Origin of the sequence: Infirmifilum lucidum (assembly GCF_014876775.1) — an archaeon.
GTDB classification, from domain to species: Archaea; Thermoproteota; Thermoprotei; order Thermofilales; family Thermofilaceae; genus Thermofilum; species Thermofilum lucidum.
In genome coordinates this window covers 1,567,502-1,623,823 of the sequence record NZ_CP062310.1, presented here as the reverse complement: position 1 = coordinate 1,623,823, position 56,322 = coordinate 1,567,502, and the positions used below count along the sequence as shown (strand labels likewise).

Annotated in this window: 61 protein-coding genes (2 of these 61 only partly in view); 18 read left to right on the top strand and 43 right to left on the bottom strand. The window is 56.5% G+C overall.

The window, feature by feature from the left end; all coding sequences use genetic code 11:
• The 3 genes in view from sufB to IG193_RS09095 are tightly spaced (at most 50 nt apart) and all read right to left on the bottom strand, a layout consistent with a single transcriptional unit that may run on beyond the window.
• Positions 1 to 1,134 carry the 5' portion of a Fe-S cluster assembly protein SufB gene (gene sufB / locus IG193_RS09105; protein WP_192818857.1) on the bottom strand. 279 nt of this gene lie to the left of the window's left edge, so only the first 1,134 of its 1,413 coding nucleotides appear in the window; the start codon lies at positions 1,132 to 1,134; the stop codon falls past the left edge of the window.
• A complete protein-coding gene (gene sufC / locus IG193_RS09100; RefSeq protein WP_192818856.1) occupies positions 1,131 to 1,847 on the bottom strand; it encodes a Fe-S cluster assembly ATPase SufC in 717 nt (238 codons plus the stop codon). The genes sufB and sufC overlap by 4 nt, the downstream gene beginning before the upstream one ends.
• Before the next feature lie 50 nt (positions 1,848 to 1,897).
• Positions 1,898 to 3,109: a saccharopine dehydrogenase family protein gene (locus IG193_RS09095; protein ID WP_192818855.1), complete on the bottom strand. Its 1,212-nt coding sequence runs from the start codon at positions 3,107 to 3,109 to the stop codon at positions 1,898 to 1,900.
• A 123-nt stretch (positions 3,110 to 3,232) separates the two neighbouring features.
• On the opposite strand from IG193_RS09095, the gene IG193_RS09090 reads away from it, so the two are divergent.
• Positions 3,233 to 3,436, top strand: coding sequence for a DUF2283 domain-containing protein (locus tag IG193_RS09090; protein WP_192818854.1), 204 nt, complete (start codon positions 3,233 to 3,235; stop codon positions 3,434 to 3,436).
• Positions 3,437 to 3,440: 4 nt separating this feature from the next.
• Here IG193_RS09090 and IG193_RS09085 read toward each other — a convergent pair whose 3' ends face one another.
• From IG193_RS09085 to IG193_RS09055, 7 genes are all read right to left on the bottom strand, one after another.
• Positions 3,441 to 3,689 (bottom strand): hypothetical protein, encoded by a 249-nt coding sequence (locus tag IG193_RS09085; RefSeq protein WP_192818853.1) that lies wholly within the window; start codon positions 3,687 to 3,689, stop codon positions 3,441 to 3,443.
• 32 nt (positions 3,690 to 3,721) lie between these two features.
• A complete protein-coding gene (locus tag IG193_RS09080; RefSeq protein ID WP_192818852.1) occupies positions 3,722 to 4,540 on the bottom strand; it encodes a PIG-L deacetylase family protein in 819 nt (272 codons plus the stop codon).
• A gap of 56 nt (positions 4,541 to 4,596) precedes the next feature.
• Entirely contained in the window at positions 4,597 to 5,721 is a 1,125-nt protein-coding gene (locus IG193_RS09075; protein ID WP_192818851.1) for a CDP-alcohol phosphatidyltransferase family protein, read from the bottom strand.
• A complete protein-coding gene (locus IG193_RS09070; RefSeq protein ID WP_192818850.1) occupies positions 5,721 to 7,595 on the bottom strand; it encodes a phosphocholine cytidylyltransferase family protein in 1,875 nt (624 codons plus the stop codon). The genes IG193_RS09075 and IG193_RS09070 overlap by 1 nt, the downstream gene beginning before the upstream one ends.
• 59 nt (positions 7,596 to 7,654) lie before the next feature.
• A complete protein-coding gene (locus IG193_RS09065) occupies positions 7,655 to 8,101 on the bottom strand; it encodes a hypothetical protein (RefSeq protein ID WP_192818849.1) in 447 nt (148 codons plus the stop codon).
• 66 nt (positions 8,102 to 8,167) lie between these two features.
• Positions 8,168 to 9,358: an MFS transporter gene (locus tag IG193_RS09060; RefSeq protein WP_192818848.1), complete on the bottom strand. Its 1,191-nt coding sequence runs from the start codon at positions 9,356 to 9,358 to the stop codon at positions 8,168 to 8,170.
• A 42-nt stretch (positions 9,359 to 9,400) separates the two neighbouring features.
• Complete coding sequence (locus tag IG193_RS09055; protein WP_192818847.1) at positions 9,401 to 10,558, bottom strand: DUF763 domain-containing protein; 1,158 nt, start codon at positions 10,556 to 10,558, stop codon at positions 9,401 to 9,403.
• A gap of 135 nt (positions 10,559 to 10,693) precedes the next feature.
• Here IG193_RS09055 and IG193_RS09050 point away from each other — a divergent pair, with 135 nt between their 5' ends.
• From IG193_RS09050 to IG193_RS09040, 3 genes are all read left to right on the top strand, one after another.
• Entirely contained in the window at positions 10,694 to 11,287 is a 594-nt protein-coding gene (locus IG193_RS09050; protein WP_192818846.1) for a MarC family protein, read from the top strand.
• Between the two features lie 5 nt (positions 11,288 to 11,292).
• Positions 11,293 to 12,252 (top strand): hypothetical protein, encoded by a 960-nt coding sequence (locus IG193_RS09045; RefSeq protein ID WP_192818845.1) that lies wholly within the window; start codon positions 11,293 to 11,295, stop codon positions 12,250 to 12,252.
• Positions 12,253 to 12,382: 130 nt separating this feature from the next.
• Positions 12,383 to 13,123 (top strand): PDDEXK family nuclease, encoded by a 741-nt coding sequence (locus tag IG193_RS09040; protein ID WP_192818844.1) that lies wholly within the window; start codon positions 12,383 to 12,385, stop codon positions 13,121 to 13,123.
• Here IG193_RS09040 and IG193_RS09035 read toward each other — a convergent pair.
• The 6 genes from IG193_RS09035 to IG193_RS09010 all read right to left on the bottom strand — a co-directional run bounded on the left by IG193_RS09035 (position 13,107) and on the right by IG193_RS09010 (position 17,961).
• Positions 13,107 to 13,760: an HhH-GPD family protein gene (locus IG193_RS09035; protein WP_192818843.1), complete on the bottom strand. Its 654-nt coding sequence runs from the start codon at positions 13,758 to 13,760 to the stop codon at positions 13,107 to 13,109. The two genes, IG193_RS09040 and IG193_RS09035, sit on opposite strands and share 17 nt — an antisense overlap.
• 50 nt (positions 13,761 to 13,810) lie before the next feature.
• Positions 13,811 to 15,217 (bottom strand): DNA cytosine methyltransferase, encoded by a 1,407-nt coding sequence (locus tag IG193_RS09030; RefSeq protein ID WP_192818842.1) that lies wholly within the window; start codon positions 15,215 to 15,217, stop codon positions 13,811 to 13,813.
• A complete protein-coding gene (locus tag IG193_RS09025) occupies positions 15,204 to 15,506 on the bottom strand; it encodes a hypothetical protein (RefSeq protein ID WP_192818841.1) in 303 nt (100 codons plus the stop codon). The genes IG193_RS09030 and IG193_RS09025 overlap by 14 nt, the downstream gene beginning before the upstream one ends.
• 437 nt (positions 15,507 to 15,943) lie before the next feature.
• A complete protein-coding gene (locus IG193_RS09020) occupies positions 15,944 to 16,270 on the bottom strand; it encodes a nucleotidyltransferase domain-containing protein (RefSeq protein WP_192818840.1) in 327 nt (108 codons plus the stop codon).
• Entirely contained in the window at positions 16,263 to 16,643 is a 381-nt protein-coding gene (locus IG193_RS09015) for a HEPN domain-containing protein (RefSeq protein WP_192818839.1), read from the bottom strand. Before IG193_RS09015 ends, IG193_RS09020 begins: the two co-directional genes overlap by 8 nt.
• A 118-nt stretch (positions 16,644 to 16,761) precedes the next feature.
• Positions 16,762 to 17,961: an MFS transporter gene (locus IG193_RS09010; protein WP_192818838.1), complete on the bottom strand. Its 1,200-nt coding sequence runs from the start codon at positions 17,959 to 17,961 to the stop codon at positions 16,762 to 16,764.
• A 96-nt stretch (positions 17,962 to 18,057) separates the two neighbouring features.
• Between IG193_RS09010 and IG193_RS09005 the strand changes: the two genes are divergently transcribed.
• A complete protein-coding gene (locus IG193_RS09005) occupies positions 18,058 to 18,627 on the top strand; it encodes a class I SAM-dependent methyltransferase (protein ID WP_192818837.1) in 570 nt (189 codons plus the stop codon).
• On the opposite strand, the gene IG193_RS09000 is transcribed toward IG193_RS09005, so the two are convergent.
• From IG193_RS09000 to IG193_RS08955, 10 genes are all read right to left on the bottom strand, one after another.
• Positions 18,596 to 19,957: a 4Fe-4S binding protein gene (locus tag IG193_RS09000; protein WP_192818836.1), complete on the bottom strand. Its 1,362-nt coding sequence runs from the start codon at positions 19,955 to 19,957 to the stop codon at positions 18,596 to 18,598. The two genes, IG193_RS09005 and IG193_RS09000, sit on opposite strands and share 32 nt — an antisense overlap.
• A gap of 4 nt (positions 19,958 to 19,961) precedes the next feature.
• Positions 19,962 to 20,732: a DUF973 family protein gene (locus IG193_RS08995; RefSeq protein WP_192818835.1), complete on the bottom strand. Its 771-nt coding sequence runs from the start codon at positions 20,730 to 20,732 to the stop codon at positions 19,962 to 19,964.
• A gap of 18 nt (positions 20,733 to 20,750) precedes the next feature.
• Positions 20,751 to 21,680, bottom strand: a complete 930-nt coding sequence (locus IG193_RS08990; protein ID WP_192818834.1) for a PLP-dependent cysteine synthase family protein — start codon at positions 21,678 to 21,680, stop codon at positions 20,751 to 20,753.
• 113 nt (positions 21,681 to 21,793) lie between these two features.
• On the bottom strand, positions 21,794 to 22,582 hold the full coding sequence (locus IG193_RS08985) for a 4-vinyl reductase (RefSeq protein WP_192818833.1): 789 nt from the start codon (positions 22,580 to 22,582) through the stop codon (positions 21,794 to 21,796).
• A gap of 3 nt (positions 22,583 to 22,585) precedes the next feature.
• Positions 22,586 to 23,194 carry an HD domain-containing protein gene (locus IG193_RS08980; protein WP_218042145.1) on the bottom strand — a complete coding sequence of 203 codons (609 nt, stop codon included), beginning with the start codon at positions 23,192 to 23,194 and terminating at the stop codon, positions 22,586 to 22,588.
• 43 nt (positions 23,195 to 23,237) lie between these two features.
• Entirely contained in the window at positions 23,238 to 23,867 is a 630-nt protein-coding gene (locus tag IG193_RS08975) for a TorD/DmsD family molecular chaperone (RefSeq protein WP_192818832.1), read from the bottom strand.
• 44 nt (positions 23,868 to 23,911) lie between these two features.
• Positions 23,912 to 24,757: an NrfD/PsrC family molybdoenzyme membrane anchor subunit gene (nrfD, locus tag IG193_RS08970; RefSeq protein WP_192818831.1), complete on the bottom strand. Its 846-nt coding sequence runs from the start codon at positions 24,755 to 24,757 to the stop codon at positions 23,912 to 23,914.
• A 6-nt stretch (positions 24,758 to 24,763) separates the two neighbouring features.
• Entirely contained in the window at positions 24,764 to 25,360 is a 597-nt protein-coding gene (locus IG193_RS08965) for a 4Fe-4S dicluster domain-containing protein (protein WP_192818830.1), read from the bottom strand.
• Between the two features lie 11 nt (positions 25,361 to 25,371).
• The gene (locus IG193_RS08960; protein ID WP_192818829.1) at positions 25,372 to 27,882 is read right to left on the bottom strand and encodes a molybdopterin-dependent oxidoreductase; all 2,511 of its coding nucleotides are present in this window, start codon (positions 27,880 to 27,882) and stop codon (positions 25,372 to 25,374) included.
• 139 nt (positions 27,883 to 28,021) lie between these two features.
• Positions 28,022 to 29,224, bottom strand: coding sequence for a hypothetical protein (locus IG193_RS08955; RefSeq protein WP_192818828.1), 1,203 nt, complete (start codon positions 29,222 to 29,224; stop codon positions 28,022 to 28,024).
• A gap of 484 nt (positions 29,225 to 29,708) precedes the next feature.
• Here IG193_RS08955 and IG193_RS08950 point away from each other — a divergent pair, with 484 nt between their 5' ends.
• From IG193_RS08950 to metG, 5 genes are all read left to right on the top strand, one after another.
• Entirely contained in the window at positions 29,709 to 31,025 is a 1,317-nt protein-coding gene (locus IG193_RS08950) for an extracellular solute-binding protein (RefSeq protein WP_192819789.1), read from the top strand.
• Between the two features lie 25 nt (positions 31,026 to 31,050).
• On the top strand, positions 31,051 to 31,902 hold the full coding sequence (locus IG193_RS08945; RefSeq protein WP_192818827.1) for a carbohydrate ABC transporter permease: 852 nt from the start codon (positions 31,051 to 31,053) through the stop codon (positions 31,900 to 31,902).
• The gene (locus tag IG193_RS08940) at positions 31,899 to 32,705 is read left to right on the top strand and encodes a carbohydrate ABC transporter permease (RefSeq protein ID WP_192818826.1); all 807 of its coding nucleotides are present in this window, start codon (positions 31,899 to 31,901) and stop codon (positions 32,703 to 32,705) included. The genes IG193_RS08945 and IG193_RS08940 overlap by 4 nt, the downstream gene beginning before the upstream one ends.
• A gap of 64 nt (positions 32,706 to 32,769) precedes the next feature.
• Positions 32,770 to 34,032: a serpin family protein gene (locus tag IG193_RS08935; RefSeq protein ID WP_192818825.1), complete on the top strand. Its 1,263-nt coding sequence runs from the start codon at positions 32,770 to 32,772 to the stop codon at positions 34,030 to 34,032.
• Between the two features lie 72 nt (positions 34,033 to 34,104).
• Complete coding sequence (gene metG / locus IG193_RS08930) at positions 34,105 to 35,613, top strand: methionine--tRNA ligase (RefSeq protein WP_218042144.1); 1,509 nt, start codon at positions 34,105 to 34,107, stop codon at positions 35,611 to 35,613.
• On the opposite strand, the gene IG193_RS08925 is transcribed toward metG, so the two are convergent.
• From IG193_RS08925 to IG193_RS08895, 7 genes are all read right to left on the bottom strand, one after another.
• On the bottom strand, positions 35,610 to 37,019 hold the full coding sequence (locus IG193_RS08925) for a hypothetical protein (protein ID WP_192818824.1): 1,410 nt from the start codon (positions 37,017 to 37,019) through the stop codon (positions 35,610 to 35,612). The two genes, metG and IG193_RS08925, sit on opposite strands and share 4 nt — an antisense overlap.
• Positions 37,020 to 37,175: 156 nt before the next feature.
• On the bottom strand, positions 37,176 to 37,421 hold the full coding sequence (locus IG193_RS08920) for a hypothetical protein (protein ID WP_192818823.1): 246 nt from the start codon (positions 37,419 to 37,421) through the stop codon (positions 37,176 to 37,178).
• Positions 37,422 to 37,655: 234 nt separating this feature from the next.
• Entirely contained in the window at positions 37,656 to 39,083 is a 1,428-nt protein-coding gene (locus IG193_RS08915; RefSeq protein ID WP_192818822.1) for a hypothetical protein, read from the bottom strand.
• Positions 39,068 to 39,520 carry a hypothetical protein gene (locus IG193_RS08910; protein ID WP_192818821.1) on the bottom strand — a complete coding sequence of 151 codons (453 nt, stop codon included), beginning with the start codon at positions 39,518 to 39,520 and terminating at the stop codon, positions 39,068 to 39,070. The genes IG193_RS08915 and IG193_RS08910 overlap by 16 nt, the downstream gene beginning before the upstream one ends.
• A gap of 59 nt (positions 39,521 to 39,579) precedes the next feature.
• Positions 39,580 to 40,218: an ATP-binding cassette domain-containing protein gene (locus IG193_RS08905; RefSeq protein ID WP_192818820.1), complete on the bottom strand. Its 639-nt coding sequence runs from the start codon at positions 40,216 to 40,218 to the stop codon at positions 39,580 to 39,582.
• Positions 40,209 to 40,949, bottom strand: a complete 741-nt coding sequence (locus IG193_RS08900; RefSeq protein ID WP_192818819.1) for a hypothetical protein — start codon at positions 40,947 to 40,949, stop codon at positions 40,209 to 40,211. Before IG193_RS08900 ends, IG193_RS08905 begins: the two co-directional genes overlap by 10 nt.
• Positions 40,927 to 41,460 carry a hypothetical protein gene (locus IG193_RS08895; protein ID WP_192818818.1) on the bottom strand — a complete coding sequence of 178 codons (534 nt, stop codon included), beginning with the start codon at positions 41,458 to 41,460 and terminating at the stop codon, positions 40,927 to 40,929. The genes IG193_RS08900 and IG193_RS08895 overlap by 23 nt, the downstream gene beginning before the upstream one ends.
• A 52-nt stretch (positions 41,461 to 41,512) precedes the next feature.
• On the opposite strand from IG193_RS08895, the gene IG193_RS08890 reads away from it, so the two are divergent.
• The gene (locus IG193_RS08890) at positions 41,513 to 42,031 is read left to right on the top strand and encodes an HAD family hydrolase (protein ID WP_192818817.1); all 519 of its coding nucleotides are present in this window, start codon (positions 41,513 to 41,515) and stop codon (positions 42,029 to 42,031) included.
• Positions 42,032 to 42,311: 280 nt separating this feature from the next.
• Here IG193_RS08890 and IG193_RS08885 read toward each other — a convergent pair whose 3' ends face one another.
• The gene (locus IG193_RS08885) at positions 42,312 to 42,812 is read right to left on the bottom strand and encodes a PD-(D/E)XK nuclease family protein (RefSeq protein ID WP_225876090.1); all 501 of its coding nucleotides are present in this window, start codon (positions 42,810 to 42,812) and stop codon (positions 42,312 to 42,314) included.
• A gap of 342 nt (positions 42,813 to 43,154) precedes the next feature.
• Here IG193_RS08885 and IG193_RS08880 point away from each other — a divergent pair, with 342 nt between their 5' ends.
• Positions 43,155 to 43,355 carry a cyclase family protein gene (locus tag IG193_RS08880; RefSeq protein WP_192818816.1) on the top strand — a complete coding sequence of 67 codons (201 nt, stop codon included), beginning with the start codon at positions 43,155 to 43,157 and terminating at the stop codon, positions 43,353 to 43,355.
• A gap of 3 nt (positions 43,356 to 43,358) precedes the next feature.
• Positions 43,359 to 43,514, top strand: coding sequence for a hypothetical protein (locus IG193_RS08875; protein WP_192818815.1), 156 nt, complete (start codon positions 43,359 to 43,361; stop codon positions 43,512 to 43,514).
• An 8-nt stretch (positions 43,515 to 43,522) separates the two neighbouring features.
• On the opposite strand, the gene IG193_RS08870 is transcribed toward IG193_RS08875, so the two are convergent.
• Genes IG193_RS08870 through IG193_RS08850 form a run of 5 tightly spaced genes read right to left on the bottom strand, consistent with a single transcriptional unit; the run spans position 43,523 to position 49,389 of the window.
• Complete coding sequence (locus tag IG193_RS08870; protein WP_404813135.1) at positions 43,523 to 44,500, bottom strand: ABC transporter ATP-binding protein; 978 nt, start codon at positions 44,498 to 44,500, stop codon at positions 43,523 to 43,525.
• The gene (locus IG193_RS09215; protein ID WP_192818813.1) at positions 44,484 to 45,488 is read right to left on the bottom strand and encodes an ABC transporter ATP-binding protein; all 1,005 of its coding nucleotides are present in this window, start codon (positions 45,486 to 45,488) and stop codon (positions 44,484 to 44,486) included. The genes IG193_RS08870 and IG193_RS09215 overlap by 17 nt, the downstream gene beginning before the upstream one ends.
• On the bottom strand, positions 45,489 to 46,397 hold the full coding sequence (locus IG193_RS08860) for an ABC transporter permease (RefSeq protein ID WP_192818812.1): 909 nt from the start codon (positions 46,395 to 46,397) through the stop codon (positions 45,489 to 45,491).
• A 4-nt stretch (positions 46,398 to 46,401) separates the two neighbouring features.
• Positions 46,402 to 47,412, bottom strand: coding sequence for an ABC transporter permease (locus IG193_RS08855; protein ID WP_192818811.1), 1,011 nt, complete (start codon positions 47,410 to 47,412; stop codon positions 46,402 to 46,404).
• Positions 47,413 to 47,460: 48 nt separating this feature from the next.
• Positions 47,461 to 49,389 (bottom strand): ABC transporter substrate-binding protein, encoded by a 1,929-nt coding sequence (locus IG193_RS08850; protein WP_192818810.1) that lies wholly within the window; start codon positions 49,387 to 49,389, stop codon positions 47,461 to 47,463.
• 355 nt (positions 49,390 to 49,744) lie between these two features.
• Between IG193_RS08850 and IG193_RS08845 the strand changes: the two genes are divergently transcribed.
• From IG193_RS08845 to IG193_RS08835, 3 genes are all read left to right on the top strand, one after another.
• Positions 49,745 to 50,071: a hypothetical protein gene (locus IG193_RS08845; RefSeq protein ID WP_192818809.1), complete on the top strand. Its 327-nt coding sequence runs from the start codon at positions 49,745 to 49,747 to the stop codon at positions 50,069 to 50,071.
• Between the two features lie 115 nt (positions 50,072 to 50,186).
• On the top strand, positions 50,187 to 51,461 hold the full coding sequence (locus tag IG193_RS08840; RefSeq protein ID WP_192818808.1) for an ATP-binding protein: 1,275 nt from the start codon (positions 50,187 to 50,189) through the stop codon (positions 51,459 to 51,461).
• A 25-nt stretch (positions 51,462 to 51,486) separates the two neighbouring features.
• Entirely contained in the window at positions 51,487 to 52,137 is a 651-nt protein-coding gene (locus tag IG193_RS08835; protein WP_192818807.1) for a hypothetical protein, read from the top strand.
• Positions 52,138 to 52,413: 276 nt separating this feature from the next.
• Here IG193_RS08835 and IG193_RS08830 read toward each other — a convergent pair whose 3' ends face one another.
• The gene (locus IG193_RS08830; protein ID WP_192818806.1) at positions 52,414 to 52,839 is read right to left on the bottom strand and encodes a hypothetical protein; all 426 of its coding nucleotides are present in this window, start codon (positions 52,837 to 52,839) and stop codon (positions 52,414 to 52,416) included.
• A gap of 133 nt (positions 52,840 to 52,972) precedes the next feature.
• Here IG193_RS08830 and IG193_RS08825 point away from each other — a divergent pair, with 133 nt between their 5' ends.
• Positions 52,973 to 54,022: a Rossmann-fold NAD(P)-binding domain-containing protein gene (locus tag IG193_RS08825; protein WP_192818805.1), complete on the top strand. Its 1,050-nt coding sequence runs from the start codon at positions 52,973 to 52,975 to the stop codon at positions 54,020 to 54,022.
• Between the two features lie 306 nt (positions 54,023 to 54,328).
• On the opposite strand, the gene IG193_RS08820 is transcribed toward IG193_RS08825, so the two are convergent.
• The 3 genes from IG193_RS08820 to IG193_RS08810 form a co-directional block, all read right to left on the bottom strand.
• A complete protein-coding gene (locus IG193_RS08820; protein ID WP_192818804.1) occupies positions 54,329 to 54,718 on the bottom strand; it encodes a PIN domain-containing protein in 390 nt (129 codons plus the stop codon).
• Entirely contained in the window at positions 54,715 to 54,960 is a 246-nt protein-coding gene (locus tag IG193_RS08815) for an AbrB/MazE/SpoVT family DNA-binding domain-containing protein (RefSeq protein WP_192818803.1), read from the bottom strand. The genes IG193_RS08820 and IG193_RS08815 overlap by 4 nt, the downstream gene beginning before the upstream one ends.
• Before the next feature lie 136 nt (positions 54,961 to 55,096).
• Positions 55,097 to 55,354, bottom strand: coding sequence for a hypothetical protein (locus IG193_RS08810; RefSeq protein WP_192818802.1), 258 nt, complete (start codon positions 55,352 to 55,354; stop codon positions 55,097 to 55,099).
• 391 nt (positions 55,355 to 55,745) lie between these two features.
• Between IG193_RS08810 and IG193_RS08805 the strand changes: the two genes are divergently transcribed.
• Positions 55,746 to 56,322, top strand: partial view of an SPFH domain-containing protein gene (locus IG193_RS08805; protein ID WP_192818801.1) — the 5' portion only. Its footprint extends 422 nt past the window's final position; 577 of the gene's 999 nt are visible here — the first part of the coding sequence; its start codon is at positions 55,746 to 55,748; its stop codon lies beyond the right edge, outside the window.

Genomic DNA, 56,322 nt, shown 5'->3' with positions numbered 1-56,322 from the left:
ACACTTCACAGAGGCCTTCGAGTTAACCGCACCCCTGGCGACCTTGACGAGCCCCCTGTAGACCGCTACGCCGCCCTGCGCGCTGATGCTCTTGCTTACGACCTCGCTGCTAGTGTTCGGCGCGAGGTGGAATACCTTCGCGCCACCGTCTTTCCAGACAGATCCCTTAGCCAGTGTAATGTTTGCTATACTGGCTCTCGCACCCTCGCCCCTGAGTATGGCTGCAGGGTAGACATAGCTGACCTTGCTCCCTAGGCTGCCTTCAGCCCACTCTATCATAGCGTTCTCCTCGAGGATGGCCCTCTTGTTGTTGAAGTTTATGAGGTTCTTGCTCCAGTTCTGCACCGTCGTGAATTTTACATACGCGTTCCTGTGCACGTAGATTTCAACCATGCCGTCGTGGAAGCTGTACTTCTTGAAGAGTGGGGCGGCACAGCCCTCTATGAAGTGTACGAAGCTCCCCTCGTCTGCCACTATCAGCGTATGCTCGAACTGGCTTTCCAGCTCGCTCGCTATGAAGAAGAAAGCCTCTATGGGTGCCTCTATCCTAAGCCCGGGGGGCACGTAGAGGAATACCCCTCCACTCCACAGGGCCCCGTGTAACGCCGCGAACTTATGGTCGCTCGGCGGGAAGACCCTCATAAAGTACTTCTTTACAAGATCTGGGTATCTGATTAGGGCCTCGCCCATGTCCATGAGTATCACGCCGAGCTCCTCCAGGTACTGCTTGAACGCAATGTAGACGTTCTCGCTCTCGAACTGTGCGGCTAGCCCCGATAGAACCTTGGCTTCTATCTCGGGGAGCCCGAGCTTCTGGTAAACGCTCCTAATCTCTGGGGGTAGGTCTTCCCAGCTCCTAGCCCGTTCAACGTCCGGCTTGACGTAGTGTGCGAGCTCCTCCAGGTCTAGCTCCTCTACTCCGACAAGCCAGTTGGGCGTCGGGAGCTTCTCGAAGAGCTCGAGGCTTCTCAGCCTAAGCCTGAGCATCCACTCGGGCTCCTTCTTCGACCTTGAAAGCTCCTCAATGAGGCTCCTCGAAACTCTGCCCCTCAGTTCTAAGCGGGGCTTATGGGTTATCGAGCTTATGGAGTATTCGAGCGAAGGTATCTCCTCGAGGACAGCAGACTTGCTCACTCTGACACCACCGGGAACCCCTCACTTTCAATCCTCTCCACTAGATCCAGGCCGCCCTCTGCCACTATCCTCCCAGAGACCAGTGCGAGCACCTTGTCGGGCTTAACGTACTCGATTGTCTTAGGGTTGTGGCTCACCAGCAAGACGGCTCTACCTTTGGCTACAAGCTCCCTGAGCTTTTCAGACAACATCCTCAAGCCGTCTATGTCTAGCCCGGAGTCCGGCTCGTCGAGCATGACGACTTTAGGCTCGAAAAACAGGGCCTGCGCTACTTCAAACCTCTTCTTCTCGCCGCCGGAGAAACCGACGTGGACGCTGCGGTCAGCATAGCCCCTAGGAAGCCCTACTCCCTCGAGTATGCTCTCGATAGGCCTGTCGACAGAAAGCCCAAGCCTCTTGGCTGCCTCATCAAGGAAGCTGTATACTTTAACTCCAGGCAACTCTGGGGGTGACTGAAAGGCTAGGAAGAGGCCTTTCTGGGCTCTCTCGTGGGGCTTGAGTGCCAGCAAGTCCTCGCCGTCGAGGAGGACACGGCCTCCCGTTACAGTGTACCTTGGGTGCCCCATTAGCGCAAGGAGCAATGTGCTCTTACCGCTGCCATTGGGGCCCATGATAACCGTGATTACGCCTTTAGGAGCTGTAAAGCTCACTCCGCGGACTATCTCCTTGCCATCTACAGACACATGAAGGTTCTCTACGACTAAGCCATCCATCCTATATCCCACCGTCATACCGTCTTGCCCGATATAAACGTTGCCCAGGGCTATGCGAGAACCCTAAACTCCTCGTTCACGAAAATTCTGTGGCCCTCGAGTTCTCCTAGTACACTCCTCCTAATGACTCCCGGCAGGGCTTCGGGGGGATAAACTCCCGAAAGCTTGCGCCCCCTCAGGCTTTTAATCAGGGCTACAACGGCCAGAGCAGTAGGGTACGTTATGTAGGTTGCACCGGGCAACAACTCGTTTACCCTCCTCTGGCTCGGGAACACTACACTCCTGGTCGAGACTGCCTTTGATCCGCCCACCTCCCCCTCGACAACGACCTTTACCGCGAAGTAGGCGTCCTCGAGGTACCCCTCCTCCACAGCCCGGTAAACCTCCCGGGGCCCACTGGGCCCCCTCAGAATCTGGTACAGGATGCTTCTCAGCGGCACTGTTCTCCCCCTGACATTTACTTTCCTGTCCTCCAGGACGCCTAAGCGGTAGAGAGCTCTAAGTGTCTCGATGTCGCTCCCCCCGGCGTAGTACGAGAAGTCCCGGATCCGCAGGAAAGCCGGGATAGTGTAGCTCTCATCGTTCGAGACAGAGTAGCACCTCACCATGCCCAGAGGCTCCGGGAAGTCGCAGAGTGCCGCCTCTGCAAACGGCTCGGAGACGACGTACTTGCCGTTCCTGTAGGCTAGAGCAGGCGTCGCGACGTTGAGCATTTCCTCCTTAGACCACGATATCACGAAGGACGAGCCCCTCTGATCCTCCAACGACATTATCTTTACGGAATACGCCCTGTCGAAGTCCTCATAGGCCTCCCGCGCCAGTATGTTCGTCAAGCCAGGAGAAGCGCCCGAATTTATGACAGCTAGAACACCCTCAGCCACAAACCTCCTGGCGAGTGCGAGCTGTTCAGCCCTCCTACGCCTGCCACCGTAGCACGCCATGTCGACGTACGTTGTCCCCGCCTTCAGAGCGGCCTCCATAACAAGGGGGTTAAGTAGGATCTCCCTCTCGCCGACTCTCATGAATGTAGGTAGAGAGTTTACAACAACGTCGAAGCCCTTGAGCTTACCTGCAAGCAGGTCGACCTGGATAGCGTCGGCCTCCTCGACGGGAATGCCGCGACCATCCTCTAGGTCTAGGAAGCTCTTCGCCCTCTCAGTGTTCCTGTCGAGGCACAGGACATCGCTAGCTACCTGCGTTTTCAGCGCCAGCCTGGCAACTATAGAGCCTACAGCCCCGCAACCGAGGACAGCAACCCTCATACAGCATACGAGAAATCCAGGGCAACTTAATAACTTTAAGACTTTGACAATGGTTCAAATACCTCTGCGAAATGAAACAAAATCTAAGGAAGCTTTATTAAGCCGGAGTAGTAAAAGCCTTCCATGCTCAAGAGCTTTTACGACAGCTTTTCTAACACCCTGAAGATCATAGTCTCAGAGGGGAAAGAGCCGTCGAGGTCGCTTAAGGCCGGCGAGGACATCATAGTACACGTAGACGAGAAGGGAGAAGTCATAGCTGTTGAGTTCAAAAAACCCAAGGAAGTCCTATCAGCGCTCTTGAAGAGCTACCTAGAGGCCACCACGTAGCGTGCTAGTCCAGTAAGCTACACCTCCTGCCGGCCTCCGGTATCGCGGAGCTGAGCTCAGTGTAGCTCAAAGCCGTGAGGAGGTACGAGATAGAGGCAACGGCGAATGCCAGCGGAGCTGCAGGGCCAGCGTGGCTCGCCACGAGGCCGAGGGTCATGTATATGCCTGCACCGACATTAGCGTACCCGAAACTGAAGACGCCCAGGAGGCCTATTCTCCTCTTCAGCTTTCTATCCTCGCCTGAACCAGACACAGCAAAAGAAGAATGTGCTGGAGATAAAAACCTTATACTATCTCCGATAGCGGCACCGCGTGTATCAGCGAGAACGGCAGGACGCGGAACGCCTCCGCAAACTCTACTCCCTTGACAGCCCCGTATGCTGCAGCGAGAACCTTTAACTGCTCGACAACGATCGGCCACACTGACTCGAACTGGCTCTTATGCCTGGAGAGAGCTTCTAGCTTCCTGTTGAAAGTGCCTGAGACGTCGTGGAAGTAGTTCGGCCTAGCCGTGTAGTAGTAGGCTACCACCGCGACGACGTGGGGGTGTACTTCCCGGGCAATCAGGGGGAGGGGGGAGAACATCACAGCCTCCGAGGCTACTAACCCTGTGACTCTGTGGTCGGGGTGTGCCTCGTACATGAGCCAGGGGTCTGGGGCAAACACGACGTCGGGTTTCTCCTCGCGTATCACCCTTAAAACCCTTTCTCGGACTTCAGGAGTGTAGGGCAGGAGCGTGTCGGGGTAGCCCAGCCAGAGAATCCTGGAGACCCCTATGACCCTGCCAGCCTCCTCCTGCTCTCTGCGCCTGATCTCGGCTAGCCTCTCCTGTTCCATCGCCGGGTCAGTAGTGCCCCTAGAGCCATCAGTCATCGTTAGGTATACGACCTCAACACCCCTGCCTGCGAGGTCTGCGAGCGTCCCTCCAGCGCCCAAATCGCAGTCATCAGGGTGGGGCTGGACGCACAGGACTTTACTCACCCCCTCGAAGGGTTCACTGATCTCGGGGAATAGCTTGGTTACGGTCTCCCTCAGAGCCTGCTCCAGTCCTGCCTCGACGACGCGCTTTCTGAGAGTAGAAGCAGCGCTTTCCTCTGGTCTCACGCGTACACCCCATCTCTAGCTCCCGGGCCCCCAGGATTTAAACCGCTTGGTCACTCTCAGTCTAGTAGCCTTAAGTGCCTGGTGGACTGGACAGTGTACACGATTGCTGTGACTGTCGCGTGTACCAGTGAGAGGAGGATTCCCAGGACGGGTACACCTAGAATGGATGAAATAATGAAATAGAGAATGTAGACGTTCCTCCTGCCATCTATCCTCGAAAATGTCCTGAATAGTGTCTTAAGAGGTTTGCCCGTAGCTAGCTCGAACTGCAGGTACACGTGCTTCAGGTAGCTGTTTATGGTGAGTAGCATGAACCCGAGCACTAGCGCTGTCGTGTCCCAGGTAAGCCTGTAGTAGCCCAGAGTAAACGAGGCGTACCACGCGAGCTCGTAGAGAGTATCTAGACTGTGCTCAAGCAAGCCTAGCTTGGTAGACACTCCCCTAACTCTGGCTAGCTTCCCGTCAACGCCGTCAAGTATGCCGATGAAGTACGCGAGGAGGCTCCCAATGAGGATGTGGCCGTAGTAGAAGTAGATGAGTGGCAGGATAGCAAGCACGTTAACTAGTAGAGTCACTCTATTAGGAGTGACCCAGGGAAACTTGCCGACAAGCCGCACGATCAAGTTCTCTACGGGAGCGTTAAGCTTCGACGTGAAGTGTACGCCTTTCTGGGCTTTCCGTAGAAGCCATCTCTCCAGAGATCTACCATCCCCGAAGATAGCTGCATCTTTTTCAAAAAGAGTGACTGTTGACGGTTCCACGCTTCGCTTCTCGGCGATCAGGCGGTACAGGGAGCTGGGAGCAGTGTGCAGGGAGTGTTCTCCCAGCTCTCCTACAAGTGCCCCTGTAAGTTTTAAGGCAACAACCTCTTCACCAACGAGGTAGGCCGTGTTACCTCTGCTCTGGGCAATATTGCTCAGAGCTCCGGCGTCGATTAAAACATCTGCCCGTGCGATGAGGACGTCGGTGTCTGCCACATGAGGCCATCTGCCTACATGAGCCGAGACGTTATGTCTCTCGAGTGTATATTTTATGTCGTCGCATGGACTTACGATAATAGGCGTAAAGCCCGCCCTATTGTACTCCCTTATAACCCTGACTATGAGCGGTACACCAAATATCCTTGTACTAACGGAGGAGCAGGGATCGTGGAGCTCGCTGGTCGTTAGAATGACTTTCATCACTCTCCACCTTTCAAGGACTCCATGATCCTCTTGGAGATAGCTGTATAAATGTCGCTGAAGACTCTTTGCAACTGCCGTGCAAGGTCGTAGAGGAAGAAAGCTAAAATCCCTAAACCAGCTAGAGATAGCACCGTGGAAAATACTGATCCATACACTGGAAAGCTTCTTACCATTGGCGAAACAATTACAGCTAAAACCCACCCCACAATGACGTAGAATGTGCTCACGAGTATATGCATTGCCGTACTTTGCGTCACCCCCATGGCCTTCGATACTCGCTCAACGGCTACGTCGGCGAAGAACTTCACAGAGACGAGAATGCGGTAACCATAGTAGAGCAGGAATAGTAGCTCTAGGAGCGTTATAAAGTCTGCAATAGAGACCGCACGCCCGTAGATCTCCGCTACCTGCAAGTCTCCTACTACACTCTTAGCAGCGTCCATGAGTAAGAAGGCAAAGAGCAAGGCTAGGCTATTATTCACAATTCTCTCGATATGCCTTTTCACGACAATATGCGAAACTTCTATTACGGGTTTCGGCTTCTCCGCTGATCTCTGAACCCTAGGTGTAACGGGTCGGGTGTGGAAGAGGTCTTGGAGGACAACCATTAGGGCAGTAACACCCTGGAAGTAGTAGAACAATACCAGCAGGCCGTGTAAATCCAAACTAGCGAAGTTAATATTAGAGGACAAGAACAGGGGCGTTAGCAACCACCTGAGATACCTTGAAGAGAGGGTTACGAAGATGCCGCCATTCTCTCTTTCGACATTGCTAAGAGCCAACAGGGGCACGAGCATATACGTGTACAGATAGGCTGGACTAGCTAGCGTTGCGACTAGCAGTGTGTCTATAACTGTGCTTGTGAGCCAAACTAGCTGGGAGATCCCGGTAGCCTTGGTAACCGTCCGTATAGCCTCGTTTAGGTCGACCAGAAGCGAGGCAGAGTACGCCAGGGCAACGCTTAGAACAACATGTAGCCAGCCTCCTCTCGGAAGGTTCAGTGAAAACCAGTAGAGTGCTAGTGCTATGACGCTAATGGCTATACACGTCGGAACTTCTCGGAGAAGTGAGAGGGAAGATGCGAGAACCGAGGATAGTGGCCTGATGAGCAACCGGGAGAAAATATCCTTTGTTCTACCCGCATCGCGCCTTAGAATCTTTGGCAATATTGAACGGGCCTCGACAAGATCTTCAGGCGTGTCGATATCCTTCCACACCAAACCCGTAACATCCACGTAGTCGACTTCGCCATCTCTTGCAGCTAGATCTAGCGCATCGCCTATAGCCGCATTAACACCTTTATCCCTAATGGCCTCTTCGACGTAGCGCAGAGACCCCTCCCTGAAGACTATCAAACCGGTGTCTATGCCGAAGGCATATCCTACACCCTTCCCAACCCTCTTGATGACGCCGTCTTCAAGGATTACCTGTAACCCCTCATGCAAGTCGGGTCTTGGAGGCTTCCTGTCTAGGCATATTGTGAAAGCCTTACTGCTCTCCTTGCTTAGTATCCGCGTTAAAATCTCCTCCTCGAAGATGTGATCTGACATAACAACTAGGAATGGGGGCTTAACGTGTTTCAATGCTGTGTAAACAGTGTACAGGTTGCCGAACTCGCGAACTCCCTCTACGGCTGTCACGACAGCATGCCCGGCAAGTTTACCCTTAAAGAGCTCGACATATTCCTCCCGCGTCACTATGAGTATATTTCTAAAACCGGCATTCCTTAGCCTCGATACATTCCACTCTATGATGGACAACCCTCTACTCAGTTCCATTAGGCTCTTCGGCGTCTCAAGGCTGTATGGGCGAAGCCTGCTTGCAACGCCAGCAGCTGCTATTACAGCAGTAGTTATGCGTCCAGATTTCATTTCTTACACCAGGAGACCATTACAGGCAGTCTATTCTATTTCACTCATAAATTAAGCTTTTAGGTCGCTGACGCGACAATAATCATTTCTGGGCTCAGCTCAGTGAAGGACTTGCAAGCATAGTTCTCGAACACTGCTTTTACGTCGAAGCCCGCCTCGCGTAGGTAGTGCTTTATCTCCCGGGGCGAGAAGAGCCTTATGTTAATCTTGTGGGTGAACACGTCTATCTTGTCCTCTAGGAGGTCTATCACTGACCACGTTATCTCGAGTAGTGCTGCTTGGTTGTAGAGGTCGAGCTTCCAGGCCTCCTCCTTTATTGCGAGCATAGTCCCAGACCTGCGGAAGCTCGCCGAGGGCGTCTCGTAGTAGAGCCTCTTCTCCTGGACACTTACAATGTTCCAGGTGTCGAAGACGAAGAGGCCTCCCGTGTTTACTTGGGATCTGATGGATCTAAGGGCCTCCATTAAGTCATCATCGCTGACGAAATAGCTTACAACACCGTACATAGCAATAGCCGAGTTAAAGCGCCTGCCCGCGTTAAAAGACCCAGAATAGTCTAGTTAAAAAACTTTTTACCCTCGGCGCCTCCTCGCGACGTGGAGCAGGAGGAACGTGCAGGCGGCCTGTGTGGCCACGACGTATACCCCGCTGACCCACAGGGGAAAGCCAAGGTCTATCATAAGCCCGTAGATAGCACCCGAGATTAAAGAGCCAAGCCCGACAGCTGTGCTGAAGAGGCCATACGCTGTAGCCCTCACGGAGGGCTCTGTCAGATCCCCTACAGCCGCCCTGTACACGGACTCCTGTGATCCGAGAACCAGGCCGAAGACCACAGCCGACAGGGCTACGAGGGCGATGCCGCGCTGGAGGGCTAAGAGGGGTATGAGCGTGGACAGCGTGAAGGGGAATAGGAGCACCCAGAGTTTATATCTGTCGTATAGGAGGCCGAACGCCAAGGCGAAAATCGCGTCTACGAGCTGTATCACGGCGTAGAGCACTGGTGGGAGCCACGCCCCTAGAGCCTGAAACTCCAGCGCTTCGGACGCGAGGTATAGTATGAGGGATGCCGGGAACAGCCCCATCGAGTTCACGAAGACTGCTACTATGTAGGCTACTGCCTCCCTGTTAAGGATGCCGTTTCCACTGCTTTCCTTCCTCTCTGCAACCCCCACGGGGAGTGCTGTAGTCGACCTCACGTAGGCGAGTGTCGCCATGAGTAGGGCGTAGGGGATTATTGAATAGAGGAATGCCTGCCTATAGCTGGAGGTCAGGGCGAGTATGCCTGCAAAGAAGAGTGGGCCCGCCGTGGCCCCAACCTGATCTAGGAGCTCGTGTAGCCCGAAAGCCTTGCCGCTCCCAATACTCTTGGATGCAAAGGAGATTATTGTGTCGCGTGAAGGTGTCCTCAAGCCTTTCCCGAGTCTCTCCAGTATAACTAGGGCTGCAGCTAGCGCCCAGCCCGGCCCCAATATCTCGCTGAGGGATATCAGCGGTATTGCGATGATTAACCCGTACCCGAGAAAAATGAGTAGCCAGTAACTCTTTGTCTTATCCGCGAGGAAGCCTCCGAGGAGCCTCGAGAAGTACGACATCAGCTCTCCTAGGCCCATGACAGTGCCGACGACTGCAGCTGAGGCGCCAAGGTGCTTCATGTACGTCGGGATCGTGCCCCTCGAGCCCTCGTACACGATATCCCCGAGGAGGCTTACTATCCCGAAGGACGCCACCAGTTTGTATGCTCTACTCCTCTCGCTACTGGACACGTGTTTCCCGCCGTAGGCTAGTCGTTACTCTAGTATATGTTTTTATGTTGGCTTTTTGTCCTCTGGCGGTGGACTCCAATCCTTAGTGAGCATGGCAAGCTGTCTGAGGATCCATTTCGAGTAGATTTTCCGCTCGAGTAACTTGCCCAGTATGGAGAGTAGCTCGTCGTATGTCTTCTTGTCGACCGGGAAAGGCACCTCGTCTTTCCCACCGACAGCGTAGGCGAATTTAAATGGGTCGACGGGGTGCGTGAGGGGGTCTCTCCACGATGGCGGGGTCTCGTATACCAGCTCCGCCACGAGGGCGAGGGCGCGTACAGTCGAGGGGCCTATCCCCCTGATGGAGAGTAGCTCCGAGTAACTCTTCACGCCGGTCTCCCTCGCGGTGTCAAGCCCCTTCCTCTCGGGTCTAGGCATGCCGAGCCTGGAGTACCTCTCGAGTACGGCCTTGGCGTCAATGTTCTCGTAGGGCTTGTAGAAGGCTAGGGGTTTATAGCCAGAGGCTATGGCCATAGCCTGCCTTATGTAGCCCTCTATCCTGCTCGCGCCCTCCTGGGCCAGATCCACGGCGAGCTTCCTGAAGCTCGAGGCCTCGCCGGCTACGGTATTGAGCGCGAAGGGCTCCCTGACGCCGGATATTCCAGAGTGGGGCTCGTTTACGGGGTCTACAACCCTCTCGGAGAACCAGTGCATCCTGCGCGCAACTTTTGCCTCAGGCTTCATGCCCTGCTGGACTACAGCCCACGTGCCGTCCTCTGCCACGAAGAACGCGTGGTGGTACAGCTGGTAGCCCGCCTGGATCCCGGCGCTGTCGACCTTCGCGACCAGGTATGAAGTCCTGACGTAGGGGGCTGGGTCTAGCCCCAGCTCGCGTGCATGCTTCTCGAGCTCTGCAGGCGTCTCGAGGCTCTTCTTGCCCTTGCCACCTGCAACCCTCACCCCGATGTCCATCGAGTTGACCACGGCCTTCAGCACGGCAGTGGTGACCGTGGTAGAGCCGGAGGAGTCCCAGTCCATCCCGATTAAGTTGTTCAACGCCTGGAAGTAGACGGGGTCGGATATCCTCTCGAGGAGGCCGCGCGGCCCGTACTCGTCTACTACGAGCTCGACGACTGCTCTCGCCAGCCCCGTCATCCTGTCTATTAACCACCTGGGAACCGTGCCCGCGTGGAGGGGTAGCTCTGCTACGCCTACTCTCATCTCTGCTAGTGATACCCTTGAAGCCGCTTTTAAAGGGTTTGCGTTGGATGGTGAAAGTGCTTCTGCGGGAGCCCTACGCGCGGCTGTTAAGATGGCACGTGTAAAGCTTTTTATTGGAGACGGCGCCTTCTCCTTGTGCGCGACTACTGGGATGCTTTTATAATGTTGTTCATAGTCCTCGACTCGGTAGGCAACATACCGATATTCTACACTCTGACGAGTAACATGGGCGAGGAGGAGAGGAAGAAGGTTTTCGCGAAATCCGTGCTCGTTGCTTCGCTGCTCCTCCTCTTCTTCACGCTCTTCGGCTACTCTTTCTTCGCCTACTACAACGTCACCTTCACGGACTTCAAGATCGCCGGCGGCATCCTACTCCTGCTCCTGGCGCTTGAAGGATTGATCGGGAAAGTAGAGGCAGAGACTCTTAGGAACGAAGACGTAGCGGTTGTGCCTATGGCCACGCCTCTCCTGGCAGGGCCCGGCAGTATATACGTCGTGATGTACCTGCACGAGGTCTACGGGCTGTTGCCGACACTCGTATCCATAGCCCTCAACACTCTCATAGCCTACGCGATACTCTCCGGGAGCGACGTAATAGTGAGTAAGGTCGGGAAGAACACGGTAATAGTCCTCGCGAGGATATTCTCGCTACTCCTGGCAGTCCTCGCCGTCTCCATGATAAGGTCGGGATTCGAGGAGGCCCTGCGCGTAGTCCTCGGGAGGGGCTAGAGGGGATGCAACTAGGAGAAAAGCACGTGGCCTTCCTGAGAGCAGCCCTAAAGGCTTCTAGCTTGAAAAACGTCGCAGAGGGAGCTGGCCTCAGGTATAGCGTCACCAGGAGGATTTACAGAGAGCTGGCCAACATTGTCGCCTTCCGCTTCCTCGTGAACTTCCCGGCCTTCAGGCTCCTGCCTGTAGCCGTGCTGGCAAGCGGCGGCTGTCCACCCTGGGTAGCGGGCACTTTCACCTCCAAGCTCGAGGGCGAGGTAGAGGTGGAGGTGTGCCTGGGCCTAGCCCCAGCCAAGAGAGTCCTTCGACAGGAATACGGTGAGGCCGAGACAGTGAGAGGGCTACAGGTCGTGTACTGGGATCCGTCAAGTTACCCGTCGAGCACGCCGAGACAGCCCTCAGAGGAGGACTATGCCCTGCCGGAGGAGCCGCGCGTAGTGCCTGCGAGGCCAGACGTCGTGGACGCCTCTATACTGTCGTTCAAGCTGGACAACCCCTTCCTCAAGGCGTCAAAGGCCTACAGCCTCGCGAGGGGCTTGGACAGCCAGCTCTCCAACATTACAGCCGCAACAGTCGAGTACCACTTCAGGAGGCACGTCAAGCCCCTCTGGACGGGCAACGCGGCCTACCTTGTGGTTCCAGAAAACGGCATCCCAGTCCAAGTGTACCTAGTCGAGGGGTGGCGTAGCTGCGCGCTAGCAAGGGTGGCGTCGAGCATCACGGGGCACTGGTTCTCAATACTCGACAAGAAGAGAGCCCTGGTTGTCGCCCGCTTCAGCGCCCACGAAAAAGTAGGCTTCTACAGGGCTATGAGGGCTCTAGGGGTGAGGAGCGCCTACGGGGAGCTCATCGTACCCCCAGGGGAGGCGAGGTACAGGAGGCCGCTACTCTGGAAGAGCCTTAAGGGAGGCGACTGGGTGTATAGTTTCGAGTCTATAGACAGCCATAGGCCAGTCTTCCCCTAGCCTTTAAACTCAAGAACATTTCTTATCCCCCTTTCCACCTCCAGCGGCCTCTCGTCGGCAAGCTTAGCCCGAAAGCTGAGTTCAAAACCTATATTACAAGCTATCACGTGGGTTCATAGAGGCCGGCGAGATGGAAGACAGGCTCCAGCGGGCTCTCAAGCATATTTCCAGGTTCGTGGAGCAGGTCGGGGTTCTCATTAGCAGTATAACAATCGAAGATCTGATCGAGAAGGGAGGCCTCAACCCATACATTGTTGCTGCCCTCCAAGTCAACTCGTTCAGGGAGATCGCCGAGCTCTTCGTCTACAGGAGGGTCGAGAGATCTCTGGGGACAAGCTTCGGCTTCACCATGGAGGCCTTCCTTCGAGAGCTTCTGGGTGGGATTAGGGGGAGGGAACACCGCCTGTGTAGGGAGGGCAGGGGGTGGATATGCTGGTGGGATATAGTAATAGATCGGGAGTTCAGGGAGGGCGAGGCAACGTGGAAGGGCAAGGTGTTGTCCGTGAAATCGGGGCCCGCGGACGTGAACAAGGATATTGTCGAAAGGTTCGTGGAGCATGCGAAGGAGGCCATAGATAACGGGTATAGACCCTACTTAGTCCTGACCTACGGCAAGAGGGCCTTTGCCGTGGCGGAGTCCACACTGGAAAGCCACGGGTACGACCCTGAGGAGTACCTCAGGGTCGGCAGGGGGGTGTTTAAGGAGTTCCTGGGGAACCCCGACCTCTACGACACGATCATAGACGCCATGAGGGGGGTTGGAGGTGTCGATATATTCGACATGTTAGAGAGGAAGGTAGATGAACTGGCGAAGAAACTCGAAGAGCGCTACGGAGGAGACGTCGTGAAGTTCCTCAGAAGTCTCTCATGAAGCCTGTTTGTCTAGCTGTGGTGCAAAACCCAGCCAGTGGGCACTCCCAACACCTCGACCCCCTGTACGTGCAGACCATAGCCCCGAGATCTATAACCCCATAGTTGAAGATATCATGGTCTCTCTCCGGGACAACCCCCCAGAGAAGGGGAAGCATGTCCTCAGCCCTAGTGTACCTCTTCCCGGTTAGTCTCGAGAATAGCCTTATCACATTTGAGTCAACCACGGGAGCCCGCTTCCTATACCCGAAGCTGAGAACCGCCCCCGCTATGTAAACCCCTATGCCCTCTATGCCAACCAGAGCATCCCAGTCGTCCGGTATCCTCCCCCCGTAGACCTCGACAACAACCTTAGATATCTCCTTAAGCTGGCGGGCCCGTTGCCTGTAGAGGCCCAGGTGTAGCAGGGCCTCCTCGACCTCCTCAATGGGGGCTCTGTAAAGAGCGTGTATATCAGGGAACTTCGCAATAAACTTCGGAAATTCCCTGGCCACAGCCTGCCTGGTAGTCCTCTTCAGGAGCACCTCGGCAACCAGAACCCGATACGGAGTTCTGTTGACACGCCAAGGGTACGGGATCCAGTGGGCCTTCTCCCACTCTATGACAATCCTCCCGATATCCTCGAGCCCTGCTTCCACCCCCACCCCCCGTGGGTGATGAGCCCCCCACCAGTAACACTGCCGGTGGTTCAGTGGCTTCCGGCCATGAGCACTCTGTCCCTCACGGCTCTCGCCACAGCCCTGGCGAGCGGGACGGGTACCGCTTCCCCGAAGAGCCTGTAGGCCTCCTGGATGCCGATAACGACCCTCCACTCGTCGGGGAACCCCTGTAGCCTCATGTACTCCCGCACTGAAAGGGGCCTGTCCTCCCACGGGTGGACGAGCATCGTCGCCTTCATCGCCGGGTGCGTGACGAGAGTCGGGGAGGGCTCGAACCAGCAGAGCCTCCTGTAGAACCCCATCCTGCCACCCCCAGCCGGGAGTGCGCCGTTCATGGCGGCGGGCTTGAGCTCGTCTGGTATTTGCCTCCAGTTCCCCCCAGGGGGGACGTATTTTATGTACTCGCTGTACTTGGGGGGTAGCTCCGCGTAGGAACCTGGGTCTAAGAGCCCGGACAGGGCCTCGGCCAGAGTGGTATAGGGCCTGAGCCCCAGGAGCCCGGGGGTCTCCCCGTACTCGGGCTCGGGGAATACGGGCTCTCTCCGGACATCTGGCCTTACCCCTATGACTATTATCCGGGTTCTGTCCTGGGGGGCCCCATACCAGGCAGCGTTGAGGAGCCTCCACTTTATCACATATCCTGTCCTGGACAGCTCCTCCAAGACTACGCGCCACGCCGACCCAGGCTCTTCCTCGGGGGACGGGGGCCTCTCCCCCCGTTCCCTTATCGGGACGTGCTTCACCCTGGCGCTCAGGAGCCCGGGAACCTCCTCCATAACGAAGGCTCTGGGCCTGGCCTCCCTCACAACCCTTATGAACTCCATGAGGGCTGAGGCCCTCGGATCCCCCAGAGACCGCCTCTTCCCGGCCGGGCTGAAGGGCTGGCATGGGGGCCCGCCAGTCACTACGTCCACTTCGCCCGGGACTAGGCCTGCCTCCTCCAGGATGTCCTTGGTCGAGAACCTCTTTATGTCGCCGAGGAGGAACGGGATGCGGGGCCTGTTGGCCTTTAGCTCGCTGAGGGAGTCCTCGGACACGTCTAGGGCAACTGTGACGTCGTAGCCCTCCTCCTCGAACCCCAAGTCGAGCCCGTAGGCTCCTGTGAACAGCGACACGACAGCGAGCCCGTACCGCTCCCTCACGGGCTCCGGCCTCTCCCAGCTCGGGAACCCGTCCTGGGCCAGGCGTGTCCTGTCCAGCCTGAGCCACTCCTCGTACACCTCCCAGTAGTCCCTAGGATAGCCCCCCGCAGTAGACGCCCTCGCGTGCCTGAGGGCCTCCTCTAGCGCCTCCACGAACGGAAGCCCGTCCCTGGCAATGAATATGTCAGCCAGCGCGGAGACGTAGGCCCTGGCGTCCCCCATGCTGAACCTCTCCCCCCTAAACCTCCTGATAAACGACCACAGGGCCAGCTTCACTGCATTATAGCCTGCCATATCCCCCACCACTGACTGGGCCCCGGTTGCTCCCTCTCATGCCCTTTAGGGCCTCCCTCAACTCATTCAGCTTCGCCTTTTTAGCCGGTAAATCCATGTGCGGCAGGGCTGAGGGGTCAGCCTCTATAGACTTTACTATGAGTTCTATATCATTCACTGTAACCCCGTAACTCTCTAACGCTCTCTTAATCCTACCCAGAACTATGTTAAGAGGTGTAGATCCTCTCACGTAGCCCACTATAGAGCCCCTAACCCAGCTCAAGGCCCACTCTCTCGTAAAGTCTTGCATGTACTATGACCCTCAACCCATATGGGTCGAGGGACGTATATAAGCGCTACTCTGAAGCTACTAGCAAGCCTCAGGAACTGAGGTAGTCTACCTATATAGACAGGAAGGTTTTTAGTCATACATAGCTCCCGCTCTCCGCACTTGCAATAAAAATGACACTTACCCCCCTAAGCACAGGCCAACTCCTGAACCCCCTAGTAGTTGATCACACGCTGTAAGCAACCATAGGCCAGTCTTCCCCTAGCCCTACACCCCAGGCTACAAACCAGCATAGTACAGGGCTACGGAACATCACGCAGGGTGAGTATTAGAAGTTGCATTCTATATTTTATGGTGCAACTGTAGAGCCGCTCATGGCAGTGGTTCTGAAAAGAGGCCTTCAAGGGGTTGCCGGGAAGCTCACGAGCAGTTCTTTGCACAGGAGATAAGAAGCTGGCTCAGATACTCTCGTAGGCGTCTATGAACCGCTTGTACCACTCGAACCCCTTTTCGTCGACGACGTGGAGCTCTAGTGGTGCGTCAACCTCCCTGTAGACCTTGGCCTTCAGCTTGACAGCCTCCTCGTAGCTTATCCCTTTTATGACTACCAGGATGTCTATGTCGCTGCTCGCAGTGAACTCCCCCTTCACTACAGACCCGAACACCAAGAAGTGGAGTAGGGTGTAGCCCTCCTTCAGGATTATCTCCTTCACTCTCTTAGCTACCTCCCTGTAGTTTTCCAGCTGTTTGTAACGCCTAAAACCCTCTAGAGTGGGGTCATACACTCTCTACCACTCTCCTGAACTTGTCTTTAACGAATTTAAGCATGTCTTCGACTTCCCTCCTACTGTACCTCCTCGGTAGGTACCGTGAACCTATATAGGCGTCCTCTATCCTGGCTATAATCACCTCATCCTCCTCCAGCAGGACTTTGACTTGGGGCGCCACCTTAGAGAGCTCCCTAATTAGGCTTACCAGCGAGTGGGTTCTAGGGTAGTACCCCACTTTAACCAAGAGCTTGTACTTCACTATAAGCTGGCAGTACTGCTCGACGCTAAAGGCTGCCAAGTCGTAGAAGCCCTTGCTAAAGAGGTCTTCAGCGGCGATCAGAAACTCGTTGGCCCTTTCCCTAAGAACTTCAGCTTCGTAGAAGCTCATACGTTATACGGCAAAACGTACATGTATTAACTTAATGGACTTTCCTACTTGTAGCGTTCTAGAAGCTACTCGCCTGCCACCTGCAGAACCCGGATTTCTACCCGGAAAAGGATGGCGACTACAAGTGTCTAGTTGTACCCCTGAAGAGGTAGTAGAGGAGGAGTAGGTATACCACGTAGACTGCAGCCGTGAAGTAGATGGGGGAGTCCACGTTCATGGCCATGAGCCAGCCGCCGACAGCAGAGCCTGCCCCTCCCGCGACCTGCCATGCTAGAGTGTTTAGCATAGTGTACCTCGAGCGCTCCTCCTCGCCTACAAGCCTCATGCTAAAGGCCCAGAAGAGGGGGTTACTCGCGTTCATCAGCAGGCTCCTAGCGGTGTACAGCGCGGCGGCAGAGACGAAGTCCGGTGCAAGGGCTGTCGACAGGAGGAGGGGGATCGAGGCAGACTGCAACACTAGCACAGCGTTTAGCGTCCCTAGCCTCGCCGACACGAGTGGGGCCGCCGACGTTGCAGGTATCATCAGGAGGGTTTCCGCCAGCATCCTTGTCCCGAGCTCGCCGGCCTCAACGCCGAACTTGAGCATGAAGTAGTAGTTGATGATCCAGACTGAGGCACCAGCGCCAAACGCTATGACCGCGCCCAGCCCGGAGAGGAGCATAGTCTCGCGCGAGAAAGCTAGCTGGAAGCTCTTACCCCCTAAGCCCCTCCTCTCCTCCCTTACTATGAGGAGTAGCAGGAGGCTTGCAAGCGATACTGCTCCTCCAGTAAGCATGAATACGCGGTAGGCGTAGAGGAGGCTACCCGTAGAGGACGCCATCAACTGTGGGAGCCACGAGAGAGCCAAGCCTATAGAGGCCCCCGTGAGGCCCAGCACCTGGGAAATAGAGCTGACGGCGTCGAGCTTCTCCGCTGGAGTCACGTCAGCTAGGAGGGGGTTAAGGGACACTGCAGTCAAGGCATTACCCACTCCCACTAAGATGAAACCAAGGTACAAGAGCTGTCTCTCCCCGCCGAACACCACAATGAGTAGGCCCGGCGCCGAGAACGCTAGGGAGGCTACTGCTACCTTCTTTCTACTGTAAGTGTCCGCTAGGTAGGCTGAGGGCACTAGCGCCAGTGCCGTGGCCAGCGACATCGCGAATTGCAGGGCCCCGACGTCCTGCGGCGTGAGGCCTAGGTGCTTAAGGTATGGCTGTAGGACGACGGCTACAATAGAGCTACCCAGGGAGGCCGTAAAGCCCATTAAGAGTAGTGCCAAGATACTCCTCTCGAGCTCTCTGGATCTCACACCCATGAAAGGTCGACCGACCGACATGTTAGGCTTGATCGACATGTTAAAATCCAACTTATATATAAGTTTAACATTACACAAACTACAAGTACCTAAAAGCTAGAGAAGGTGCCGATACAGGTGAAGCTTGGTAGAGCTCTGCTGATTGCCCTATACAGGCTAGCTCCTGAGAAGATCTACGAGAGACCCGCCAGCTTAATTGCCCCTGGAAGGATACTCCTGGATGTCGGCGGGGCGAGGGGGACTCTCGCATACCTGGCTTCCGGCAAGTTCGAGCTTAGCATCGTAGTAGACGTCGACCCGGCGCACTTCCCTCGCGCCAGGAGAGGGGGGGTAGTTGAATTCGTCTGTGCCAGTGGCTGTCACCTCCCGCTGAGGAGCGGGTCTGTAGACTCCGCCGTCTTCCACGACTCTCTTCATCACCTTGAGAGCCCCAGAGAGGGTATTGGGGAAGCCGCGCGTGTGTTGAGGGAGGGGGGCTTCCTATACGTATTCGACTTTGACGGGAGTAAGCCTATGGGCCGCGTCATACGGCTCTTCGAGAGAATAGTGGGCTTCCCGGGCAATCTCCTAGCACTGTCTGAATTGGGCGGCCTCCTCGAGGGGTTCTCCGTGTTGAGGCTCGAGAGGGGGCGCTTCTCAAGCTACACACTCGTAGCTACGAAGAGGACGACGAGAGAAACTCCCTGAACTCGTCGGCTAGAGCCTCCTGCTTGCACTTCTCGCAGAGCCAGAGTCTCTCCAGTTGCGCAGGCGGTACACCGGCCCTCGACAGCCTACCAGCCAGCCTCTTGATCTTCACCTCAGGCCCTATCTGGGCGCCGCACCTCTTGCAGTGTGCTTCGGGGGAGCTGGCGACCTCCAGGGACTGTCTTGTCGAGAGGAACAGGGGGTTAGCGGCTCTCACGACGCTGACGGCCCTCTCGGGACAGACTCCCATACAGGCACCACAGCCGATGCACTCAGCGTGCGTGAACTTGAGCTTGTAGCCCCCGTCCCGTACTAAGGTTAAGGCGTGCGCCGGGCAGGCCTTCACGCACGCCCCGCAGAGCGTGCATGCTTCCCTGTTAACGTCCACGCGGAAGAGCGGAAGCCTTGAGAGCTGCACCCACTCGTCCTTGTCCCCGGCTAGCGGCGAGGCTAGAGCTGGCAACTTCTCGATCCAGGCGGGTGTTGCCTCCGGCCTCCCAGCTAGCAGGCTTTCTGTCTCGGCTATAAGGCTCAAGTACTCTTCTGCTGCCCCACCCCTGGGGCACTTCTCTCTGAGCCTGTTGGGGCAGTAGGGTACTACCCTCAACCCTACCTGCCTAGCGAATAGGTACTCGTGTATCCTCAGGGCCGCTATACAGGGCAACTCTACAACGGCGCCGCTCAAGCCCGTCTCGTCCTCGTAGACTAGTGCCCTGCCCTCGGGGCACGTCACGATCACGTTAGCGGCGCCTCTCGACTTCAGCTCGTGGAACAGCCTCCTCGCGGCGGTAGGGGGGTGTGACGGGACGTACAGCAAGCCTGTGGGGCAGTAGGACGCACAGAGCCCGCACTCCGTGCACTTTCTCTCCGACACTTGGGGAGGTTTCTGCGACAGCGCCCCGTAGGGGCACGATGGCAGGCATATGCCACAGCTCCTGAGCGAGAGGCACTGCTCTGCCCTCACCTCCGGCATTGCGGTGTAGACGAAGAACACCCCAAGGCCCGCCTTGAGTAGCTCGCGCCTAGAGACCCTCTTGCCGGCGTCGGACACGACTACAGCGATGTAGCCTGCAGAGGATTCGAGATACGCCTTAAAAGACGCTACAAGGTCTTCGAGGCTAAGCCCCGAAACCTGGGGGTCGCGCTCCCTGTCGACGTATACTACTCTGTGCCACCTAGCGCCAATCCTCCTCAACTCTTCCCGGAGACCAAGCCACTCCGCGGGGCCCCACGACCCCACGAGTACCAGGCCGTCGAGCTCCCCGAGTGCCCGCGAAATGTCCTCGCTACTCGGCACACTGGGATATTCAACTACTTTGACCTCCGGCACTGACTTACACCTGGCCCTGCAGCGTGGACTGCTGCGAGGGAAGCGACGCCAGCAACCTGGCAGACTCCTCCATTGCCAGGTAGTAGGCGACGATTTGTAGGCCTGACGCGACGAGCGAGAGGGGTAGTGTCACAGTGAAGACGGGGATGAAGGCTAAGAGCATGCCGCCGACGTAGTAGGCTATTGTCAGCAGTGCGACTTGCTTGAACCTCTCGGAGGCCAGAGCCGTGCCCAGCTCGTAGAATAGCATTACCTCGCCTACGAAGCCCACGAACGCGAGTATAGCGGCCAGTACAAGCAAGGCCAGCGGGGCGAGGAGCATCACGAGCATGCCCATCAGCCCCTCAGGGTGTGATCCTCTCATGAAGAGGGGGGCTATGCTCGCGAGGAGCGCTACTCCAGAGACGAGAGCTAGGAGTGCCAGCACCAGCGCGCCCCAGTAGCCGATGTAGAGGAGCTTCCTAGGAGTCTCGAAGTTCGCCGGCCTCCACTCCGCGAAGTGTTTACTCGATGGGAGGAGCTTGGCGTAGACGGCGTAGATGCCAATAATAGCCGAGGCAAGTGCTAGCGCTCCAGAGACCATGATGAGTGGCAACCAAGTCAGTATAAGCCTGGAGAGGCCTGTAGCTGCATGGGAGACAGCAGTAAAGAACAGAGCTGGGACTAGTAGGAGTAGAGCTGCACCGGCTACTAAGCCTAGTATTGACGCGATGAACAACAGCTTCGAGGCGCTGTTGAGGTCTCTAAGCCCGGCTACAAGGTGACTGCTATCCATGAGCAATAATCGCCGAAGCTACAATATATCCCTTATTGCGTAGTTTTCGAGGACACCGGTGTACCTGAAGATTGAGTCTGGTGCAAGCGTGACTATAGCCCCCTCGCAACCCTCCAGAACCTTGTAGACGCCAGCCATGTTCGCGCCCGTGGAGAGGCCCCCGAGTATGCCCTCCTCCCGGGCGAGCCTCACCATCCACTCCACGGACTCTGCCAGCGAGACCTCGACGACCTCGTCTACGAGCCCACGGTTGCGCGCGAAGATATCAGGGATCATAGACACGGCTAGGCCCTCGATCTCCTCCCCCCTGCCAGCACCGCCTACGATGGGCGACCCTCTCGGCACCACGGCTACCGCCTTCACCCTGTGGCCTAGGAGGCCCTTCAAGTACTTAGAGACACCTACGAGGGTTCCGCCCGTACCCACGCCCATGACAAAGCAGCCTATCTTGTCGCCCAGCGCCCTGTAGATCTCGGGGCCCGTAGTCTCGTAGTGGGCCCTGAGGTTCGCTTCGTTAGAGTACTGGGCCAGGAACACTCCTCCCCTCTCTGACGCCACCCTCCTGGCGACGTTAACCATGTGGTCAGGGTGGCCTGCCGGGACTTTCGGGGCGAATATGACCTCAGCGCCGAGAGCCCTCAGCACGGCGACCTTAGCCGGAGAAGTCCCCTCCTCGACTACAATTACTGCCTTGAAGCCGAGGCGCCTCGCTAGCCATGCTACGCTTATCGCTGTATTGCCGCTCGAGGCCTCGACTACTGTGCCGCCAGGTCTCAGCAAACCCTTCTCGACGGCATCTCTGATCATGTAGAGCGCTATCCTGTCCTTGTGGCTGCCAGTAGGGTTCATGTACTCGAGCTTCACGTAGACTTCGCGACCCTTCAAGCCCTCAATCCTGTTTACCCTGACGAGCGGCGTATTGCCTATCAGCTCCTCTACTGTGGGCACGGGTAGACAAGCTCACGAGGGGATAAAAATTTAAAGTTTAAACTGCGTAGAGAGTTGAAGAGGAGCCGTGACAGGGCCTTCAGCGGTCTGAGCAGTGATGAGGTCTCGGGGTACTACTTCTGCCTCGACAAGACCTCTATCCGGCAGGCCCTATCCCCCCTCGCTACGCAGGACGTCTCCCTGGCATCGACCTGGCTCCTGTCGGCGCCCCAGAGCTCCGCGACCACGCCCGCTACTAGACCCCTGAGGATAGACGACTCGTACCCCGGGACTCCCACCATGGCACTGCACTCCAGGCTGTCGTAAACCGTGACAGCTACACGCGTGTCTGTAACGGTCTCCCAGAAGACTCTGCCTAGGCCGAGGTGGCGTATTACCTCCGACGCGGCGTACAGGAAGCTTTTCTCGTCTAGGCCCAGCCCCCTGAGCCTCCGGGCGAGGTCGCGCCCGTAGGAAAAAGTGGAGTTGTAGAGCGGTAGCTGGAACGCCTTCCCGAGGAGCTTCCAGCTCTCCCTGAGCATAGAGCTAAAGAGGCCGGCTTCGAGGACTAGCGTCCTCGAAGTACCGGGTAGCACCGGGAAACCCCAGCTCTCGACCGCTAGGCCGCCCGCGAAGCCCCGCGTGCTGTCTACGGCCCTGACGCCGTCCAGCTTCCCGAGGCAGTCTACAAACGCTTCGACGCCCCCCTCCCGTGTGGGCGCCACCGACGCGAGGAGGGCTAGCGCGAACCCCCCTCGTGTCGTCCACAAGTCGAGAACCTCTACCCCGAGCTCGGAGCAACCCGCCACCCCTGGGAGAAACTTCGCGAGTTGAGCCTCCTTTTCCAGGAGAACCAGGACGACGTGTACTTCCCTGCCGGGGTATAGTACTAGGCCTGAAACCCCCGTAGAAGGTTCACTCATCGCTTAATACCGCCCCTGCCACGTTATAGGCTTTATGCCGAGCTCCTCGGCGAGCCAGCTGACAGCAGTGCGCGTCCTGGCCTCGAGCTCCTCGGCAAGCCTCCTGGAGGCATCGAAGTGCAGCAAGTCTTTGAGTTTGAAGATCTTCTCGTCGAAGTGCCTCAGGCTCTCCTCGACGCTCCGCCCGTTCTCGAAGCCGTAAGCCATGACCCTCAAGAAGCCTACGATGCCTAGGGCGTCCAGCTTGTCTGCGTCGCTGAGCACCATTGCCTCGACGCTTAGAGGCTTTACTCCGCGGCTCCTGGCGTAGCTGAAGCTGTGGTACTCAATAGCGTTAACGACGAGTTTCACGACGTCTTCGCCGACTCCCCACTCGCTCAAGATGCCTCCGGCAAGCCTGGCAGAATAGTACGCGTGTGGCTCCCCAATCCTCCTCCCTATGTCGTGTAGGTACACTGCTAGCCGTAGTAAGTTCATGTCGACGTTCCCGACTTCTGAGGCTATCTCCTCCCCAAGCCTCATCACGCGCTCAACGTGTGGGTAGCCGTGGACGAAGTCGTCCCCCATCAGCTCGCGGGCTAGCTTTCGGGCCAGGGCTACAGCGCTCTCCACAGCTACTCCTAGGAAAAAGGCTGGATAAATAGCTTGGCATGAGCTAGACGCAGAAGCTCGTAGAGTCGAAGAGCCCCCTCTCCACCCTGTAGAGCTCGCGGAGCAACTTCGCAGAAGCCCTGTAGTTGTCTAGGCTGGCACTACTCTCCAGGCACTGCGCGTAGGGTTCAGCCCACCTCCCAATGTGGTTTTTGAACAACTTCTCCTGGAGGCAGAGGAAGCCTGCGTTATCGGCGCTCGAGACCACAAGGTAGTACATTAGTTCTAGCTCTAGTGCCACGTGCTCGAGGGGGAGTCTGACCTCCGGGGAGGACTCGAGCGACGCCTGCCTGTAGATCTCCAGGAGGCTGCTATACCCTGACCCGTATATGGTGCGCTTCCCGTCTCTCCAGTACGTCTCGAAGGGAGGGCACTTAAGCTCGGGGTAGTCGTTCACGAAGAGCCTCGTGTATTCCCTGAGTAGCTCGTCCCGCGGAAGCGTCCACGCCCTACGCCACGACTCAGCGAAAAACCTGATGGTGTCCCGGTCTATGGGCAGCGCGCGGACGTCTAGGAGCAACGTGAGGTACTCTGACAGCTCCCTCTGGGCGTCGGCGTCGCTCGGCGTATAGAACGACAAGCTTAGGGCCTTGTACACGACTCCACGCTCCCAGAGCAAGCTCGCCTCAACCAAGTAGACTACACCTCCGACCATGAGCAGGTAAAGAAAGAATTTTTTTACCAGGGGAGCTCTATGACCCCGGTATAAACCACCAGGAATCGTGCAATGAGGCTCTGCAGGATGAGTAAGGCAGCAATTGAGAGCAGTAGCGCCTTGGAGGGCTTCCTGACGTAGTAGGCGTAGAGCGCCAGCGGGGCTATAAAGCCCAGGACGTAGAGCGCGATAGTGCCGGCGAGGTACTCTGAAAGCATCAGCTCTATCGAGGCCCTGAAGGCCTCCGTGGAGATGTTTGCTATGACGAAGTACAGGGTGAACGTGACTAGAGCTAGGAGGGTCGCCAGCACCCCGACGTCGAGAATGCTTCTCGCAACCTCCTTTTTGAGGGCCTGGGCTGTGAGTACGTAAAGGCCTACACCACTCGAGAAGGCTAGGAAGATGAACAGCAGGGGGGTCGCAGGGCTCCTCCAGAGGTGTATGCTTGTTCTGGCGAGCAGCACGCCCGTGTACGACATTACCAGGAAGGAGAATATCGCACCCAGGAGTCCGAGCACTCTCATTACTTTCTCGTTTGTGGCGTAGGGTAGCTTTACCAGAGCGGGCAGGGCGAACAAGCCCCCGAAGATCAGTGTAAGGACGTTGAAGAAGACTCCCAGCGCCATTACAGACCCGAAGTTTGGCGAAAGGAGCGTGTAGGCCGCCGCCTCAGGCTTGCCAAGGTGTGTTACGAGGATTATGAGGCCGAGCAACAGCGAGGCTATCCCGGCCAGCGCGGCCTTCAGGCTCAACTCTCTCTCGCCTCTAATGTAGCTCAGGAAGGCGAGTATGAAAGCCGCTACTCCCATCCCGCCCAGAGTGAGATCTAGGACAATTCTAATATCCCACGCGTGTTGTACTTCCATCATCCTGCATCACCTCCTCCTCATTGGCAGGACATAGAATACCTTCGGCTTAGTACCCTCCTCTTTCTTGAAAGCGACCGCTGATCCAGTGGCGACAACTCTCGAGACCTCGCTAGCTGGATTGTCTAGGTCGCCGAACATCCTCGCACCCGTGGGGCATGTTGACACGCATGCTGGCAGCTCTCCCGCTGACACTCTGTGTATGCAAAACGTGCACTTGTCGATGGAGCGTATGTACGAGTCCCAGAACCTCGCCCCGTAGGGGCAGGCCTGGACGCAGTACTCGCACCCTATGCACTTGCTCTTGTCCACGAGCACGACACCCTCCTTCGTCTGGTAGCTGGCGCCAGTCGGGCAGACGGACACGCAGGGCGGGTTCTCGCAGTGCTGGCATATCATGTGGAGGTAGTACATGCCGACGTTGGGGTACGTCCCAGCTATGTGAGTAGTTATGTACGTCCTCTTCTTGAAGTTCTCCAGGGCCTTCAAGCCCTCGCTTACGGCCTTGAGGGCCTGTTCCCTCCTGTTCTCCGCAATGCACGCCATGACGCAGGCCCCGCAACCAATGCACTTATTCAGGTCTATAACCATCCCGTACCTCGCCATCTAAACCACCCCTACACTTTCTCGACGCGGACAACAACTTCTTGTGACATAACACCACCCGCAACGGGATCCGCCTTTATCGACGTGAGTACGTGGTACGGTACGCCGAACTTAGTGAAGCGTAGCGCCTCGCTAGCGTGGCCGAAGTCGCTGGAGACCCACACGGTGTCCTCCCTGACCAGATCCGTCGGGAAGGCTACTGCCTCGACCGCCTTGCCCGTGTCCACGTTGACGAGCCTGATTCTATCGCCCTTCTTGATCCCGAGGCTCTCGGCCACCTTCCTGTTGATCCACGCCATCCTCTTGAAGTCGGAGGTGAGCACGGACAGGAACGGCTCGTCTGCAGTAGAGGTGTGAGTCATCGTTGGTACACGCCCGTAGACGAGGTAGAAGGTCTGCTTGCCGTCCGCCTTGTTGAAGACTTCGGGCTCTGCCCAGGCTACTACCGGATCCCAGTAGGGCTGGTAGCCCATCCTGGCCTTGATGGCGTTCAGGGCGAAGCTGAATACTTCTACCCTGCCCGTAGGAGTCAGTAGCTGTCCGGCCTGCGCCCTCTGGATCATTTCGCTACGCAGCGCAGTAGAGTCCTTGACGACGATTAGCCCCTCGCTCTCAAGCCTAGCGACGTCCAGATTCCTCGCCTGCGCCTGAACCCTGCGTATCCCCTTGACGCCTTCTTTCTCGTAGGCTTCCCTGAGCTTGGGGGCTAGCGCCGCGGGGTCTTTAGCCCCGAGTGCTTTGGCGAGGTTCAACCAGTATTTCTCGTAGTACTCTGCTCCGAGCTTCTTGAGTATCCCCACTATTATGTCTACGAGGTGCCTTGTGTCGAACAGCGGTTGAACGGCCGCAACCCTGGTCTGGAAGCCGAGAACAGGCGCGTAAGCCATAGCGTAGAGGGGGTCGTCCCTCTCGAGGTATGTAGTCTCAGGCAGCACTATGTCGGCGTAGAGTACAGCATCGATGGGGTAGATGTCGATTGCTATAACCTTGTCTAGCTTCTTCAGGGCTTCACGCCACCTGGAGGAGTCCGGCGCAGTCAAAGCCAGGTTGACTGAGAACAAGAAGAGCGTCGAGACCTTGTAGGGGTCTCCCTTCTCGATGGCGTCCAGGAAGCCCTGGTACGTGAAGCCTTTAGAAGCCATTGCGACGCCCTGCCTCGTCCCCCAGATCCTCATGACGCTCTCCTCGCTTACGTCGGGGGGCGGCGTGGCGATGCTCCCGACGCCTGTTATGAGCACGCCGTCCTTTATGAGGCCTCCAACTAGAGCGTTGAGTACGGCAGCAGCCCTCCAGGTCATGACGCTGTTCTTGTACTTGGGGTCGTGCCAGCCTGTGTCCACAGCAGCTGGCCTAGTCTTGCCAAACTCTATCCCTACCTGTCTTATCAGCGAGGCGGGGACGCCGGTTATGCCTTCAGCCCACTCCGGCGTGTACTGTGCAACTTTCTCCTTCAGTAGCTGGAAGACAGGCTTAGCCTTCTTGCCCCCAACTACGAACTCGCCCTCTAGGGCCGGCAGGATCGCCTCCTCGTGCTTAACGGCCTTGCTCTGGGCCAGATCCCACACGAGATACTTTACCTTGCCCCCCTCTATTCCAGCTGTCAGCGGCGAGCCGTCCTCGGCCACCAGCATCGGCGCGTTTGTAAACTTCCTCAGGAAGTCGGAGTCGTAGAGGCCCTCGCTCACGACGACGTTAATTAGCGCCAGGAGGAAGGCTAGGTCTGTGCCCGGCTTTATCGGAATCCACAGGTCAGCCTTTGCCGCTGTCTCGCTGAACCTCGGGTCGACGACGACGAGCTTGTAGTTCCCGAGCTTCTGGCCTGCCCGCACGCCGTGGACGACGCTCAGGCTCCCGAAGAAGTTCCTCCTGATGACGACGAGGTACTTTACGTTCTCGTAGTCTACGAGTATTTGGCTGTGAGCCCCTACCCCGATGGCAGTACTCCAGCCGAAGGCCTTCGGGAAGAAGCACGTTGCACCGGGGGTTCCGATAGCGTTAGGCGTCCCGATAGTATTGGCAAAAGCCTTCATGTAGGGCTCGAGGTAGAGGCACGCCGGCCAGCCTCCGAGCATGAAGACCTCCTTGACCCTGCCCTCGCTTATGAGCTTCTTGAGGTGGGACGCTACGGCTTCTAGGGCCTCGTCCCACGAGGCCTCCCTGAGACCCTGGAAAGACCCCCTCGTGGCTGGGCTGTCGCGTACCAGCGGCTTCTTTAGCCTGTCCGGGTTGTACACGCGGAAGACGCCGGCCTGCCCCCTCGCGCAGATCTTCCCCAGGTTCGTGGGCCCCTTGGGGTTACCTTCTATCTTCTCTACCTTGCCGTCCTTAACGCGGACTAGGATCTGGCAAGCCGCTGGGCACATCATGCATATGTTCGGCACGTACTGCTCTTGTCCTCCTTGGAGGTTTTTCTCCTGCTGGGCGGGCCTCAGGAGCCGGAGCGCAGGCGTGCTTGCCGTTAGAGTGACTGCCACGAGTCCTGTCGCCTTCAGGAAGTCACGCCTTGATAAGGCTGTTGTCATAACACTATATTGATAATTACTAAGCTTTATAAATTCGTATATTGATATCTTTATATATTGACGTTGTCATTAAATGTGTGTAATAACTCACCAGAATAGGTACGTCTAGGGGAGGCAGAGAAAAGGACAACGGCCCAGGCTAGGACTTCTGCTTCTTCTTCCTGCCACGCTTTATGGCAACAACAGCGGCCACAATGCCGGCCACCATGGCTATAGAGGCGACGGCCTCGGGGAGGAATACTGCTAGGGGCTGCTGTGGCTGCACTGCTTGTGGCGTGCTCGTGGCATTAGCTGGAGCGCTGGCCGGGGGCTTTGTAGCGTTCACCTGCGGGCGTAGCGCCCTGACAGCGTATACGGCCCAGTGAGCCTTCCCCTGCACCTCCTCTGCACCAGCTATATAGAGCGTGGACTGCTGGAGAGCCACGGATCCGAAGGAGGGGACTGCCCTGCCCTGTGATAGCTCCAGTGTCGCTAGCAGGTCTAGTGTTGTCGAGTTCAAGAGTAGGAGTAGCGGCTCCACTCTAGCAGTGTAGAGCACGAGCGTGCCGTTTAGGAGGGCCAGCCCGTAACCCCCCGTCGAGGTTCTGGCGAGCACCGCGCCGCTAGCGTCGAAAACTGCTGTCCCGTTCGGTCCAGTAACGTATACCAGTCCGCCCGAGTACGCAACCGAGAAAGCGTGGCCCCCGACTTCCGGCCGGAGCCTCAGCTGGGAGCTCAAGTTAGTAGCGAGCCTTTCAACCCTCCACTTGAAGCCGCTGGGCGTGAGGGCCGAGCCCGCAAGCCAGATTGAGTCGCCCCCGTGCGTGCACGAGTAGGCGTTCGTGTTGGGCACGCCTGGGCTGTACGCGGCTACGAGGCTGAGCGTGCCTAGCTCTCTTTTCTCCACCCTCACGCTAGCCGTGGACGCATCGACGCCAGCTACGTACAGGTACTCCCCGTCTGTGGCGAGCGAGGCGGCGTAGCCGGCCACGCTAGTGACGGCGGCCTGCGGGGACAGGTCGTCGGCGAAGGAGGCCACGACCCACCTGCCCTCCGAGGTCACGCCGGCGGCGAGCAGTCTGCCGCGCGCGTACGCGCACGAGTAAAAGACTCTTGCGCCCCTGTACGTGTAGCTCTTGACTAGAGAGCCGTCCGCCGGGTTCAGGGCCTCTACTCTCGCCGAAGTATTCGCGCCGGATCCCTCGTAGCCGACGACGTATACGTACTTGCCTGTACACGCAGAGTACGCGACGCCCTCTGCAGAAATTCTCCTCCAAGCAACCTCTAATCCAACATGCTGTGGGAGGGCGTCCAGCGCGACGAGCGACACCAGGATCAGTGCAAGCAGATAGGAGTGGCGCATACCCTGTAAACCCTCCACCTTAGGAATATATTTGCTTTGGGCCAGTACCCGGGAGTAGCTGACACGGGAAAACTGCTGAAAAACGGGCGGCTCTAGCCCGATGCCGGACAGAAAGGCCGTCACGGCTGCTTTGCCCGAGGCAGGCTCTCGGGACTAACCTCAGGCAATAATCCTCTTGCTAAGCCCCTCCAGGGGCATAACTCCGGCCGTAATGCTACTTAGAAGCACGGCCCGCCTCGGAGGGCGAGGCTTTAAGCATAAGAGCGTGTGTTAGGGCCTGAGGGCTCTCAGGCAAGAGCTAGATTACCAGGCATACCTGCGAGTATTCCTTAGTGAAGGAGGCGGCGCTTCATCATTGAAAAATAGGTGTTTCTTCTCCCAAAAATATAGGCCTATATACTTTCCATAATTCATTTATAAATTTTCCTATTTATAAACAAATGGCGAAAGAATTATTACCAGTGATAGAAGCAATACACATGATATGGCAACAAGAAGAGACTTCCTCAAGCTAGCGGCCCTAGGCGCAGGGGCCTTTATCCTCGGCTTCAGCGGGGGCTACCTCTACGGTTCATCCCGCCCACCTACAGCAATTACACCCGCTGCTAAGGTTTATTCCCTCTCGCTCCTTGGCAGGGACGCAGAGCACAACGATATTAACTCTGCTGTTATAGACTTCTTCACTAGGGAGAACCCGAACTATAAAGTTGACTATACACCCCTCGCTTACAGCCCACTATACGACAAGATTGTCTTGACGCTCCAGCAAGGTTCTAGTGCAGTAGACCTCGTATACATGGACGACCCCTGGATACCGCAGTTCGGCGAGGCGGGCTGGCTCGTAGACATCGAGTCGCTCGCGAAAGAGGCAGGCGTAACTCTTGATCTCGGCGATTTCCCGAAGGTACTGATAGACGTGGGGAGGCACCCGTACAAGACAGGCAAGCTCGTAGCGTTCCCGCAGATGGGTAACGTCCAAATCTTTGCTTACAGGAGAGACGTGTTCGACAAACTTGGCTTGGCAGAGCCGAAGACCTGGACTGATGTTCTTAATGCCTGCGAGAAGATAAAGGTTTCTGGTCTCGTAGAGTACCCTATAGCTTTTAGAGGGGTTAAGGGCAACCCCGTTGCCACGGCTTTCCAGCCGATACTGTATGCCTTCGGCGGCAAGATAGTCTCGGACGATTTGAAGAAGAGCGCCCTAGACTCCAAGGCTGTAGAAGCCCTCGAATTCTTACTCCAGCTTAAAAAGTATGCTCCCCCGGGTGTCGAGAACTTCAATACTCCAGATGTCCGCGACCGTCTAGTAGGCGGTAGGATAGCGATGAGTACCGAGACCTGGCCTGGCTGGATTAAGGACGCAGATAACCCTGCAGTTAGTAAGGTTCCAGGACTACTGGCGTACACCGTGACGCCGGGGGAGAGGGAGAGACCCTCACCTTTGCTGGGAGTGTGGTATTGGGGTATTAATGTAGCTTCCCAGAATAAGGTCGCTGCTCTCAACTACATACTGTACACAACTAGCGCGCGCATGCAGAAGTTGATGGCTATATACAAGGGCTTGCCGCCGGTTAGGTCTAGTGTCGGCAACGACAAGGAAGTTATTGGGTTGAGAAGGTGGGTAGCAGTGCAGGTTAAGAGCCTCGAGACTGCGGTGCCCAGGCCCAGGACGCCGCTATGGCCTAAGATTGAAGACATATTCGGCAGCTACGTGAACCAGGTGCTCGCAGGGAAGATCAGCCCGGCAGACGCCGTTGCTAAAGCTTCAGAAGAGATAGACAGGGTCCTCGCTGGAGGATAGATAGGAGGAAAAAGGTGGAAAGCCCTTGCGCCAGAAAATAGCTGTTTTTCTAATTCTCCCTTCTCTCCTGCTCCTAGCCTTCCTGACCGTATACCCGATACTAGGGGTGTTTTACTACTCGCTCCACGCCTACAACCTAGTGTCAGGCGAGTTCAAGTTTACGGGGTTAAACGAGTACTTGAGCCTCCTGAAGGACGATGTATTTTCAGTAAGTGTCTGGAATACCGTTCTCTTCTCGCTAATGGCGACATTTGCCCAAACTCTCCTAGGCCTGGGCGTAGCAGTCCTCGTAAACCAGAGAGTGAGAGGGAAGAACTATATAGTCCCGCTCCTAGTTCTGCCGAACATGTTCTCGGTTGTGGTCGTCAGCTCAATGTGGAAGCTGATGATGGACTACGACACTGGCCTCCTAAACTATATACTACGCTTCCTAGGCTTGCCTCCACAGGCGTGGCTTACAAGCTTCGAGCTTGCACTGCCGAGCATAGTCCTGATAGACACGTGGCAGTGGACGCCCGTGTGTTTCCTCATCTTCTACGCTGGGCTGCAGTCCATACCGAGGGATCTCTACGAGGCCGCAACGCTCGACGGGGCTTCTCCCTTTAGAACCTTTAGGAGCATTACGTTGCCACTCTTAAAGCCTTACATAGCGCTGGTACTGCTTCTGAGGAGCATTGACACCTTCAGACTATTCGATAAAGTCTACCTCCTCACGGGTGGCGGGCCAGCGCACGCCACCGAGACGATATCCCTCTACATATTCAAGTCGGGGCTTGTGTTCTGGGAAGTAGGGAAAGCGTCTGCCGCATCATTCGTAATGCTTGTGATCATCCTGTCTCTGAGCGCCCTCTACGTGCGGGAGGTGATTCTGAAATGAGGATTAGGGTCGAGAGTATAGGGCTGTACCTGGGGATAGCGCTCGTGCTCTTGTGGACGCTAACGCCGATATACTGGATTGCAAACGTTTCACTGAGGGCGGGGCTGGAAGTCTACGAGGCTTTCTCCCCGAAGATAACTTTCGAGAACTACGTCAAGCTATTCCAGGAAGGGTTCGAGCGGTACCTGGTGAACACGGTATACCTGGCTTTCCTCTCAACTGCGATTTCCCTCGCACTCGCGGTTCCAGCATCTTACGCCATTTCACGCCTGGCTCTAAACGAGTATTTTAGGCGTGGCTTCCTGGCGTGGACGCTATTCGCCAGGACAATACCCCCTATAGTCCTGATACTTCCCATCTACGTGATGTTCGCGTCCATGAAGCTCCTGGACAACCTGAACGCTGTAGCCATGGCCTACCAGATATACACGCTCCCCTTCGCGCTATGGACTCTCATAGGCTTCTTCAGAGCTGTCCCGAAGGAAGTGGAGGAGGCGGCGCTCGTCGACGGTGCCGGGCCTCTAACTATACTAGTTAGGGTCATGCTCCCAATAGTTGCCCCGGGACTGGTGGCAACCGCTATCTTCTGCCTGCTGATGACCTGGAACGAGTTCCTCTACGCTGTAATCCTGCTACAGAGCTTGAAGAACTACACAGTGCCGCTGGTCATCGCCAGCTACATATCGGAGTGGGGGGTTAAGTGGGGCGAGATGGCCGCAGCCGGGATTATATCCTCGCTTCCAATGCTCCTCTTCACTGGCTACGTCCAGAAGTACCTGGTTCTCGGCTTCATGAAGAAGTAGCGCTGGTACGTATCCACGCTGCGTCGGGTATTTCTTCCAGTACAGGCTTGAGTAGACGACCGGCATGAAGTTGGAGAGTATTGCCCTAGCCGTCGCTGGGGCAGTTCTTATTGCAGCAATAGTGGCCGTAGCGTCTTTATACCTCTACCCGTATAGTCCCAGTAGACCGCCTTTGGCCAACGAGATAAACTACACCGCGAGCGGGGTAGAGGAGGTCGTAAAGTCGAACAACCTCCTGGCGCTGAAGCTGTACAAGCAGCTGGCCGGCAGCGGGGACGGGAACGTCTTCGCCTCGCCATTCAGCGTGTACTCTGCTCTGGCGATCGTGTACGAGGGGGCGCGGGGCGCTACAGCCGAGGAGTTCAGGAGCGCTCTCGGCTACCCGAGCATCGGGGCGCTCAGGCCTAACTACGCGCGCGTATACAACTACCTGAACAGTATCGGAGGAGTAGAGCTGGCCGTCGGGAACGCCATATGGGTTCAGAGGGGCTTCGAGTTACTGCCGGAGTACAGCAGTGCTGTCGCCGAGTATTATGGGGCTAGAGCCTCGAACCTCGACTTCGTAGGCGACCCCGAGGGCTCTAGGCTCACGATAAACAGGTTCATAGAGGAGCAGACCCGCGGGAAGATCAAGAACCTCATGCCGAGAGGCTCCATAGACCCCCTCACCAGGCTCGTGGTCACGAATGCTGTGTACTTCAAGGGCTCGTGGCTCTACGCTTTCGACAAGAGGATGACTTTTGAGTCCGACTTTGTGGTCTCCGAGGGGAGGACTGTCAGGGTTCCCATGATGTGCATGGAGCCCTCCGGCAAGAAGTTCATGTACGCCGACCTCGGCGAGGCCAAGGTTCTAGAGCTTCCCTACTCTGGGAGTGGGATAAGCATGGTGATCGTGCTGCCCAAGGGTAGCCTTAGAGGCCTCGAGGCGGGTCTGAGCCTGGAGAAGCTCAAGGGCTACATAGCCGCGCTGAAGCCCGAGGAGCTGGACAGGATCTGCATCCCGCGCTTCGAGCTAGAGGAGAAGTACTTCCTGAACGAGCACCTGCAGGGCCTAGACCTCAGAAAAGTCTTCACCCCCGACGCCGACCTCTCGGGCATAGACGGGAGGCGCGACCTCTACGTCTCGCTGGTCGTCCACCAGGCCTACGTGAAGGTCGACGAGGAGGGGACAGAGGCCGCCGGGGCTACAGCCGTAGTCGTGACTCTCACGGCAGTAGTCCCCGAGAAGACGTTCGTGGCGGACCACCCCTTCCTCTTCCTCATCAGGGACAGGGAGACAGGGCTCATACTCTTCATCGGCAGGGTCGTAGACCCCACGGCCAAGTAGCCGCAAATTACTCTGGATTATTCCGGCACAGTATTTTTATTACCTGTGCCACCTTAAGGCCTAGGTGGTCTAGTGCCCGGGAAAGCGTTTTACGTGACGACGCCGATATACTACCCAAACGACATACCCCACATCGGCCACGCCTACACTACGGTGCTGGCTGACGTGCTGGCCAGGTGGTACAGGCTCAACGGGCACGACGTGTTCTTCCTGACGGGTACAGACGAGCACGGCTTGAAGCTCCAGAGGACTGCCGAGAAGGCTGGTAAGACGCCCAAGGAGTTCGTCGACAGCATGGTGCCCGTGTTCAAGAAGTACTGGAGCCTGCTCGAGATAAACTACAGCAGGTTCATAAGGACTACGGATCCCGACCACGAGGAGCTGGTCAAGAAGGTCTTCGAGGAGCTCTACAGTAGGGGCTATATATACAAGGGCAAGTACAGCGGGTGGTACTGCGTCAGCTGCGAGAAGTTCTACAGCGAGGGCGAATACGTCGAGCAGGGCGGGCAGAAGCTCTGCCCGATACACAACAAGCCCCTGGAGCTAGTGGAGGAGGAGACGTACTTCCTCAAGCTCTCGGCCTTGCAGGAAGAGGTCACCAGGCTGATCGAGGAAGGCGGCATAGTCTTCCCTGAGGGATACGCCAGGGAGATCCTCAGCAGGATAAAGAAAGAGGGGTTGAGGGACTTGTCCGTGGCTAGGCCGAAGAGCAGGGTCTACTGGGGCGTGGAGCTACCGTTCGACAGGGACTACGTGGCGTACGTGTGGATCGACGCGCTCCTGAACTACCTCACCGGGGTGGGCTTCATGAGGGACAACAACAGCTTCGAGAAGTACTGGGCTGAGGCGCACCACATTATCGGGAAAGACATCCTCTGGTTCCACAGCGCCATATGGTTCTCCGTCCTGAGGATGCTGGGCCTGAGCCCCCCGAAGAGGCTCATCGTCCACGCCTACATCGTAAACAGGGGGCTGAAGATGGGTAAGAGCGTGGGCAACGTCGTCCTCATAGACGACTTAGTCGAGAGGTACAAGTCCCCGGACGCCGTGAGGTACCTCTTGATGAGGCTCTTGAACCTCGATAAGGACGTCGAGTTCGACCAGAGCCTCCTCGACAACATCTACAACAGCGAGCTAGCAGACACGTACGGCAACCTCGTCCGCAGGGCGGGGGTGCTCGCAATGCGCAAGCTAGGAGGTAGAGTGGAGAGGGCGGGCCCCGACCCCGGCCTCGAGCAGCTGTCAAACTCTACGGTCGAGAAAGTTGGGAGGCTCATGCAGGAAGTTAGGGTCTCGGAGGCTCTCTCAACAGTACTCGACCTGCTCAGGGAGGCGAACGGGTACATGAACAAGACCCAGCCGTGGTCCCTCGAAGACCCCCGCGAGCCGCTCTACAACGTCCTGGAGGCACTCAGGATAGCGACAAACCTCCTCTACCCAGTCATGCCGGCCACGGCGGAGTCCCTCGCCAGAGCCTTCGGGTTCCAGCTGAGGCGCGTGGACCGGCTAGCGTTCGGGCAGGTGGAAGCCTACAGCGTGAGTGAAGCACCCATACTCTTCGAGAAGGTCGGCAAGGCTTAGCCCCTTGCGCGCGCACTCTCCTTTTTACTGCCACTTGGTTTCTTCAGGACACTCCCCACAGCGCGGCCGACGATTCCCGTAGCGTACAGGAGCACCCCTGCAACAACGGCGGCTACAAGCACGCTCTCCGCGCGCGTGTCAGGCCTCCCTGGAGAGCCCAGGTGACTTGGTGGCTTTATAACATTCGTGTCCACCAGCCTGAGAGAGAAGTAGTAGTCTATGCTCTGCACAGCGTACAAGGAATCTCCACGCTCGGAGCCGAGGTACTCCGAGAGTACTGCCGGGGTCTCGCTACTAAACGGGTTTTCGCTGGGTTCTTGGGACAGCTCGACCAGTACGCCGGTACTCCTGTCCCAGAGCGCCCTGTAGTAGAAGAGGCTCACTAGGAACATCTTCCCGGAGAGCTCTACGACCGCGTCTCTGTCTATGCGCATGCACCCCAGCTCCGAGGAGTTGATGACAACATACTCGTACGGTACCAGTCTCCATGGCTTCCGCTCAGTGCCGCTCCTGTTGAAGGAAGTCATAGCCGTGTGATTGACCCAGATATCGTTGCCGACAACGTACAACTTGAACTCTGGAGGAGCAGAAGAGTAGAAGTATTTGAAGAGCAGCGCGAGAAGGGAGTCCCTGGAAAACGAGTCTTTACACTTGTAGTGTATCAGGAACGCCTCACTCTGCACCGTGCTGCCCTGGACTAGGCTCGTGGGCGGGATGACTACATTGCCAACCCTGTATCCGGGGCCTTTCACTGCCTTGGAGAAGTTCACCCCCAGCAGGACAGCAACCCCATCACCCTCTGCGCCTGACGGCAGGGTAGCCTCAGCTGGGTGTAAGTGCGCGAGGACTAGGGTGTAGCCTTGCTTTAGCGTTGCCTCTGGTAGCCAGAAGAGCCACTCCCCCAGCAGGTTCCCGCCCTCATCGTAGACGCCGTTGTCCCGCGCAGACACGTAATGAAGCCTAGTAACGTTGAAGACGTCCAGCCGTGTCACCAGGTACCTGCCCTTACGTGCCCACTCGACTTCCCTGAAGAGGCTCAGGTTTTGGGCTATGTGCATGCACGCAAGTGTAGCGTTATAGAGCGCAAGCGTGTACCGCACAGTGTAGAAGCTGGAGTTAGCGCCCAGAACAGCAACCCTAATCTCGCCGCCCCCCACTCCAATGTAGCAGACCAGCGTAGACCTCCTGCTGGTGAAGTTATGCAGGAATAGTAGAAACTTGATCTTCGGGTTCTGCTCAGAGATTATGGCCATAGCGTCCTCGTGCAGTGGCCGCATTGTTCTCTGTATTCTTTCTCGCGGCTCAATCCTGTACACCATGTAGCTACCGCTCGGTATTGCTGTAACGCTCTCGTAGACGAGAGCGCAGAGGAGTAAGAGAGTAAGCAGGGCTAGCCTCCGGCGCATTGCCCAGACACGCCCACTGACGTGGCACAATACCCCGAGAGGAAAGCTATTACTTTTACGCCATTATCGCTACACACAGTGTAACTGTATGCCTCAACCCAGCTGCCTGCGGTTCCCGGAGAGTAACTCCAAGACCCCCTCAAATATGGGCACATACTACCCCCAATGTTCCCATGGAACGTCGACTTCGCTCATGAACCTAATGTATGCCAACTTCGAAGGGCATATAAAACACCCAATATCAGTTCCACGGGCAATGCCCGCAGCGTAGCCTGTCGAGGAGTAAGGGTCGCTACCAGTTATTGTTGCGAGCGCCGAGACCGAGGAAGCCCACGTCGAAGAGCTCCTATTGCATGTTGTCGCAAAAGCTACAGCCGAGAGCGACAGCAGCATGAACGACAAAAACACAAGCTTCTGTTTCGGCATCCCCCATTTATATTACTGTACATCGAAAACTTACTTATTCTTTTCTTTTGGAGAGCTGGCTGCTGGGGGCCCCTACCCAGTCGTGCAGGTTACGGCGGAGCCTCTCGCTAGAGCCTTCGGGTTTAAGCTGAGACGCGTAGACGAGCTTGCATTCAAGCAAGCAGGAGCCTAGGGCTAGAAGCCCGTACTCTCCTAGAGGTTAGGTGAGGACTAGTTCTCTGCTCCTGCAACTCTCTCTCGTGCTCTAGCTACGCTGATCCAATGCCTAGTCCTCACTTGTTTCAGGATACTCCTAGCGTACCCCATAGCACCCGTGGCACAGGCTAAGACACCTACTAGTATGAGTGCCGTGAAGGCCGTCTCCACGCGCGTGTCAGGCCTCCCTGGAGAGCCCAGGTAGCTCGGAGGCTTCAAGACATTTGTATCTACGAGCCTGACGGAGAGGTAGCAGTTTAAGCAGAGTAGAGTGTAGATGGCGTCTTTTCCTTCAAAGCCGAGGTACTCCGAGAGTACTGCCGGGGTCTCGCTACTAAACAGGAATTCAGTGAGTTCTTGGGACAGCTCGACCAGTACGCCGGTACTCCTGTCCCAGAGCGCCTCATAGGAGTAGAGGAGAGGAGGCACCAGGAATAGCCTCCCGGAGAGCTCTACATCAGCCCCCTTGGTTGTAATTACGCACCTAACCCCCGAGACATTCGTAGTGGTTTCACTAGGCACTAGCCTCCATGGCTTCCGCTCGGCGCCGCTCACGTTAAAAGACGTCATAGCCGTGTTGATTGTCCAGATACTGTTATCCGCGACGTGTTCCTTGAGCTCTGGAGGTGGAGAGACGTATGTCCTGTAGAGTGAGAGAACGTAGTCCCTTGAGGCCCTGTCCTCGCACTTTACGTGCGAGTAGAGCAAGCCGTACCGCACCGTGCTGCCCTGGACTAGGCTCGTGGGCGGGATGACTACATTGCCAACCCTGTATCCGGGGCCTTTCACTGCCTTGGAGAAGTTCACCCCCAGCAGGACAGCCACTCCACAGCCCTCTAGGCTCAACTCCGGAGAGATCTTAGCTGGGTGTAAGTGCGCGAGGACTAAGGTGTAGCCTTGCTTTAGCGTTGCCTCTGGTAGCCAGAAGAGCCACTCCCCCAGCAGGTTCCCGCCCTCATCGTAGACGCCGTTGTCCCGCGCAGACACGTAGCGTAACCTCGTGATATTCAAAGCTCTAGGCTGTGCTACCAGGTAGTTGCCTTCATGTACCCACTCAACCCCCCTGAAGAGGCCTAGACTTTGAGCTTCGTGCTTACACGCGAGTGTAGCATTGTAGAGTATAAACGCGTACTGCACAGTATAGAAGCTAGAGTTAGCGCTCAGGACATGAATTCTAATCTCGCCGCCCCCCGCCCCAATGTAGCAGACTTGTTCGTGCGACCCATCAGTGAAGTTGCTTAGTTGTACTAGCAACTTGATTCTGGGGTTGTTCCTGGAGATTATAGCTACGGCCTCTTCGCCCACGAAAGGTGGTACTCCAGACCCACTCTCTTGAGCGTCGATCCTGTACACCATGTAGCTGCCGCTCGGAACCGCTACAGCACTGCTGTAGGCGAGGAGAAAGAGGAGAAAAAGAGCGAGTAGAGTTAGCCTCCAGTACACTGCTCAACGCCCACCGACGTGGCACAATACCCCGAGAGGAATGCCGTGACTTCTACCCCCTTATTGCCACAAGGAGTGTAAGTGTAAGCATAGACCCAGCTACCAATAGCCCCTGTAGAGCTCCACCGCGCTTGGTGCCCTGGACACAAAAGACCCCACGAATCCCGAGGTCTTTCAAACTCAGATCCCAAAGTAATTATTGCAAAATTAGCGCGAAGCAGAGGACATAGTATACACCCAAGATCAGTTCCACGGGCGACGCCCGCAGCGTAGCCTGTCGCAGAGTAGGGGCTGCTACCAGTTATTGATGCGTGTGCTGAGAGTATGGCAGACCATGTTTCAACGCCCCTACTGCACGTCGTTGCGAAGGCCGCGGCCGAGAACATTAGTAGCGCGAGTACTGAGATCACGAGCCTCTGCCCCGGCACTCCCGTCACATGCTATTGTACTAACATCTTATTTATTTTTCCTCCAATAGAGTCGCACCTTAGTAGGGCTACTCCCTCCTGACGTTAGTGATTGTCCCCTCGTAGAACTCGATCACGGAGGGCTTCGTTTCCTTCACGGGGTCGGGTATGATGTGGGTCGCGATTAATGTGGCCTTGCCCGGGAGCTGTGCTATGAGGCTGCATGTCTCCTCCAGAGACTTCCTGTCGAGGAGCGTGAAGGGCTCGTCCAGGACGTATAGGTCTGCTCTTGCGGCGAGCGCCATGAGGAGTAGGAGTTTCTTCTTCATCCCGCTGGAGTAGCCGAAGATCGGCCTATCCCAGTAGTCCAGCACTCCGAGCCTCCCGCATGCCTGCGCCAGCATCTCGTCGTCGCAGCCCCTCAGCCTGCAGTAGCCCTCGACGAACTCCCTCCCCGTCATCCACCAGGGGAGCGGCATCCCCTCGAAGGCGTACGCGACCCTCTCCCCCAGCCTCGTGTAGTCGCGCCACGGGGTGTACCCGAGGACTGTTATGCGTCCACGCGTGGGCTTCAAGAAGCCGACTACGAGTTTAAGCATTGTGGACTTCCCGGATCCGTTCGGGCCCAGGAGCAAGTAGACCCCCTCCTCGACTCTCAGCGAGACGTCTCTGAGCGCCACTGTCGGCCCAAACCTCTTCCAGAGGTGCTCGGCCACGACTACCTCCACTTCACCTCACCCCTCGAGTACACGACGTAGAGCGCGGCGAGGGCGAGCATGAAGACGAGGACGTTCGGGAAGAATTGCTGTATTACTTCGGCTATAGAGGACTGTGGCAACACAACGACGTAGTACATGTAGGGTGCGTTTAGGGGGGACCACGGCTGGTAGGGGTTTATAGTCTCGAAGACGTAGAAGTACGTCGAGAGGGCCCAGATAGTGTAGGACGTCTTCCTCAAAACTTGCGCCACTAGTGCGGCGAAGGAGGATATGTACACCGAGAAGAAGAACAGCTTTAAAGCCAGGCCCGCGACTTGCTCCAGCATCTCTACCGGGATCGTTGCCGCGTAGGGCTCCCATACTATGCCCATGAAGACCTTAGCCGCTATGAGCGGTGTAGAGCACGCGAAGCCTACCAGGGCTAGTTTCAGGGCGAGAGCCGCAGCCCTCCCGGTGCCCGCCAGGTACCTCACGTACTCGAAACCCTCTTCCGCGTCGTAGCCGAAGTAGACGGCAGTTAAGAGTATGACGTGTATTATGAAGAGGAAGTACTCTGCCGGGCTCGTAGACGCTTCGAGCAGTATGCACCAGACACAGCCCGAGTAGCCCACGTCCGTTTTAAACCTGTTGTACAGGTGCACGTAGACCGCGAACATCGCGAAGAGCGTGGACCAGGCGTAGAGGTAGTTGAGGTACCACTTCAGGAGCTCTAGCTTCCTACTTGCGCCTGAGTAGGGCATAGGAGTCCACCACGAGTATGGTAGAGGCGATCAGTAAGGCTAGCTGCACGTAGCTCCCGAGGTACGCCTCCCTACGAGACTGGTTAGTGAGGTGCCTGACCGTGACGTCGCAGGGGCCGCCCGAGACCCCCTCGAGCGCGACTCTAGCCTGAAGCCTGTAGACGCCGCTCCTGCCGGCCCTGAATACGGGGGTGCTCCAGGCGTTCCCCCTGACGACGTACGCGGCGGCGTACTCCTCCCCCGTCAAGACGTGCACTGCTGTAAAGTTGACGACTGCCCGTTCAGCCGAGCAGTCCTGTAGCAGGAAGTGCGCCTGGTACGTGTCGTTGACCTGGAGGAGCGCGTACTCCACGTCCTCAATCTCGAGGCTCCCGTTGATGGGCGTAGCACCATGGCTTGCGGTGCTTGCGCCGCGGGGGGCCTCTGGGTAGTAGATGTCGTGGATGAAGGAGAGGATCACAAACAACAGGGTAAGGAGGGCCACGTTTGCCGCTATTAGCCTCCCCGCCACGTGATACCTACTCCACGCCAGATTAAATACCTGGTGGAGGGTCTGGTACTGTATGTTGCTCCCGCCGGGCAGGGTGTATGTCTTCGACGTGGACGGCGTCCTAGTGGACGCGAGCGAGCGCCTACGGGAGGCCCTCGAGAGAGTCGGGGCTAGGGGCGCGTCCTCCCCGGACGAGCTCGAGCCCTGGGCCAGGCAGAGGTTCTGGGAGTTGTTCCTGTCGGAGGAGCTCCTCGCGCTAGACAGGCCGCGCGAGGTCGGGATCAGGCTACTGCTTGACAGGTTGGGGAGGGGCGTCGTGCTCGTGCTGACCGGCAGGCCGTACAGGCTCTACAGGGTGACCCTACGGGAGCTCTCGGGCTTCGGCGTCCCAGTCGAGAAGGTCATACTGAGCATGAGGCCGAGGGGCGACAGGAGGAGGGACGTCGAGTTCAAGGCAAGCGTGCTCGCGAGGATACCCGATGTCGCCGAAGTCCACGACGACGAGCCAGGCGTGCTCGAGGCCGCGAGGAGGCTGCACCCCGGCGCGAGGCTCTTCCTGCACCGCGGGGACTCCTACGAGCTAGTCCCCTAGCATATCGGCACAAATCGGCCTCATCACTCCTCAGTGAGGTCCCCAGGCCTCATCGCCAGGAATTAGAGAGTATTGGAGGGATTTAGCTTTTCTCCTCCGGTAAAGAAATAAGAGCCCTCCTACCGCTAGATATACAGTGATGAACCTACGGCCCCTGACCGTACAGGGATGAAGCATAAGCTGTTTGCTGAGGTAGAGGCACGCCCCCAGGAACTGGAAACAGGAACGGCACTTCGCTACACACATAGCTGGGCTTAGTCCGAGAGCTAGGAAGGAGAGACTACACGCCCTCCGCCCCAGACAGCACCTTGATTCCCAGCCTCTCGGCGGCTTGCTGGGCCCTGCTGTCGACAGAGGGTGAGACTATGACAAGCCTGGGCTTTATGCCAGTCTTCCTCTCGTAGAACTGGGCGACGCGCCAGAACTCGTACACGTCGCCCCGCGAGACACTAGACTTCACTTCTACGAGTATGTGCTCCCCGTCCCTGACTACGAGGTCTACCTCGACGGGGGAGGGTTGCCCGTAGACGAGGCCCTCCTCGTTGTATGAGACCCACTCCTCGACTCTCCCGCCGAAGCCTTGCAGGAGGTCAGCCATCGCCAGCCGGAAAGCCTCCTCGCTGAGCAAACCCCACCTAGCGCCCAGCGCGGAGACTAGCCTGTAAAGATCCCGTATGGCTCTGGTGTGCTCGGCTATCACCCTCGAGTGCTCGGCCACTTGCTCCTGGAGGGCCTTGGTCACCTGCGTGTTTTCCTCGAGCCTATCGAGAATCTCCTTCACTCCTACCAAGCCGGCTACGGCGTACCGGAACTCCCTGTCCTCCTAGAGTAGCCTGAGGATCTCCGCCTTCAGGGCCTCTCTACTCAGCATCACTACGATTAACAGCCACCGCTCAGCTTATAAGCCTGACTACAGGACAGCCCACTTCACCTCAACATCCCAGTTCAAGCCTCCGCAAGCTTATAATACCCGAAGAGCTTACTACATTACGCCCAGGAAGATTGTAGACCCCACGATGGAGATCAGAACGGGGACTCCCGTCTTCCCGGGATACCCACCCCTATCGTCTACACGTGGATCACTACACGCGGGAACGGCTACTACCCTAACCTCCTACAGCTCATGGAGCACACCTCGACTCACGTCGACTCGCCAGCCCACTTCGTGGAGAACGCCGAGACAATCGACGCCGTGCCGCTCGAGAGGTTCACGGGGACGTGGGTCGTGGTGGACGTGCAGGATCTGCCGCAGAGGGCCGAAATAGGAGTCGGAGTCCTCGAGGAGAGGCTTGCCGGAGTTCTGGACGAGCTGGGCCCAGGATAGGTCGTGCTCTTCCTGACGGGCTACGACTCCAAGGCCGGGAAGCCAGACTGGTTCGACCACCCAGGGCTCGGGGAGGGGCGCGTCCAGGCTACTAGCCGACAAGGGAGTGAACACTGTGGGCACAGACGCACCCAGTATAGACCAGCCGCCGTAGAGTGACCTTGTCGCTACGCGTAGAGCCAACACTTAACATACACACCTCTATCTTTAACGAAAACCATAGGAGGCTCCTGGGAGCACTTCTCGAATGCCAGAGGGCACCTGTGCCTATACCTGCACCCGCCGGCCACGAACTCTTTCTCCTCAATACCTCCTAGTTCTACTCTGTTGAGCCACTTAGCCCTCTTCTCTAGATCTGGCTCTGCGAGTGACTCTAGGAGGGCAGTCGTGTAGGGGTGGAGGGGCTCGCCTAGAACCTTCTCTACAGGACCCTTCTCAATAATCCAGCCTCTAAGCATTATGGTTATCTCATCGCTTATATAGTAGGCTGTAGATAGGTCGTGGGTTATGTAGAGGAAGGAGATCCCCATATTCTCCTTAAGCCTCTTGAATATCTCGAGGATGCTAGCTCTCAGAGAAGCATCTAACATTGATACAGGTTCATCGGCTACTATGAGCTTAGGCCTGGATATGAGGGTTCTAGCTATAGCAACTCTCTGTAGCTGGCCACCAGAGAACTGAGAAGGATACTTACCTTTCACATCCTCTGGATTAAGCCCGACCGAGAGCAGAGTCTTCTCTATGAGTTCCTCAGCTTCCCTCTCATCTCTAACTCCGCCTAGTTGCATGGCTGTATCGAGGAGGTAGGAGTAGACTCTCCTGAGAGGATTGAATGATGCGTATGGGTTCTGAAATACTGCCTGGACCTCCGACCTAAACCATTTAAGCTCATTGCCCCTAAGGCTGTACACTTCTCTCCCTTTGTAGAGAACTCTTCCTGAATCAGGCTTTAACATTCTGAGGATAACTCTAGCCAACGTAGTTTTACCTGAGCCACTCTCTCCAGCCAGCGCGTAGATTGTAGGCTTCTGGCCGAGTTGAAGGCTTACCCTGTCGAGGGCTTTGAACTTGAAGCCAAAGACTATTCCATACTTGAACGTCTTTTCCACGTTTTCAAGCCTGAGAAGCTCAGCCAACTCCAACACCCCCTTCTCCATAGAGCCAACAGGCTACGAGCCTTCCACTTCCAAGAGAAACCAGCGGTGGCTCTTTATCTTTACATATATCCATTGCTAGAGGGCACCTCGGGTGGAACCTACACCCACTAGGAGGATTTTTAAAATCTGGCGGCATGCCCGGGAGACCCTTCCTGAGCCTCTTGTCCCCTATCTTTGGGAGCGATTCGATGAGCGCTCTAGTGTAGGGGTGGAGGGGTTCTCTAATAACTTCTACTGTCTTACCTACCTCAACGACCTTACCTGCATACATGATAGCTATTCTGTCAGTTACCATAGTGTGCATCCCAATATCATGGCTCACAATTACTAGGCTGCTACCGTAACTCCTCACCTTCTCGGTAAGCGTCTGGAGAACCCCCCTTTGAACTACAACATCAAGCCCTGTTGTAGGCTCATCGGCTAATACAAGCTTTGGCTTAAGCATGAGGGAGAGAGCTATAACAACCCTCTGCCTCATACCTCCGCTAAGCTGGTGAGGGTATGCATTCAACACATCCCGCGAGAGCCCCACCTCTTCAACATATCTAGTGGCAACAGAGGTAGCTTCCCTCTCTCCCATGCCTGCATGGTGCTTCAAGATCTCCAGGAAGTGATCCCTTACTCTTTCTACAGGATTAAGCATGTTCATGGAATTCTGGGGTATATAGCCCACCACTCTCCACCAGAGCTTCCTTCTCTCCTCCAAGTCTACCGAGGCCAAGTCGTAGACTCCATTCTCTCCCCTCAAGAGAACCCTACCAGACCTCAACACTAACGGCTTTACCACGTGGCCGTACATGATCCTGAGCAGTGTTGTTTTTCCACACCCGGATTCCCCTGCAATCCCCAGAATCTCATTCTCGAAGATATCTAGGTTAACTCCGCTCACGGTCTCAAGAAAGTCTTCCCAAAAAGAGCCCGTCAAGTAGCCGCCCCTAATCCCTTCGAGACGCATAATCCATTCTCCACCAGCCATTTAAGAGATCACCCCCCGCTTAGATTCTATACTCTCAGCTATTGCTGTTGAGACAAGATATAGGCTTACAAAGACAACTATTGTGAGAATTATAGGTGGAAGAGGCCACCACCAAACTCCCCTAAAGAGCGATGGGTAGCCTATCATAGACCAGTATATCATTGTCCCTAGAGTATCTATAGACAGTATTGAGAGGCCTAAAACTGAAAGACCTACTTCAGCACCTATTGCATAGAGTACCGTATTAGTGGCATTAATTAAATGCCATCCCAGCAGGTGCGGCATTATTTCTTTCAAGATAACCTGCCATTCTGGTATCCCCGTGAGAATAGCTGTAGACACAAACTCTCTCTCCCTCAAGCTAATTACCATGGCTCTCACCTGCCTAGCCGGCCAAGGCCATGAACTCACTGATATAAGGAGAGCCATGAAGGGTATTGTGAGAATATCCCTAAGGAGCATTGCTAGTAGTATGAGCAACGGTAGCTGGGGTATAACCACAAAAGAATCCGTTATGAACATTAGAGTCCTATCAATAAGACCTCCCCGGTACCCCGCAACAAGCCCTATGAAGAGTCCCACATGAGATGCTATCAAGGCAGTGAGAATAGCTATGACTAGAGAATTGAGTACAGCATTTGTTGAGGCCCAGAAGACGCTCCTCCCATTGGTCGTAGTACCCATGATAACGTCTATACTTGAAAGAGAGGGGGGTTGATCCTTAGGAAGCACAAACCATTTCCAGTGATGCGGCGGTGTCGCAACGGAGATCGCGCCAAAGAGTATGAGCGCCGTCAGAGTTAATAGACCTACCCTGAATTTAAGGTTGAATTTATAAAGAAGAAGAGTATATCTTACAAGGGGCTTAAAAAGTTCACCTATTCTTGTCAAGAGAGGCTGCTTTCTCATGTTCTCACCTGTGTCCTACTCTAGGGTCTATGAGAGGATAGATAAGGTCGAGGATAAGAGTTCCGAGAGCAACCCCATATATAGAGAGACTTACGATACTCAGAGCCGTAGAGTAATCGCCTGTACTTATTGCTCTAAAAAGAAGGAGGCCAAGACCCGGGTAAGCGAAAATGGCCTCTGTTATTACGGCTCCGCTGAAGATAGTACCTAAGGCTAATCCCAGAGCAGTCACTTGTGGGAGTAATATATTCCTCATAATATACTTCTTCACGATTAGTCCCTCGGGAAGACCTCTCAGGTAAGCTTGCTCTACATAATCCTCTGCTTTAACTCTCAGAGTTAGAGTCCTAGAGCTGAGAAACCACCAGCCTAATGCACTTACTATCACTATTGAGAGAGCAGGGAGTGTCGCTGCACGGAGAATACTGAGCACTGTGCCTAGATCCAGCCTCTCCATGTAAATAGAAGACCCACTAAGCGGGAAAATAGGGATTAAATAGGCTAGTAAAAATATGAGGACTAGAGCCATTACATAATAGGGTATGGGGTAGAGAGTTACAGCTACTCCCTGGAGGATCTTTGAGAGTATGGACTCCTCCTTAAGCGCTGACAACATGCCCAGTAAGTTTCCAATGACCCATGAGATAATAGTCGTGAAGAAGAGCAGTCCAATAGTCCACGGAAGATACCTGACCACGAGACTCTTGGCTGGAGTCGGGAAGGCTAGTATTGAGGGGCCAAAATCGAGTGTGAAGACGCCCCTAAGATACCTGAGGTATTGCTCCCAGGGAGATCCTACAAGCCCGAAGATTTCGTAGAGTTGTCTCCTTAGGATATTTAAAGCCTCAGGATCGTAGATCATACCTTGGGCAGTGATTTGGGTAATTACGTTCTCCACGGCATTAACAGGCATAAGCCTAAGGAGTAGGTAAGTTAGGCTAAATGCCGTAAATATAGTTGCAAAGAAGTACACTACCCTTATTAAGGCAAATCTTAGGAGACCCTCTCCAGACATCAACACCTACCAACAAAGAAAAAAGAACCTCATTTTTGCCTAAGTTATTTAGGGCTTTTTGGGAATCTCAATGGGTAGCACAGGAGGCTTTCCCGGCATAGTCTTATCTAGCCTCTCAACGTTGCCTGTTGGTTTAAGCTGGAGTATTATAAACTGCATTTGAGCCCACCAGTAGACTGGATCCATGTAGTAGTTATCGGGGTAGTGAGGCCAGTTTGTCCACACGTAATTGTCGTTTAAAGTATAGAACGGTGTTGGGAAGAAACCTATCCATGGCGCCTGCTCAGCCCATATCAATAGAGCTTCTCGGCCCAGCTCGTAGATCTTGGGGTCTCCTGAAGGCGTTCGCTCCATCTCGTCTATTATGCTGTTCAATAAATCTCTCTTTGGGAAGGAGTAGCCAGCCCACCCAATGCTTGGTGCAGAGGGGTCAAAGTACTTGCTGTGCCACCATTGTATATGGGGCGTTAAGTCTGCCAGGAGTGAGCAGCCGGGCCAGAATGCTCCCACGTCGAATGTGCCTCTGCTCCATGAAGGCGAGAATACTCCAGTTTCAACTGGGTTAACGTTAACTTCTATGTCAAAAGCTTTCCACTGGTCGGCAACTAAGAAGGCTATCCTCTGGCTCTCCATTTCAAAGCCACTCGGGGCTATTATGTTTATAACCCATTTCTCGCCGTTGGGTAGGCGCCATTTACCGTCAGGCCCCTTCTTAAATCCTACACTTTCAAGAAGCCGGGCAGCCTTCTCAGGGTCATATTTCCACCACTTTATACTTGGATCATAACCCAGTTTAACTAGCTCACTTTCAAGTGGTTCGTAATATAGTTTGACAGCCAGGGGGGTTGGTACAACAGGTAGAGCTGCCACTGAAGGCAGAGATCCGTCAGGTCCCTCGAAGGCCTCATATATAGCCTTGAAGTTTATTACATGCCTTAAAGCAAGTCTGACCTCAGTTATGTTGTAGGGATACCTCTGGAGATTAAAGGCTATGCCTTTAACACAAGCGTCGAAGAGCCAGGCAAAGGGCGGCTCCTTCCTCCATCCACCTATATACTTGTTGTTCTGCCACACTACCTGGAAGTTTTCCGGCAGGAAGGTTCTTATAGCATCGAGTTCGTGTCTCGACATAGCTAAAGCCTTCTTATCTTCAGGCCCGTGGTGTATGAATAGCACGTACTTGGGAGCCGGTTTCATGCCATAAAGCCTCGTACCCCACCAGTTCTCATTCCTCTCCCATAGGAACCAGTTACCCCCCGGATCCACTTGTTTCAGTACATACGGTCCTAGGCAGACTGGCGGGTAAAACTTGAACTTGAGGGGGTCTTCCTTCTCCCATATGTGTTTCGGTACTATACCATTATAAGGAGATCCGTAGATTACCACCGTCAAGAATAGGTGGAACCTTGGGTTAGGCTCAGTGAGCTTGACTTTGACGGTATAGTCGTCAACCTTCGAAACATCAGCAACCCACTTCTTGAAGATGGCATTACCGAAAAGACCTTGTGTATTCCTGATCAAGTTTATGTGGAACACTACATCATCAGCAGTGAATGGGACTCCGTCACTCCAGGTAATACCTTTCCTCAGGTAGATAGTCACCTCCCTATAGTCTGGAGAGTATTCCGGAGGACCTGCAGCCAACCAGCTAATAAGTTCTGAATTCGTAGTGTTTATATACCAGAGGGCGCCTGCGCAAACCTGGCTATAACCAGTAGCACCCCATCCAGGTCTGCCAGGAACCAGACGGTTGAAGTTCTGGGGATCTGCGTGCGTGCCGTGGTGATTCTCTATAACCAACACGTCCCCTCTCCTGGCATCAGGGGGGAGAGGTAATTGCCATGCAACTTGAGGGGCTTTAGGAAGCGTTAGGATATAAGCTAGAGCGGCTAAAACGATTACCACGATAATAGCGGCAGCGATATATAGAGCTTTAGGCCTCGCTCTGGGCTTTTCTTCGGGCTTTTTCTCGCCCATAATACATATTTTAGAAAAAACGCCTATATAAAAATTGCTCTTTAAGATTTTTTATTACTAAAGGTGAAGTTGCTTCTCTTGACCCGTTCAACCTGGCTAGAAGTGCTGCCGCAGAGGGCCTGCAATAACGGATTTTGGACTTATGCCCTTACACCTTCTTCCCCGCATCTGTCGTGGCGTTCACTGTCCCCACATTTATTAGGAGAATTGAGGAGATAGAGGTGGAGGGGGGGTCTCGGGGGCTCTCCGATAACCTTTTTAAGCCACTCCAGGCTTTTTCTCCACGTGAGGGTCTTCGTCGGGAGGATAAGGTTCAAGCTGCCCGTCAAAGTGGGCAGGATAAGGGTAGCTGGAGATGCCGGTAAGGCTGAGGATAAGAGTGAGGACAGAGAGGGAAGTGGAGCTCGTGGCCCTCCTGAACAGCGGTTATGAGGCCCCCTTCCCGCAACTCCTGATCCCAATCGACGTCGCCAAAGAGCTGGGCCTCTGGCCCCCCGAAGGGTCGTTCGAGGTGACGCTGGAGACTGCTGGAGGACCGCTCAGGGCGTGGTACTACACGAGGAGGGCCTTTGTTAAAGTGGTAGCGGGGGACGTCGAGTCCAGGGAAGTGCTCACGGACATAGTGATCTCCCCCCGCTACGGCCTATCGAGACCCACACCCTTCGGGCTTGCGCGAGACTGACGTCCTCCCCGCCCTGAAGGGCGAGGCTTTCAGTTGTAAACAGGCTAGCCGGGTTGCAGTAGCCGTGCTGGAAAAAGATTTATTATATCTGCAATATCATTACAGTGATATCACCATGGTGATAGAAATTGCCCGGAGGGAGTGTAGCTGGCTTAGAGCGACCGAGGGCTGGCTACTGGTATACGGCAGGCGCAAGACCGGGAAGACGTGGCTATTGAGGAGGTGCCTCGACTGGGACATGTACGTTACTGTGACGAGGGGAGGTGAGTGCATAGTTGAGAGTAGCGGGGGCGTGGACACTCTACCTCTAGCAGACTGCCTGAAGGCCGTCACCGCAAGGGTGAGAGGCGAGGAGGCTCTAGCCGTGCTGGACGAGTTCCAGAGGCTCCCGGAGAAGTACTGGGATCTAGTGGCAGTCGCCTACCAGGAGGCCAAAGGCAGGCTCGTGCTCTGCGGCTCGAGCCTCGGGGTCTCGAGAAAGGTGTTCGACTCCCGGAGCCCCCTCCTGGGCCTCCTCGCGCCCCTCCCCGTCAGAGTGGCCAGCATGTCCGACACTGTAGCCTCGCTCTCGAGGCACATGGGCCCGCGCGACGCTGTCCTGTGGGCCGTCGTCGCCAGGGATCCGTGGCTCATCCCGCACTTGGACTTCTCGAGGAAGCCCTGGGAAGACCTGGCCCTCAAGGCCGAGCCCCTCTCGATGGCCGCCGGGGGGCTCGTAGGCGAGGTGTTCATGGAGGAGGAGAGGAGCCTCACTAGGGCCTACGAGGCCACGCTCAGAGCGCTAGCGTCCGGCGAGTGGAGGCTCAGCGCCGTATCGCAGAGACTCTACAGCGCGGGCCTAGTTTCGAGCCCCGCGCCTAGCACTGTCACAGGCCTGCTGGGAGTCCTTGAGGGCATGGGGCTCGTCGAGGGAATCAGGCTCTGGAGGACGCGGGGCGCGAAGAGCTACTACAGGCTCGCAAGCCCCGCTGTCTCGCTCCTACTCTACGCGGACGAGAAGTACCTCTCCGCCGGGCTACAGCCACGGCCAGAAGACCTGAAGGCCAGGTTCGCGTTGGAGGCGCAGTTCGCGGTAGGCGAGGTACTAGCCGAGTACAAGGGGCTCAGGCAGGCGTACACCGTGACCCCGGAGGGAGACCTGGACGTAGTCCTCCTCGACGCTTCCGGGGCGCCAGCCATAGCCTACGAAGTGAAAGTCGGAGCAGTGACGGAGGCCGAGGCGAGGAGGGGCGCAGAGCTGGCCAGGAAGCTAGGCGTGCCGAAGTTCGGGGCCGTCAGCCTAACCGAGAGGCCGGAGGCGGCGTGGCTCGACGAGGCGTACGGGCCCGAAGACCTAGTCGAGGCCTCGAGGAGGGCGAGCGAGAAAGCCCTGAGAGCAGGCAACCTCTAGGCCCCCAACCTTAGAAGCCGGGCCTATGGTTACAGGAGACCCCACACAGCTTGGAAGAGCGAGAGCTGACCTCGAGGACGTTGTCAAAATGGGCGAGAAGTCCAAGGAGTATAAGCTAGTATACGTCGTCGTGTCGAGCAAACAGCCCCGCATTACACTTAAAGAAGCCTTGCTTGTCCCGATCGTAGTCCCAGAGCTAGATACAATCTACGATGCCCTATATAGGGCAGAGGAGACTATAAAGGGCGAGGAAACCGAGCGGCCACTCTTCGGGCCTCTTATGATACGCCAGCGGATAGACCTGAAAGGCCTCCTGCTCAAGCGGATAGCCACAGTTGCGACCCGGCAACTCACCAGCATTATCTCGCCCTCTACGCGCACCCAGCAATATGACGTCACTGTCTACAACCTCGTGAGGGAGGACTGCAGAAAGCTAAACGGGAAGACCAGGACTGACTGGACAAAAGCCCCGTCACTAGCGAGGGTGTTCGGCAGGCGGTTGAGGAGAGCTGAGGACGTGAACAAGGCGGTAGAGGAGGTTAACGAGAGGATTAAGGGGAGCGGGCTAAAGCTCGATGTAAGAGGGTCATACGTCTTCTGCGTGGAGGAAGGGGGCGCGGGTTGGTGGCAGGCGGCGGAGGCCTCGCGGGAGCATAGTACAACCACGTTATCTTAGACAATAACATTATGCTTATCAAAAATAACAAGGGTTGCTTCAATTATAATAATGGTTTATTTAGTAATAACACCGTTATTCACAGGCTACAGGGATCCTGCCACGCGCGGGAAGAGTAACAGTTACAACGGGCTCCGCGGCACTCTAGGACAGCTGTGAGCGGGTCAGTACCTCGAGAGTTCTGGGAATAGAGGAAGTCCAGAGAAACTGCACAATTAAATCGTAATTATATATACAATAGCACGGGGGTCTACCCTGGAGACGGGGGCAGCTACTCTACCACGTGGCCGCAGACGACCTCGACTCCGAGCTCCCTAGCCCTCTCGTAGGCCTCCCTGTCCACGTGACAGCCACGAGGAAGACCCCCGCCACGCGCTTGCCCAGAGCCCTGCCGACAGCCTCTGCCTCGACGCGCAACGACTCCACGTGCTCTACGTCGGCCCAGGGCTTGGCCTTAACAACGTATACCTCCTCGCCCTCGGAAAGGACGCCAACGTCGATAACCCTGCCCCTGACGCCCGTTAGGCTACCGTCCTCGTCCCTCAGCCTCAGCCTCTCCACTCTACTTGGCTCGACCCCCTTCTCCTCGAGGGCCCCTCTGAAGGCTTCGAGAACTTTCTTCTCGAGGACGTCCCTCCGCTCCCCGCCCATGTACCCAACCAAGATGTCGAGCCTGTCGACTCGCCTCTCAGACTCCCCCACGGGCCATACAGTCATCCTAGGCTTATAAATATGGTAAATGTACACAGCCCACAGGCCTTCAGCTGTAAACTTTTCACTTCCAGCTCCAGTAAGCTTAAGATGCCTACTGCTCGAATGCGGTGGGTGCTGGGGCTTGGCCTCTGGGGACAGGCCGCGCGTCGAGACGCTCCTGCTAGACGAGGTAGACGTCGCCGGCCTGGTCAAGCGCGTGGGCCTCGAGGAGTTCCTGAGGCTCATGATGCACAGGCTTGAAGAGGGGTTCGCGCTGTTCGCTAGGGGCGAGATAAGGGTTCCCGCGAGGCACGAGTTCTACTTCGAGAAGGGCTCCGTCGAGTCCATGCCCGCCGCAGACTCCAGGTTCTTCGCGGTGAAGGTCGTCAACACACACCCGCTCAACCCGCGGGAGTACGGGCTGTCGACCATAATGGCCCTGGGCGTCCTCGTAGACGGCGAGACGGGGCTACCGCTAATGCTCGCAGAGTCGACTATACTCACGGCCCTCCGCACCGCCGCGGCGACGGCCCTCGCGACGAAGTACCTCGCGAGGAGGGACAGCGAGGCCCTAGGCGTCATAGGGACAGGCGCCCAGTCTCTCCCCCACCTCCACGCCCTCTCCCTGGTCGTGAAGCCCTCCGCAGTCTACGCCTACGACGTGGACAGCGAGGCCCTAAGGGACTTCGCCTCCACCGCGTCTAGGATAAGCTTCGACGTCTCCCCGGCGGGTCCGGAGGTCGTGGCTTCTAGGGCGGACGTCCTCACGACGCTGACCTGCAAGCCCGCGGGGACGCCTCCCGTAGTGTACAACTCGTGGGTGCGGGACGGGGCGCACATGAACGCTGTCGGCTCCGACTCCCCGGGCAAGGTGGAGCTCGAGAAAGCCCTCGTGGAGAGGGCTAAGCTCGTAGTAGACTTCCCAGACCAGGCGCTCCGCGAGGGCGAGGCCCAGCAAGTGCCGAGGGAGAAAGTCTACGCGCACCTCGGCGAGATAGTCCTGGGGCTGAAGCCCGGCAGGACAAGCCAGTCGGAGGTCACGCTATTCGACTCTGTGGGCTTCGCGATGGAAGACCTCGTGGCCTACAAGCTCGTGTACGAGCTGGCGCTAAGAGAGGGCGTGGGGAGAACTGTGAAGATCGTGGCAACGCCGGCGAGGCCGAAGAACATCTACGCATCGTACTTCCTGTAGTGGGAACCGCAACGCCCTTTAGGGCGCCTCTTACCGGTAGAGTTGTGGCTCTAGAACCCCAGCGCTGCCGGGCCCGGCTTGGACGCGCAGCTGAAGCCACCAGGATACTTGGCCCAAAGACCCTGCTTCAGCGAACGCGGCTGAAACGGCAGTCGGAGGGCGGGTAGGTTAGAGTTAGGGCGCGCGGCGCCACAGTTCTCTGGGTCTTCCTTCCCCCACCCGGTCTCCCGCGCTAGCATGCTGGAGGATCGGCTGGCCTCCGTGCAAGAATAGAGGCTGGCCGGAGAGGCCTAACTTCTCGCCTCCTTACCTAAATTTCTCCACCTCGACGCCTAGCTTCTCGAAGTGCTCGTCGTCCGTCACGACCCTAGCACCCACGATAGAGGCGCTTGCCGCTATTAAGGCGTCTGCGATCGGAACAGACCTGGACTTGAACTCCCCAGCTTTCAGGGCGACGTGCTCGTCCACCGGGATGACCTTCAAGTCCGAGAGGAGGACTTGCTCTACTCTCCTCCTGGCGACGCCAGCCCCGGCCCTCCTCGCGTAGAGGTAGTACAGCTCCGTCAGGGTGACTGCGCTCACATAGCCCTCCGCGGCGCCGCCCTCCACGTCCCTCAGCAACTCCCTGACGCGCTCACACCCCTCCTCCCCGTTGAAGAAAGCTACGAGAGCCTTTGTGTCGAAGAGGTACTTCATGCGCGCCCCTCAAACTCCCTGTCCCACTCCGCCCGCATCCTCTCGACTTCCTCGGACGCCCCCTCTATTCTGTCGACCCCCATCAGCTTCGAGAGCCTGACGACGGGCCGCAGGAGTATCGCGTCTCCCACCCTCTCCACGATAATCCTATCGCCGGCCGTCAAGCCGAGCTCCCTCCTAATCTCCGCGGGGATGACTATCTGCCCCTTTGAGGATAGCTTTACGTAGCTCCTCCTGCCCACGTTGAATAGAATGTAAAACAGTGTATTTTAACCTTACCTATCACTCTAGTAAAGCCCGCCGAGCGACTGCCCGAGGCCCGTGAGGCTTGAACCAAAGCCCAGATTTACAGGCTAAAGTCCGCTCAAACTGCTCCAGCTACGCACTGCACCAGAGCAGAGTAGCTCTCCTCCAGATCCCGCGAGGCCTTAAAGCCTTCGTGACCGCACGTGTAGGCCTCAAAAACCTCTTGAAGGAACCGGGCATGGGCCCGAAAGCCCCGAGCGCTACCACCCCGAGTGGGTTCCTGTCCGGCTCCCGCTGAGCGCCACAGGCGTGCGACTCCCCCGTACCCCGGGCAGCTCTAGAACCGCCTTCGAGACCGACCTCCTCATAACGGCGGCTCCTATTCTCCACGACGCCATGACCCGGGTACGCCACGTGTGCGCAAAAACGGCGCGGGGCTCGCCGGGAACTCTCCGCAAAAGGTTAGTAGGCAGAGCACCTGCCTAGCGCCTATGGCGAAAATACATCGCAGACGCGTCAATCATTCTCAAGAACAGGAGCTACTTAACGTACAAGACCCTCAGAGCGTCGCATGCGCACTGCCGACCTACAACTTCCTCATCGGGCCGGGAATCGCCGCGAAGGCGGATAGGGGTCTATTAATCTCTGCCGACACGAGGAGACCGCTCTCTTCAGTACTTTGGTGTAGCCGAGCCTCCACCTGGGTAGCGGCGCGGAGGCTCGCTGCCAGGCGCTACAGAAATATAGGCGCGCAGACAGCACTCTTAACGCGGGTGCGGGGATGGGGGAGGAGTGGATTAAGGTTAAGGCACGTAGCAAGCCCCGCGTGCCTCCTTTGGCGCTACTCGTAGCGGCCCTACTCGCTACGGGCGTGGCAGTGCTGGTGCTCGCGGCCTCGACCGTGACGCTCGGCGTCAGCGAGGTGGCTGTAGTCGTCGACCCGCTCTTCGGCACGGTCTCCAGGCCCATCCTGGGCCCCGCAGTCTTCCTGAAGGCCCCCTGGGCGTACGTCGTCAAGGACTCGACGGCAGTCGAGACCATAGAGTTCGCGCAGGCTGAGGCCGCCGTCAAGCAGTGGGTGCACGTCCCGCCGACAGTGCTGACGCGCGACGGCGTTAGCGTCACAGTCGAGGTCGTCGTGAGGTACCAGGTGGAGCCCTCGACGTTCGACCAGCTCGTACGCGACTTCCCCAACGTCGACTACGACGACAGGCTCATGGTGCCCCTCATGAGGCAGATAATCAGGGACGAGATATCTAAGGTCAGCCTGGACGAGCTCATAACGAACCGGGACGTTATATCCAGGAGGATACAGACAGCCTACCTGGAGGCAGTGAGCAGGGAGGGCAAGCTCGCGG

Excerpts from the sequence above, each read along its gene's own strand:
- sufC (WP_192818856.1), bottom strand. The coding sequence starts at position 1,847 with ATGGATGGCTTAGTCGTAGAGAACCTTCATGTGTCTGTAGATGGCAAG.
- IG193_RS09095 (WP_192818855.1), bottom strand. The coding sequence starts at position 3,109 with ATGAGGGTTGCTGTCCTCGGTTGCGGGGCTGTAGGCTCTATAGTTGCC.
- IG193_RS09090 (WP_192818854.1), top strand. The coding sequence starts at position 3,233 with ATGCTCAAGAGCTTTTACGACAGCTTTTCTAACACCCTGAAGATCATA.
- IG193_RS09075 (WP_192818851.1), bottom strand. The coding sequence starts at position 5,721 with ATGAAAGTCATTCTAACGACCAGCGAGCTCCACGATCCCTGCTCCTCC.
- IG193_RS09070 (WP_192818850.1), bottom strand. The coding sequence starts at position 7,595 with ATGAAATCTGGACGCATAACTACTGCTGTAATAGCAGCTGCTGGCGTT.
- IG193_RS09065 (WP_192818849.1), bottom strand. The coding sequence starts at position 8,101 with ATGTACGGTGTTGTAAGCTATTTCGTCAGCGATGATGACTTAATGGAG.
- IG193_RS09055 (WP_192818847.1), bottom strand. The coding sequence starts at position 10,558 with ATGAGAGTAGGCGTAGCAGAGCTACCCCTCCACGCGGGCACGGTTCCC.
- IG193_RS09045 (WP_192818845.1), top strand. The coding sequence starts at position 11,293 with ATGCAACTAGGAGAAAAGCACGTGGCCTTCCTGAGAGCAGCCCTAAAG.
- IG193_RS09040 (WP_192818844.1), top strand. The coding sequence starts at position 12,383 with ATGGAAGACAGGCTCCAGCGGGCTCTCAAGCATATTTCCAGGTTCGTG.
- IG193_RS09030 (WP_192818842.1), bottom strand. The coding sequence starts at position 15,217 with ATGGCAGGCTATAATGCAGTGAAGCTGGCCCTGTGGTCGTTTATCAGG.
- IG193_RS09025 (WP_192818841.1), bottom strand. The coding sequence starts at position 15,506 with ATGCAAGACTTTACGAGAGAGTGGGCCTTGAGCTGGGTTAGGGGCTCT.
- IG193_RS09015 (WP_192818839.1), bottom strand. The coding sequence starts at position 16,643 with ATGAGCTTCTACGAAGCTGAAGTTCTTAGGGAAAGGGCCAACGAGTTT.
- IG193_RS09010 (WP_192818838.1), bottom strand. The coding sequence starts at position 17,961 with ATGTCGGTCGGTCGACCTTTCATGGGTGTGAGATCCAGAGAGCTCGAG.
- IG193_RS08995 (WP_192818835.1), bottom strand. The coding sequence starts at position 20,732 with ATGGATAGCAGTCACCTTGTAGCCGGGCTTAGAGACCTCAACAGCGCC.
- IG193_RS08985 (WP_192818833.1), bottom strand. The coding sequence starts at position 22,582 with ATGAGTGAACCTTCTACGGGGGTTTCAGGCCTAGTACTATACCCCGGC.
- nrfD (WP_192818831.1), bottom strand. The coding sequence starts at position 24,757 with ATGATGGAAGTACAACACGCGTGGGATATTAGAATTGTCCTAGATCTC.
- IG193_RS08965 (WP_192818830.1), bottom strand. The coding sequence starts at position 25,360 with ATGGCGAGGTACGGGATGGTTATAGACCTGAATAAGTGCATTGGTTGC.
- IG193_RS08960 (WP_192818829.1), bottom strand. The coding sequence starts at position 27,882 with ATGACAACAGCCTTATCAAGGCGTGACTTCCTGAAGGCGACAGGACTC.
- IG193_RS08955 (WP_192818828.1), bottom strand. The coding sequence starts at position 29,224 with ATGCGCCACTCCTATCTGCTTGCACTGATCCTGGTGTCGCTCGTCGCG.
- IG193_RS08950 (WP_192819789.1), top strand. The coding sequence starts at position 29,709 with ATGGCAACAAGAAGAGACTTCCTCAAGCTAGCGGCCCTAGGCGCAGGG.
- IG193_RS08940 (WP_192818826.1), top strand. The coding sequence starts at position 31,899 with ATGAGGATTAGGGTCGAGAGTATAGGGCTGTACCTGGGGATAGCGCTC.
- IG193_RS08935 (WP_192818825.1), top strand. The coding sequence starts at position 32,770 with ATGAAGTTGGAGAGTATTGCCCTAGCCGTCGCTGGGGCAGTTCTTATT.
- IG193_RS08925 (WP_192818824.1), bottom strand. The coding sequence starts at position 37,019 with ATGCGCCGGAGGCTAGCCCTGCTTACTCTCTTACTCCTCTGCGCTCTC.
- IG193_RS08900 (WP_192818819.1), bottom strand. The coding sequence starts at position 40,949 with ATGCCCTACTCAGGCGCAAGTAGGAAGCTAGAGCTCCTGAAGTGGTAC.
- IG193_RS08890 (WP_192818817.1), top strand. The coding sequence starts at position 41,513 with ATGTTGCTCCCGCCGGGCAGGGTGTATGTCTTCGACGTGGACGGCGTC.
- IG193_RS08880 (WP_192818816.1), top strand. The coding sequence starts at position 43,155 with ATGGAGCACACCTCGACTCACGTCGACTCGCCAGCCCACTTCGTGGAG.
- IG193_RS09215 (WP_192818813.1), bottom strand. The coding sequence starts at position 45,488 with ATGGCTGGTGGAGAATGGATTATGCGTCTCGAAGGGATTAGGGGCGGC.
- IG193_RS08860 (WP_192818812.1), bottom strand. The coding sequence starts at position 46,397 with ATGAGAAAGCAGCCTCTCTTGACAAGAATAGGTGAACTTTTTAAGCCC.
- IG193_RS08855 (WP_192818811.1), bottom strand. The coding sequence starts at position 47,412 with ATGTCTGGAGAGGGTCTCCTAAGATTTGCCTTAATAAGGGTAGTGTAC.
- IG193_RS08850 (WP_192818810.1), bottom strand. The coding sequence starts at position 49,389 with ATGGGCGAGAAAAAGCCCGAAGAAAAGCCCAGAGCGAGGCCTAAAGCT.
- IG193_RS08845 (WP_192818809.1), top strand. The coding sequence starts at position 49,745 with ATGCCGGTAAGGCTGAGGATAAGAGTGAGGACAGAGAGGGAAGTGGAG.
- IG193_RS08840 (WP_192818808.1), top strand. The coding sequence starts at position 50,187 with ATGGTGATAGAAATTGCCCGGAGGGAGTGTAGCTGGCTTAGAGCGACC.
- IG193_RS08835 (WP_192818807.1), top strand. The coding sequence starts at position 51,487 with ATGGTTACAGGAGACCCCACACAGCTTGGAAGAGCGAGAGCTGACCTC.
- IG193_RS08820 (WP_192818804.1), bottom strand. The coding sequence starts at position 54,718 with ATGAAGTACCTCTTCGACACAAAGGCTCTCGTAGCTTTCTTCAACGGG.